Origin of the sequence: Bradyrhizobium sp. sGM-13, from assembly GCF_018398875.1 — a bacterium.
GTDB lineage: Bacteria > Pseudomonadota > Alphaproteobacteria > Rhizobiales > Xanthobacteraceae > Bradyrhizobium.
The window spans coordinates 109,423-167,093 of record NZ_JAGWDK010000013.1 but is presented as its reverse complement, the minus strand read 5'-3'; the positions used below and the strand labels follow the sequence as shown (position 1 = coordinate 167,093).

Annotated in this window: 43 protein-coding genes and 2 pseudogenes (2 of these 45 only partly in view); 18 read left to right on the top strand and 27 right to left on the bottom strand. The window is 62.4% G+C overall.

Going from position 1 to position 57,671, the window contains the following annotated elements:
• The 3 genes in view from KJQ96_RS21405 to KJQ96_RS21395 are tightly spaced (at most 23 nt apart) and all read left to right on the top strand, a layout consistent with a single transcriptional unit that may run on beyond the window.
• On the top strand, positions 1-1,112 hold the final stretch of the coding sequence (locus KJQ96_RS21405) for a sensor histidine kinase KdpD (protein WP_213288513.1). It extends 1,606 nt beyond the left edge of the window; the window shows 1,112 of its 2,718 coding nt (coding positions 1,607-2,718); its start codon lies beyond the left edge, outside the window; it ends in the stop codon at positions 1,110-1,112.
• Positions 1,109-1,798 carry a response regulator gene (locus tag KJQ96_RS21400; protein WP_213288512.1) on the top strand — a complete coding sequence of 230 codons (690 nt, stop codon included), beginning with the start codon at positions 1,109-1,111 and terminating at the stop codon, positions 1,796-1,798. Before KJQ96_RS21405 ends, KJQ96_RS21400 begins: the two co-directional genes overlap by 4 nt.
• A gap of 23 nt (positions 1,799-1,821) precedes the next feature.
• Positions 1,822-2,427 carry a pyridoxamine 5'-phosphate oxidase family protein gene (locus KJQ96_RS21395; RefSeq protein WP_213288511.1) on the top strand — a complete coding sequence of 202 codons (606 nt, stop codon included), beginning with the start codon at positions 1,822-1,824 and terminating at the stop codon, positions 2,425-2,427.
• Between the two features lie 202 nt (positions 2,428-2,629).
• On the opposite strand, the gene KJQ96_RS21390 is transcribed toward KJQ96_RS21395, so the two are convergent.
• The gene (locus tag KJQ96_RS21390; protein WP_213288510.1) at positions 2,630-4,237 is read right to left on the bottom strand and encodes an AMP-binding protein; all 1,608 of its coding nucleotides are present in this window, start codon (positions 4,235-4,237) and stop codon (positions 2,630-2,632) included.
• A 141-nt stretch (positions 4,238-4,378) separates the two neighbouring features.
• Positions 4,379-5,263, bottom strand: a complete 885-nt coding sequence (locus tag KJQ96_RS21385; protein WP_213288509.1) for a Ku protein — start codon at positions 5,261-5,263, stop codon at positions 4,379-4,381.
• A gap of 99 nt (positions 5,264-5,362) precedes the next feature.
• Between KJQ96_RS21385 and ligD the strand changes: the two genes are divergently transcribed.
• Positions 5,363-8,035 (top strand): DNA ligase D, encoded by a 2,673-nt coding sequence (gene ligD / locus KJQ96_RS21380; RefSeq protein WP_213288508.1) that lies wholly within the window; start codon positions 5,363-5,365, stop codon positions 8,033-8,035.
• A gap of 101 nt (positions 8,036-8,136) precedes the next feature.
• Here ligD and KJQ96_RS21375 read toward each other — a convergent pair whose 3' ends face one another.
• The gene (locus KJQ96_RS21375) at positions 8,137-8,301 is read right to left on the bottom strand and encodes a DUF3309 family protein (protein ID WP_065727178.1); all 165 of its coding nucleotides are present in this window, start codon (positions 8,299-8,301) and stop codon (positions 8,137-8,139) included.
• A gap of 164 nt (positions 8,302-8,465) precedes the next feature.
• On the opposite strand from KJQ96_RS21375, the gene KJQ96_RS21370 reads away from it, so the two are divergent.
• Positions 8,466-8,777, top strand: coding sequence for a polyhydroxyalkanoic acid system family protein (locus KJQ96_RS21370; RefSeq protein WP_213288507.1), 312 nt, complete (start codon positions 8,466-8,468; stop codon positions 8,775-8,777).
• Between the two features lie 4 nt (positions 8,778-8,781).
• Here KJQ96_RS21370 and treY read toward each other — a convergent pair whose 3' ends face one another.
• Genes treY through treS form a run of 5 tightly spaced genes read right to left on the bottom strand, consistent with a single transcriptional unit; the run spans position 8,782 to position 20,840 of the window.
• The gene (gene treY / locus KJQ96_RS21365) at positions 8,782-11,571 is read right to left on the bottom strand and encodes a malto-oligosyltrehalose synthase (RefSeq protein WP_213288506.1); all 2,790 of its coding nucleotides are present in this window, start codon (positions 11,569-11,571) and stop codon (positions 8,782-8,784) included.
• A gap of 4 nt (positions 11,572-11,575) precedes the next feature.
• On the bottom strand, positions 11,576-13,327 hold the full coding sequence (gene treZ / locus KJQ96_RS21360) for a malto-oligosyltrehalose trehalohydrolase (protein WP_213288505.1): 1,752 nt from the start codon (positions 13,325-13,327) through the stop codon (positions 11,576-11,578).
• Positions 13,324-15,399: a glycogen debranching protein GlgX gene (gene glgX, locus KJQ96_RS21355; RefSeq protein WP_213288504.1), complete on the bottom strand. Its 2,076-nt coding sequence runs from the start codon at positions 15,397-15,399 to the stop codon at positions 13,324-13,326. Before glgX ends, treZ begins: the two co-directional genes overlap by 4 nt.
• Before the next feature lie 3 nt (positions 15,400-15,402).
• Positions 15,403-17,550, bottom strand: a complete 2,148-nt coding sequence (gene glgB / locus KJQ96_RS21350) for a 1,4-alpha-glucan branching protein GlgB (protein ID WP_213288503.1) — start codon at positions 17,548-17,550, stop codon at positions 15,403-15,405.
• Positions 17,547-20,840 carry a maltose alpha-D-glucosyltransferase gene (treS, locus tag KJQ96_RS21345; protein ID WP_375293194.1) on the bottom strand — a complete coding sequence of 1,098 codons (3,294 nt, stop codon included), beginning with the start codon at positions 20,838-20,840 and terminating at the stop codon, positions 17,547-17,549. The genes glgB and treS overlap by 4 nt, the downstream gene beginning before the upstream one ends.
• A gap of 298 nt (positions 20,841-21,138) precedes the next feature.
• Between treS and malQ the strand changes: the two genes are divergently transcribed.
• On the top strand, positions 21,139-23,085 hold the full coding sequence (gene malQ / locus KJQ96_RS21340) for a 4-alpha-glucanotransferase (protein WP_213288502.1): 1,947 nt from the start codon (positions 21,139-21,141) through the stop codon (positions 23,083-23,085).
• Between the two features lie 72 nt (positions 23,086-23,157).
• Entirely contained in the window at positions 23,158-24,963 is a 1,806-nt protein-coding gene (locus KJQ96_RS21335) for a glycoside hydrolase family 15 protein (protein ID WP_213288501.1), read from the top strand.
• 341 nt (positions 24,964-25,304) lie between these two features.
• Here the strand turns inward: KJQ96_RS21335 and KJQ96_RS21330 are convergent, their stop codons facing one another.
• Genes KJQ96_RS21330 through KJQ96_RS21305 form a run of 6 tightly spaced genes read right to left on the bottom strand, consistent with a single transcriptional unit; the run spans position 25,305 to position 32,747 of the window.
• Positions 25,305-26,108: a Cof-type HAD-IIB family hydrolase gene (locus tag KJQ96_RS21330; RefSeq protein WP_213288500.1), complete on the bottom strand. Its 804-nt coding sequence runs from the start codon at positions 26,106-26,108 to the stop codon at positions 25,305-25,307.
• On the bottom strand, positions 26,105-26,629 hold the full coding sequence (locus KJQ96_RS21325) for a gluconokinase (RefSeq protein ID WP_375293193.1): 525 nt from the start codon (positions 26,627-26,629) through the stop codon (positions 26,105-26,107). Before KJQ96_RS21325 ends, KJQ96_RS21330 begins: the two co-directional genes overlap by 4 nt.
• A complete protein-coding gene (pgl, locus tag KJQ96_RS21320) occupies positions 26,607-27,371 on the bottom strand; it encodes a 6-phosphogluconolactonase (protein ID WP_213288499.1) in 765 nt (254 codons plus the stop codon). Before pgl ends, KJQ96_RS21325 begins: the two co-directional genes overlap by 23 nt.
• A gap of 3 nt (positions 27,372-27,374) precedes the next feature.
• The gene (gene zwf / locus KJQ96_RS21315; protein WP_213288498.1) at positions 27,375-28,886 is read right to left on the bottom strand and encodes a glucose-6-phosphate dehydrogenase; all 1,512 of its coding nucleotides are present in this window, start codon (positions 28,884-28,886) and stop codon (positions 27,375-27,377) included.
• A 6-nt stretch (positions 28,887-28,892) separates the two neighbouring features.
• The gene (gnd, locus tag KJQ96_RS21310) at positions 28,893-29,888 is read right to left on the bottom strand and encodes a phosphogluconate dehydrogenase (NAD(+)-dependent, decarboxylating) (RefSeq protein ID WP_213288497.1); all 996 of its coding nucleotides are present in this window, start codon (positions 29,886-29,888) and stop codon (positions 28,893-28,895) included.
• Between the two features lie 12 nt (positions 29,889-29,900).
• Entirely contained in the window at positions 29,901-32,747 is a 2,847-nt protein-coding gene (locus KJQ96_RS21305; protein ID WP_213288496.1) for a bifunctional transaldolase/phosoglucose isomerase, read from the bottom strand.
• Between KJQ96_RS21305 and KJQ96_RS21300 the strand changes: the two genes are divergently transcribed.
• On the top strand, positions 32,718-33,197 hold the full coding sequence (locus tag KJQ96_RS21300; protein ID WP_213288495.1) for a hypothetical protein: 480 nt from the start codon (positions 32,718-32,720) through the stop codon (positions 33,195-33,197). The genes KJQ96_RS21305 and KJQ96_RS21300 overlap by 30 nt on opposite strands.
• A gap of 186 nt (positions 33,198-33,383) precedes the next feature.
• Here the strand turns inward: KJQ96_RS21300 and KJQ96_RS21295 are convergent, their stop codons facing one another.
• Positions 33,384-33,569 carry a hypothetical protein gene (locus tag KJQ96_RS21295; protein WP_213288494.1) on the bottom strand — a complete coding sequence of 62 codons (186 nt, stop codon included), beginning with the start codon at positions 33,567-33,569 and terminating at the stop codon, positions 33,384-33,386.
• A gap of 581 nt (positions 33,570-34,150) precedes the next feature.
• Between KJQ96_RS21295 and KJQ96_RS21290 the strand changes: the two genes are divergently transcribed.
• The 3 genes from KJQ96_RS21290 to KJQ96_RS21280 are packed head-to-tail and all read left to right on the top strand — an operon-like array spanning position 34,151 to position 38,930.
• Positions 34,151-36,094: a PrkA family serine protein kinase gene (locus KJQ96_RS21290; protein WP_213288493.1), complete on the top strand. Its 1,944-nt coding sequence runs from the start codon at positions 34,151-34,153 to the stop codon at positions 36,092-36,094.
• 23 nt (positions 36,095-36,117) lie between these two features.
• Complete coding sequence (locus KJQ96_RS21285; protein ID WP_213288538.1) at positions 36,118-37,389, top strand: YeaH/YhbH family protein; 1,272 nt, start codon at positions 36,118-36,120, stop codon at positions 37,387-37,389.
• A complete protein-coding gene (locus KJQ96_RS21280; protein ID WP_213288492.1) occupies positions 37,386-38,930 on the top strand; it encodes a SpoVR family protein in 1,545 nt (514 codons plus the stop codon). The genes KJQ96_RS21285 and KJQ96_RS21280 overlap by 4 nt, the downstream gene beginning before the upstream one ends.
• Here the strand turns inward: KJQ96_RS21280 and KJQ96_RS21275 are convergent, their stop codons facing one another.
• From KJQ96_RS21275 to KJQ96_RS21255, 5 genes and pseudogenes are all read right to left on the bottom strand, one after another.
• The gene (locus KJQ96_RS21275; RefSeq protein WP_213288491.1) at positions 38,931-39,986 is read right to left on the bottom strand and encodes a 2-oxoacid:ferredoxin oxidoreductase subunit beta; all 1,056 of its coding nucleotides are present in this window, start codon (positions 39,984-39,986) and stop codon (positions 38,931-38,933) included.
• Positions 39,983-41,833: a 2-oxoacid:acceptor oxidoreductase subunit alpha gene (locus tag KJQ96_RS21270; RefSeq protein WP_213288490.1), complete on the bottom strand. Its 1,851-nt coding sequence runs from the start codon at positions 41,831-41,833 to the stop codon at positions 39,983-39,985. Before KJQ96_RS21270 ends, KJQ96_RS21275 begins: the two co-directional genes overlap by 4 nt.
• Positions 41,803-43,602: an FAD-dependent oxidoreductase gene (locus tag KJQ96_RS21265; RefSeq protein ID WP_213288489.1), complete on the bottom strand. Its 1,800-nt coding sequence runs from the start codon at positions 43,600-43,602 to the stop codon at positions 41,803-41,805. Before KJQ96_RS21265 ends, KJQ96_RS21270 begins: the two co-directional genes overlap by 31 nt.
• A 256-nt stretch (positions 43,603-43,858) precedes the next feature.
• The gene (gene chrA, locus KJQ96_RS21260; protein WP_213288488.1) at positions 43,859-45,058 is read right to left on the bottom strand and encodes a chromate efflux transporter; all 1,200 of its coding nucleotides are present in this window, start codon (positions 45,056-45,058) and stop codon (positions 43,859-43,861) included.
• Between the two features lie 291 nt (positions 45,059-45,349).
• Positions 45,350-46,247 (bottom strand): annotated as a pseudogene (locus tag KJQ96_RS21255) (LysR family transcriptional regulator).
• A 138-nt stretch (positions 46,248-46,385) separates the two neighbouring features.
• Here KJQ96_RS21255 and KJQ96_RS21250 point away from each other — a divergent pair.
• The 3 genes and pseudogenes from KJQ96_RS21250 to KJQ96_RS21240 all read left to right on the top strand — a co-directional run bounded on the left by KJQ96_RS21250 (position 46,386) and on the right by KJQ96_RS21240 (position 49,265).
• Positions 46,386-47,360 (top strand): tripartite tricarboxylate transporter substrate-binding protein, encoded by a 975-nt coding sequence (locus tag KJQ96_RS21250; RefSeq protein WP_213288487.1) that lies wholly within the window; start codon positions 46,386-46,388, stop codon positions 47,358-47,360.
• A 150-nt stretch (positions 47,361-47,510) separates the two neighbouring features.
• On the top strand, positions 47,511-48,299 hold the full coding sequence (locus tag KJQ96_RS21245; RefSeq protein ID WP_213288486.1) for a class I SAM-dependent methyltransferase: 789 nt from the start codon (positions 47,511-47,513) through the stop codon (positions 48,297-48,299).
• A gap of 204 nt (positions 48,300-48,503) precedes the next feature.
• Positions 48,504-49,265 (top strand): annotated as a pseudogene (locus KJQ96_RS21240) (IS5 family transposase).
• 281 nt (positions 49,266-49,546) lie between these two features.
• On the opposite strand, the gene KJQ96_RS21235 reads toward KJQ96_RS21240, so the two are convergent.
• The 7 genes from KJQ96_RS21235 to pqqA form a co-directional block, all read right to left on the bottom strand.
• On the bottom strand, positions 49,547-50,212 hold the full coding sequence (locus KJQ96_RS21235) for a DUF4286 family protein (RefSeq protein ID WP_213288485.1): 666 nt from the start codon (positions 50,210-50,212) through the stop codon (positions 49,547-49,549).
• A gap of 10 nt (positions 50,213-50,222) precedes the next feature.
• A complete protein-coding gene (pip, locus tag KJQ96_RS21230; protein WP_213288484.1) occupies positions 50,223-51,209 on the bottom strand; it encodes a prolyl aminopeptidase in 987 nt (328 codons plus the stop codon).
• Positions 51,199-52,407 carry a pyrroloquinoline quinone biosynthesis protein PqqE gene (gene pqqE, locus KJQ96_RS21225; protein WP_213288483.1) on the bottom strand — a complete coding sequence of 403 codons (1,209 nt, stop codon included), beginning with the start codon at positions 52,405-52,407 and terminating at the stop codon, positions 51,199-51,201. Before pqqE ends, pip begins: the two co-directional genes overlap by 11 nt.
• Positions 52,404-52,715 (bottom strand): pyrroloquinoline quinone biosynthesis peptide chaperone PqqD, encoded by a 312-nt coding sequence (gene pqqD / locus KJQ96_RS21220; RefSeq protein WP_213288482.1) that lies wholly within the window; start codon positions 52,713-52,715, stop codon positions 52,404-52,406. The genes pqqE and pqqD overlap by 4 nt, the downstream gene beginning before the upstream one ends.
• 31 nt (positions 52,716-52,746) lie before the next feature.
• Positions 52,747-53,502, bottom strand: coding sequence for a pyrroloquinoline-quinone synthase PqqC (pqqC, locus tag KJQ96_RS21215; RefSeq protein WP_213288537.1), 756 nt, complete (start codon positions 53,500-53,502; stop codon positions 52,747-52,749).
• Between the two features lie 20 nt (positions 53,503-53,522).
• Positions 53,523-54,452, bottom strand: coding sequence for a pyrroloquinoline quinone biosynthesis protein PqqB (gene pqqB, locus KJQ96_RS21210; protein WP_213288481.1), 930 nt, complete (start codon positions 54,450-54,452; stop codon positions 53,523-53,525).
• Between the two features lie 143 nt (positions 54,453-54,595).
• The gene (gene pqqA / locus KJQ96_RS21205) at positions 54,596-54,676 is read right to left on the bottom strand and encodes a pyrroloquinoline quinone precursor peptide PqqA (RefSeq protein WP_082637312.1); all 81 of its coding nucleotides are present in this window, start codon (positions 54,674-54,676) and stop codon (positions 54,596-54,598) included.
• 306 nt (positions 54,677-54,982) lie between these two features.
• Here pqqA and KJQ96_RS21200 point away from each other — a divergent pair, with 306 nt between their 5' ends.
• The 4 genes from KJQ96_RS21200 to KJQ96_RS21185 form a co-directional block, all read left to right on the top strand.
• Entirely contained in the window at positions 54,983-55,240 is a 258-nt protein-coding gene (locus KJQ96_RS21200; protein ID WP_213288480.1) for a DUF6894 family protein, read from the top strand.
• Positions 55,241-55,422: 182 nt separating this feature from the next.
• Positions 55,423-56,748 carry a sorbosone dehydrogenase family protein gene (locus KJQ96_RS21195; RefSeq protein WP_249734300.1) on the top strand — a complete coding sequence of 442 codons (1,326 nt, stop codon included), beginning with the start codon at positions 55,423-55,425 and terminating at the stop codon, positions 56,746-56,748.
• 83 nt (positions 56,749-56,831) lie between these two features.
• Complete coding sequence (locus KJQ96_RS21190) at positions 56,832-57,398, top strand: c-type cytochrome (protein ID WP_213288479.1); 567 nt, start codon at positions 56,832-56,834, stop codon at positions 57,396-57,398.
• 72 nt (positions 57,399-57,470) lie between these two features.
• On the top strand, positions 57,471-57,671 hold the beginning of the coding sequence (locus tag KJQ96_RS21185; protein WP_213288478.1) for an amidase family protein. 1,191 nt of this gene lie beyond the right edge of the window; 201 of the gene's 1,392 nt are visible here — the first part of the coding sequence; its start codon is at positions 57,471-57,473; its stop codon lies beyond the right edge, outside the window.

Below are 57,671 nucleotides of genomic sequence, written 5' to 3'. Positions count from 1 at the left end.
ACGATGTGCTATGGGCGACCGCCTATCAGACCGCGCTGATGCTGAAGGTGAGGGTGGTGCTGCTGTTGCCGGAGGACGGCGTGCTCACCGTGAAGTCGGGCTATCCGCCCGAGGATCAACTGGGCGAGGCCGATCTGGCCGCTGCCAAATGGGCCTGGGACAACGACCGTGCGGCCGGGCGCGGCTCGGATACGCTACCGGGCGCCAAGCGGCTGTTCCTGCCGATGCGAACCGGGCGCGGCGCGATCGGCGTCATCGGCATCGACGACGACCGCACCGGTCCGTTGCTGACGCCGGATCAGCGCCGCCTGCTGGATGCGCTGGTCGATCAGGGCGCGCTGGCGATCGAGCGCGTGCTGCTGGTGGAAGACATGGAGCGGGTCAAGCGCACGATGGAATCCGACCGGCTGCGCGGCGCGCTGTTGACCTCGATCTCGCACGATCTGAAGACGCCGTTGGCCTCGGTGCTCGGTGCCGCTTCCACCCTGCGCGATCTCGGCTCCAGCCTCAACGACGCACAGAAGAACGAACTGCTCGCCACCATGATCGACGAATCCGAGCGCCTCAATCGCTTCATCGCCAATCTGCTCGACATGACCAAGCTGGAATCCGGCGCGATCGTGCCGAATACCGCGCCGCATGACGTCTCCGAGATCGTCGGCAGCACGCTGCGCCGCGCGAACAAGATCCTGCTGCACCACAAGGTGTCACTGGAACTCAGCCCCAATCTGCCGATGCTGGAGCTGGATGCGGTTCTGTTCGAACAGGTATTGTTCAATTTGCTCGACAACGCGGCCAAATACGCGCCGGCCGGTACCACGATTTCGATCCGGGGAACGCGCGATCAGGCAAGTGTGTCGCTGCAGATCCTCGACGAAGGTAGCGGTATTCCGCCTGCGGAGGTGGAAAACGTGTTCGACAAGTTCTATCGCGCCCAAAAGGGCGATCACGTCCGTGCGGGCACCGGGCTGGGGCTCGCCATCTCGCGCGGTTTCGTCGAGGCGATGCATGGCACGATATCGGCCGCCAATCGTACCGATCGCTCTGGAGCCATCATCACGATTCGACTGCCCGTCCCGGCCTCCGATAGCGCGCTGGATACCGCCGCATGAACGCCGCCCAGATCAGGGTTTTGGTGATCGACGACGAGCCGCCGATCCGCAAATTGCTGCGGATGGGGCTGAGCACGCAGGGCTACGACATCCTCGAAGCCTCCAATGGCAAGATTGCGCTGGAAAAGCTCGCGGAAGGCCCGGCGCTGATTATCCTCGATCTTGGCCTGCCCGACATCCAGGGTCATGATCTCCTGCGCATGATCCGCGGCCGCAACGAGAGCGTGCCGATCGTGGTACTGTCGAGCCGCGGTGACGAGGCCGGCAAGGTGCAGGCGCTCGACCTCGGCGCCGACGATTATCTGACCAAGCCGTTCGGCATGGACGAGTTGCTGGCGCGGATGCGCGCAGCGCTCCGGCACCAATTGCAGGTGCAGGGCGAACGGCCGGTATTCCGCGCTGGCGATCTCTCGGTCGATCTGGTGCGCCGCATCGTCAAGGTCGGCGAGCGCGAAGTAAAACTCTCGCCGAAGGAATACGAATTGTTGCGCGTCTTGGTGCAGCACGCCGGCAAGGTGCTGACCCATCGCTTCCTGTTGAAGGAGCTGTGGGACGAGCTGACGGATGCACAATATCTGCGCGTCTATGTCCGCCAGCTCCGCCAGAAGATCGAAGCCGATCCTGAGCGTCCGCAATTCGTGCTGACCGAGACGGGGATCGGGTATAGGTTGCGGGCACCGGATTGATCATACCAAGAGGACGCAACGCTATGGCTGAGAGCGTTATGTATCACGAAGGTAACAGGCGATTGCAGGACCGGTTCGACAGCCGCCGGATTTCGGACCGGCTGGAAGAGAAGCTGATGCGCAAGGAATTTTCGGCCGACGACAAGCAGTTCATCGAAGGCCTGCCCTATTTCTTTCTGGCAACCGCCGACGCCGAGGGCCGGCCCGATTGCTCGTTCAAGGGCGGAGCGCCGGGGTTTGTGCGCATCACCGGGCCTTCCGAGCTCGCATTTCCCGACTATGACGGCAACGGGATGTTCAAGAGTCTCGGCAACATCGTCGTCAATGCCGATGTAGGCCTGCTGTTCATCGCCATGCACGACAAGCCGCGGCGTTTGCGTGTCAACGGCCGCGCCAGCGTGAGCGGGAGCGACCCGCTGCTAGCCGAGACCGTCGGCGCGCAGCTCATCGTTCGCGTGACGGCGCGTGCGATCTTCCCGAACTGTCCGCGTTATATTCCGACGATGAGTTCGATCGAACCGTCGATCTATGTGCCTCAAGCCGGACAGGACGCGCCGGAGCCGGCGTGGAAGGGCTTTGCAGACTTCAAGGACTGCATTCATCCGCGGCAACCGACATTCAAGGGGTAGGGAGCGATTGTAGCCCACACCGAAAATCATCCTCGTCGTCCCTGCCTAGTGTGCAATTGCGCACGGGGCGCAGGAACCATAACCACCGACCTAGATTGCAGCGAAGGCAACTGGCCCCATCGCACCGCAGATGAGCCGCGGCGTATAGGTCCCTGCGTTCGCAGGGACGACGGCGAAAGTATTTGCAATGAACAGAGGCGGCCTAGATCGCCGTCATCTCGCCCTTGGTGCAGGCGTCCCGCAGCTTGAATTTTTGGATTTTGCCCGATCCGGTCAGCGGGAATGCGTCCACGATGTACCAGTGTTTTGGCGTTTTGTGCGGGGCGAGCGAGGCGCGCATGTAGGTGATCAGCTCTTCCTTGTCGATCACCGCGCCCGGCGCCGGGCGGATAAAGGCTGCGACCTCTTCGCCCCATTTCTCATGGGGCAGGCCAATGACGGCGACCTCGCCGACCTTGGGATGCTTGAACAACAGTTCTTCCAGCTCGCGCGGATAGATATTTTCGCCGCCGCGGATGATCATATCCTTCAGCCGGCCTTCCACGGTGCAGTAGCCGCGCGCGTCCATCGCGCAGAGATCGCCGGTGTGCAGCCAGCCGTCGGCGTCGATCGCAGCCGCAGTCGCATCGGGCAATTCGAAGTAACCGATCATGACGTGGTAGCCGCGGGTGCAGAACTCGCCGATCGTGCCGATCGGAACGGTCTCGCCGGTGTTGGGATCGATGATCTTGGTTTCCATATTGGGCAGCGGTAGGCCGATCGTGTTGGCCTTGTCCTCGACGCTGTCATGGGTGCGGGTCTGCGCCGCGACCGGGGAGCATTCGGTCTGCCCGAAAACAATCGTAAAGGGCGCGCCGAGCTTTTCCTCCAGGAGCCGCACCAGCGAGGCCGGCACTGTCGAGCCGCCGGAGCAGATCGCCTTGACGGAGGACAGATCGGTCGCCGCGAATGTCGGGTGCTCCAGCATCGCAACCAGCATGGTGGGCACGCCGAGCATGGCGTTGCCGCGATAGGTCCCGAGCATTTCCAACACCAGCCCAGGCTCGAAAGCCTCGACCAGCACCGTGGTCGCAGCCTTCGATACCGCGCCGATCACGCAGCAGACGCAGCCGCCGGTATGAAACAGCGGCATCGTGGTGACGAAGACGTCGCCGTCGTCGACGCCCATCCGGTCGGCGGTATCGGCACCGTTGTTGAGCAGCCCGCGATGCCGGAGCAGGGCGCCTTTCGGAAAGCCGGTCGTGCCCGACGTATACTGGATCATGACGGGATCGTCGGGGCTGACGGCCGGCAGCTTGATGCCTTCGTCATTGCCGGCCGCGATGAAGGCATTCCAGTCGTCGAAGCAGATGATCTCGCGCAGCTCGGGGCAGTTCGGCGCCACCGCCTGCACGGTCTCCAGCATCGGGTTGCCGCGAAAGCCGTTGACCACGAAGACCCCGGCCGAGCGCGACTGCTTCAGCACATATTCCACTTCCCGGGCGCGGAAGGCCGGGTTGACCGTGACGAGCACCATGCCCGCCATGCCGGCACCGAATTCGAGCATCATCCATTCCGGGATGTTCTGCGCCCAGACGGCAATGCGCTCGCCGGGCTTGAAGCGCGACAGCAGCGCGCGGGCGGTGCGCTGGGCTTCGCGATAGAACTGTGCGTAGGTCCATTGCCGCCGCTGCGCCGGGTCAGGCACGCCCGCGATCAGAGCGAGGCGATCGGGCGCGGCCTCAGCCGCCTTGCGCAAGAGATCGCCGAACGTCATCTCCCGTACCGCAGGCGTGGTCGGTCCTGCGACGTGCGACTTCGTCAATGCCATTCAATCCTCCCCGGTCCGGCGCCGCTATTGTCGGTGGCGTCAGTTCCCAAGAGGAAAATGCCTTCCGGTTTCGGGTAATGCAAGCGGGAGGGTGGCCAAGGCGCGCGAGAACCGCGTGAGCAACGACGCGATATGCCTGCGTTAGCTCGCCTTGCGGTGCCTGGCTGTAGACCGGTGCGCTTTCCTTGCCGTCCGGCGCGTCGGCGCCCGCCGCGAAGCCGTGGCGTGGGCGCGCCGTTTCGTCGCCGCTTTGCCTTTCAGGCTCGCCTTCAGCGCGTCCATCAGGTTGATGACGTTGTCCGGCCTTGCCTCGGGCTCGGCAACCTTGATCGGCTTGCCGGAAGCCTTGCGGCGCACCAGCGCCTTCAGCGCGTCCTCATACTCATCCTTGAACTTCGAGGGATCGAAATGCGCGGCCATTTTGTGCAGGATATGGCCCGCGAGTTCGACCATGTCCTTGGTGATCTTCGGGGTCTTGATATCATCGAAGAAGTCGTCCTCGTCGCGCAGCTCGTACGGATACCGCAACGTGGTGCCGAGCAATCCCTTGCCGAGCGGCTCGATCGCCATGACGTGCTCGCGGTTGGTCAGCACGATGCGCGCCAGCGCCACCCGTTCCTCGTCCTTCATGGCGTCCCGGATCACCGCGAAGGCGTCCACCGCGGCCTTGCCGTCGGGGGCGATGTAATAGGGGTGGTTGTAGTAGCGCTTGTCGATTTCGTCCCGCGGCACAAAACTGTCGATCTCGATCGTATGATTGCTCTCGATCTGGACGGCTTCGAGTTCCTTCTTCTCGATCTCGACATACTGACCCTTTTTCAGCTCATAGCCGCGGCCTTTCTGGTCGCTCTCGACGACGTCGCCGGTCTCGGCATCGATCATCTGCTGTTTCAGCCGGTTGCCGGTCTCCTTGTTGATCATGTGAAAGCGGGTTTTCTCGACTGATGTCGAGGCCGGATACAGCACGACCGGACACGACACCAAAGAGAGTTTCAGCGAGCCTTTCCAGTAGGCGCGGGGGGCCATTGCAATCTCCAGGCGCGGTTTGGGTTTGGGAACTTCAACGGTTAGTATGGGTTTTCGTTCCGGGCGTTGCCGCGGGGCGGTTTTGATTGAGGTGTGGCCGTGGCGTTGAAGAAGCTCAGCACGTATCGCAAGAAACGCGATTTCCGCAAAACGGCGGAGCCCTCCGGCGACGTCGAGGTCGCGCCCGCCCGAAAGCGGCGGTTCGTGATTCAGAAGCATGATGCAAGCCGGCTGCACTACGATCTCAGGCTGGAATTCGACGGCGTGTTCAAATCCTGGGCCGTCACCAAGGGGCCGTCACTCGACCCTCACGACAAGCGGCTCGCGGTCGAGGTCGAGGACCACCCGCTCGATTACGGTGATTTTGAAGGCACCATTCCGGAAGACCAGTACGGCGGCGGCACGGTGATGCTGTGGGACCGGGGCTATTGGGAGTCCGATGATCCCGACCGCGGCTTCAAGAAGGGCGACCTGAAATTCACCCTGCATGGCGATAAGCTGCATGGAAGCTGGGTGCTGGTGCGGATGCGGGGCGACCGATACGGCGGCAAGCGCACCAACTGGCTCCTGATCAAGCACCGTGACGAATTCGTTAGGGAAGGCGAGGATAACGACATTCTCGACGAGGACCGTTCGGTCGCCTCCGGGCGCACGATGGAACAGATCGCGCAAGGCAAGGGCAAGGCGCCAAAGCCGTTCATGCTGGCTACGAAGACAAAGGCCGATGCGGTCTGGCAATCCAACCGCGGCGATGCCGCCGAAGCGCGGACCTTGCGGAAGACGGCCGCCTTGCGGGCCGCGCCGGAGATCAAGACGCGCGCGCCCGCGCCAGCCGTCAAGCCGAAGAAGGTCGCGGCGATGCCGGATTTCGTGGCGCCGCAGCTTTGCACAGTCGTCGAACGGCCGCCCGGCGGCGCGGGCTGGTGTCACGAGATCAAGTTCGACGGCTACCGGGTGCAATTGCGGGTCGAGGACGGCGATGCTGTGCTCTACACCCGAAAAGGCCTCGACTGGACCAACAAATTCCAGGCGATCGCCGAGGAAGCGAAATCGCTTCCTGACGTGCTGATCGACGGCGAGATCGTCGCGCTCGATCATAACGGCGCGCCTAACTTCTCGACCCTGCAGGCGGCGCTGTCGGACGGCGACAGCGAGAGCCTGATCTTCTATGCGTTCGACCTGCTGTTCGCCAATGGTGAAGATCTTCGCAAGCTCCCGCTCGGCGACCGCAAGGCGCGGCTGAAGAAATTGCTGGAGGCGCAGAAGGGCAAGGACAAGCAGATCCGCTATGTCGAGCATTTTGAAAGCGGCGGCGATGCCGTCCTGCAATCGGCCTGCAAGCTCGAACTGGAGGGCATTGTCTCCAAGAAACTCGATCTGCCCTATCGCTCGGGCCGCACCGAGAGCTGGACCAAGGCGAAATGCCGCGCCGGGCACGAGGTGGTGCTGGGCGGCTGGAAGACCACCAACGGAAAATTCCGGTCGCTGATGGCCGGCGTCTACCGGGGCGATCATCTCGCCTTTGTCGGTATGGTCGGTACCGGTTTCGGGCAGGACAAGGTCCGCCGCATTATGCCGGCGCTGAAAGCAGCCGCCTCCGACAAGAACCCGTTCGGCGGCCAGAACGCGCCAAAGAAAACCCGCGACGTGCATTGGCTGAAGCCGGAGCTGGTCGCCGAGATCGAATTCGCAGGGTTCACCGCGGACGGAAATATTCGTCAGGCTGCGTTCAAGGGCCTGCGGCAGGATAAGCCGGCCGAGGAGGTGGAGGCGGAAACACCGTCCAAGGCAGGCGTCGCGCAGCCGAAGCCCGGCAAGGGCAAGGGCAAGGATGCGAAGGTGCGGGCAACGCCCGCAACAACGAACAAGACCGGCGACGTCATGGGCGTGGTGATCTCAAAGCCGGACAAGGAGCTGTGGCCCGACGCCGGCGACGGCGAGGGCGTTACAAAGCTCGACCTCGCGCAATATTTCGAGGCCGTCGGCGAGTGGATGATCGGCCACCTCAGAGGCCGTCCATGCTCGATCGTTCGCGCGCCCGACGGCATCCATGGCGAGAAGTTCTTTCAACGCCACGCCATGCAAGGCGCGTCCAACCTGTTCGAGCTGGCCAAGGTCTCGGGCGACCGCAAGCCCTATCTGCAGATCGACCGGGTCGAGGGATTGGCGGCGGTGGCGCAGATCGGCGGCCTCGAATTGCATCCCTGGAATTGTGCGCCGGACGCTTACGACACACCGGGACGTCTGGTGTTCGATCTCGATCCCGCGCCCGATGTTGAATTCTCAGACGTCATCGAGGCGGCAAAGGACATGCGCCAGCGGTTGACTGCAGTTGGCCTCGAAAGCTTCTGCAAGACCACCGGCGGCAAGGGGCTGCACGTCGTGACGCCGCTGCTGCATGGCGCAAGGGACAAGGTTTCATGGAAGGAGGCCAAGGCGTTCGCGCAAGGCGTCTGCCAGTGGATGGCGAACGATGATCCCGAGCGCTATCTGCTCAACATGTCGAAGAAGCTGCGCAAGGGAAAAATTTTCCTCGACTATCTTCGCAACGACCGGATGTCGACGGCGATCGCTGCCTTGTCGCCCCGTGCGCGCGAGCGTGCTACCGTGTCGATGCCGTTGACCTGGACGCAGGTGCGCGGCGATCTCGATCCGAAGAAGTACACGATCCGCACCGTGCCGTCGCTACTGGCGAAGACGAAAGCATGGGACGGTTACGATGACGCGGCAGCGTCGATCAAGCCGGCGATGAAGAAATTGGCCTCGATGTAGGGCGGGCAAAGCGACATCGTGCCCACCATCTTTATCTCAACAAGAAAGGTGGGCACGGCGCAGGTGCGCCTTTGCCCACCCTACGATTCTCGACGCGTGGCTCAGATCTTCCCGAGCAGCAGCAGGATCAACAGGATCACGATCACCAGACCCAGTCCGCCGCCGCCGTAATATCCGGTGCCATAGAACGGGCCGCCACCGATGCCACTGAAACCACCGAGCAGGGCGATGATGAGAATAATCAGAATGATTGTGCCGATAGACATAAATCTCTCCTGAGCCCGAAGCGGGGCGTGCGTCTATCCTGCCTTCGCGGAGAGTAACAAGCGTGAATCACGAAAGTTCCGGTCTGGGAGGCGATGTACGGTCGTCCCTTACTTTCGAACCGCGTACAATTACATGCAGCTAGATCAGGGAGGATTTTTCAGCGATGACCAAACCGCTCGTGGTTTCCATCCCGCATAGTCTGGGCCGCGAGGAGGCAATGCGCCGCCTCAAGACAGGACTGTCGCGCGCCGCTTCCAGCGTACCGATGCTAACTGTCGACGAGGAGCGCTGGGAAGACAACCGCATGATCTTCCACGTGAGCGCCCTCGGGCAAGGCGCGGCGGGGCATGTCGATGTCGCCGACGATCACGTGCAGGTGGAAGTGGTGCTGCCATGGCTGTTGCAGCGCTTTGCCGAAGCGGCCCAGGCCGCGATCCGCAGCCGCGGCCAGTTGCTGCTGAGCAAGAAGAGCTGACGTATCAGCCGCGACGGCGCCCTGGTGCGGGTTGTGCCGCGCTATTGTACCTTGCTTTCAGCACTGCGACGGGCAGATGCGTCAGCAAGTCTGACAGGCGCAATTGCGCAGCATCGGCGTCGGCAAAGCCTTCCATCGCGTAGCCGCCGACGTTCAACGCGGCGTCGTAGTTCTCCGGACCGGGCCAATGTCTGCCGACATCGGTAAACGGCGCAAACCATCGTGTGACCACGACGATCGCAGCCTCGCGGCCTCGCCGGCGGGCGAACGCGATGAAATGATCGCGACGCGGTCCGCTAACTTCCAAGGGCTCGTAATCACCGCTTGCGAACGTATCGGCGAGCTCAGTTCGAAGCTTGAGCAGATGCCGCGTCCAGGCCAGCTTCAGATGACCGCTCGGCCACTTCTCGACCAGCCGATCCCAATCCGGATTCTCCACCGCACCCAGCCGGCCTGCGCGTTCGGCAAAGTCGACGGGCCGGCGGTTGTCGGGATCGACCAGCGAGAAATCCCAAAGTTCCGTGCCCTGATAGAAGTCCGGCACGCCCGGTATCGTCGCCTTTAGCGTGATCTGGCTGAGCGCGTTCAGGCCGCCCAGCAACGAGAGCCGCTGCGCCAGCGTCTGCAGGGACTTCAGGAATTCGCCTGACAGCGAGGGGTCGAGGATCTTCGCGATGAAGCTCTTGACGCCAGTCTCGTAGGCCGCGTGGGGATTGAGCCAACTCGTTTCCTGCTTGCCCTCGCGCGCCGCCTTCAGCGCATATTCCTGCATCCGGTCAAAAAACGAAGCGTCCCCCGGCTGCCATGCCCCCACCAGCGCCTGATACAGCATGTATTCGAACGCCGCCGAGGGCGCGCGCAGATCGCCATCGACGAGCAGATGCGGCGCGTTGAGCAGTTTCCATCGGGCTACCGTGCCGGTCCATTCGCCCGCAATTTCCGATAGGGCCAGGATTCGAGCGCGGGCATCCTCGCCGCGCTTGGTGTCATGCGTTGCAGTCGCGGTCATGCCATGCGGCCATTCCTTGGCGCGCGCCTCCATCATCCCGTGAAAGTCGTCAACGGATACCGCCCTTGCGGCGGGGTCGCCGCCGACCTCGTTGAGGGCAAGCAGGCGGTGGTAGCGGTAGAACGTTGTGTCCTCCAGCGACTTTGCCATCATCGGTCCGGTGAACTGCTGCATCTTCAAGGCAAACCGGCGCACCCGCGGCGCGCTGTGGTGGATACGTCCGGGCTTAATCAGGTCCATTGTCAGGGCGTCGCGCAGGAAATCGAAAATGCCGTCATCGGCGGCAAACCAGTCGGCGCGCGCCCGTTCGATCGTCCCTGCTATCAACTGGCGGTCGTGCGCGGATGGGCCCGATGCTGTCAGGTAGGTGCGGTAAACCGGGAAGTGCAGCACGTAGAGTTCGAGCGCCTGCCGCAGGCCGTCGGCGGAATAGTCGCGGGTGGAATAGTGCCCGCTGGCAATCCGTGCCAAGAGGCGCGTCAACACCGTGAACTCGCTGGTCAGCAGCGTTTCCAGCACGCGACGCTTTGCATCTCGCAGAATCGGTTCGAGTTTTGGCGAATGGTTGCTGATCTGCCGCCAGACCTCGTCGAGCGGCTCCAGGCCGCTTCCATCGGTCAGCACATGGGTGATCGCGTTCAGCCACTCATAGCCGGTGGTGCCGTGAACGCCGGCGAACGGCGGCAGCTTTTCGTGCTCGCCGAGAATCTTCTCGACCACCACGTAGAAGGGCCTGCTCCGCCCGCCAAAGCCATCGCGGATCAGCCGGCGCAGGCGCTGGAAATACTGGACGGGATCGCGCAGGCCGTCGATGTGATCGAGCCGCAGCCCCGCAAGCTTTTCCTCCGCGATCAGCCGTTTGACCAGGCGATGGATCGCCTCGAAGGTGCCGGCATCCTCGACGCGCAGGCCCGCCAGCGTGTTGATATCGAAGAAGCGCCGGTAATTGATGTCACTGGAAGCGAGCCGCCAGTGGCCGAGCTTGTAGTGCTGGCGTTCGAGCAGATGATGCAGCGCCAGCGTTGCAGCGGCGCGATCCGGCCCGGCCCGATAGGCTGCAACCCCATGCGCGATGATCTCGGCGGCGCCCGTGATGCCTTTCAATTCGGCTTTGAACCCAGGTGCTTCCTTGCGGTTGGGGCGTCGCGGCCCCTGATAGCGGGAGGCCAGCGCAAGCATGGCCCTGCCGGGCGTGCTGTCCTCCGCGCCCGCTTCCTTGACGATCATCCGCAGTATTTCGCCATAACGTTCCGGCGCGATCGGCAGCCGATGCTCAAAGTACCAGGCCGAAAAACTGCCTTCGCCGGCGTCATAGCGTAATTCGATCTCGCCGCTTTCCAGCGCCTGACCGTAGGACGAGCCGATGATCGGCAACAGCACCCCGCCGCGGGCGCGATACGGCAATTGTTCCCAGTCGATGTCGAACGAAGCCGCGTGCGGCGAGGCGGGACCCCATTCCAGCACGTCAAGCCACCATGGATTATCGTCGCAATGCACGCCGACATGGTTGGGCACAAAATCCAGGATCAGCCCGAGATCGTGTTGCTGCAAGGCTGCGCTGAGGCGCTCGAAGCCGGATTCGCCGCCGAGCTCGGGATTGAACTGGGCGTGGTCGATGACATCGTAGCCATGCGCGCTGCCCTTGCGGGCGCGCATGAAGGGCGATGCATAGAGATGGGTGATGCCGAGCGCCTTCAGGTAGGGCACCACGGAAGCGGCGGCGTCGAAATCGAAATCCGCCGACAGTTGCAGGCGGTAGGTCGCGATCGGGATCGCCGGGGGCATTTTCCTATCCGATGCGCCAGTGCACCGACCATGGCGGGACGCTATTGCCCAACTCGCTACCCCAGATCAGGGTTCCTGCAGCTTCGCCGTGGCTGACGGCCTTTTCCGACAGGTTGGCGGTGAGGCGAAGCGCGCTGCCATCGCCCATGCGCCAATCGGCGGTCAGCAACCCGCTGCTTTCCGCGTCTGCTTTCCCAAAAGCTGCGCCGGCCAGCCGCGGTACAATCTCCTGCCGCCGGACCTGCAATAGGTTTCGCACCATGGTCAGGCGTTTCCGCCCCGCCGGAGCGTCGCGGCCATCCCAGTCGAGAACGGCGGAATCGCGGGTCGAAGCGGCCAGCGCGTCGGGGACTTCATCACCATATTCCGCATAGGCCCAGGCCAATTCGATGCGGCGGCCCTTCCGAACCGCGTCGGCGAGTTCGCCGCCGAAATCGCAGAAAAACGGGAAGGGGACCGTCGAGCCCCATTCTTCGCCCATGAACAGCATGGGGATGTGAGGCGCGATCAGCAGGATCTGAAGCGCCGCCTCGATCATCCGCGCGTCGGCGTTGCCTTCTAGCCGGTCGCCCAGCGCACGATTGCCGATCTGGTCGTGGTTCTGCAGGAAGTTGATGAAGGCGGTCGGCGCGAGATGGCCGCTTGGCTCACCACGCCTGACGCCGCGAAAAGCCGATGGCTCGCCCTGGTAGACGAAACCGGATGACAGCGAGCGGGCGATATCCGATCTCGGCGCGCGCTGGTAATCGCCATAATAGCCCTGCTTCTCGCCGGTCATCAGCACGCGCCAGGCGTGATGGTAATCGTCGTTCCATTGCGCGCGGTATTTGCCTTGTGGAGGATCTTGGACGGAATCCAGGATGCTGGCGCGGTTGTCGCCGTTCTCCAGCACGAGGTGAATGTGCCGGCCGGTTTCTGCGGCCAATTGGCCGGCAGCGGCGCTGATATCGTGCAGCAGCGACAGCCCGCCCGGTTCAACGATCGAGTTGACGGCATCGAGCCGCAGCCCGTCGAAGCGGTAGTCGCGCAGCCAGGAGAGTGCGTTCTCGATCGCAAAGGCACGGACTTGCCCGACGCGATAGTCGATCGCACTACCCCATGGCGTGTGGGCTTCGGTGAAGAAGGAGGGCGCATAGCGGCCGAGATAATTTCCCTCGGGGCCGAAATGGTTGTAGACGACGTCAAGTATCACCATCAGCCCGCGCAGGTGCGCCTCATCGATCAGCGCCTTGAGATCTTCGGGGCGGCCATAGGAGCTGTCGGGTGCGTACCACAAGACGCCGTCATAGCCCCAGTTGCGGGAGCCGGCGAAATCCGCCAGCGGCATCAATTCCAATGCGGTGATGCCGGTGGCTACGAGATGGTCAAGTCTGTCGATCATGGCGCGATAGCTGCCTTCCCGAGTGAAGGTGCCGACATGGGCCTCGACGATGACGGCCTCCTGCCATAGACGCCCGCGCCAGTCGGCGGCGCGCCACCGATAGCTGTCATGGTCGATCACTTCGCTCGGGCCGAAAACGTCCTCGGGCTGAAACAGCGAAGCTGGATCGGGGACATCGAGTTCGTCATCGATGCGGAATTTGTAGCGTGCGCCGGCCTTGACGCCGGCAATATCGGCCGTGAACCAGCCGTCCTCGCCGCGCCTCATCGCGTGAGGCTGCTCCAGCATCACCTCGACGCGTTTGGCCGCCGGTGCCCACAGCCGAAACCGCGTGCCGTAGTTTGTCAGAAGCGGGCCGAATTGCCGGTCATTCATGCCGCGCCCGCAAAGACAAGCACCGATCGCGGCGGCGCGCTGGTTTCGACGCCCGAAGCGAATTCGGTGGCGGCCAGCACGGCCTCGGTCGTGTTCAGTACCTGCTGCCAGCTCTTGTATTCGGGCATCTGCGGCAACTTGAAAGCAATCTCTTCGGGCGCAGCATTCAGCACGATAAAGATCGGCGGCTGACCTGGTTCCAAAGGCCCCAGCACATAGGCGAGGAATCGCCCTTCTGGAAAATTCCAGTCGGCTTCCTGCATCTCCTCGGCTGCCGGCGTCAGCCAAAGCACGCCGTAGGAGCCGTCCTTGCGCCGCCCGGAGAGCCAGCGCTGGTAGCGCAGTTGCGGGAAGCGCCGGCGCAGCGCGGTCATGTGGCCCACGAAATCGGTGAGGTCTTCGCCTGGCTTGCCGAGATTTTCCCAGTTGACCCAGCCGATCTCATTGTCCTGGCAATAGGCGTTGTTGTTGCCGTTCTGCGAATTGCCGGCTTCATCGCCGGCTAGCATCAAGGGCGTCCCCTGCGCGAGGAACAGGCAGGCGAGCTGGTTCCTGCGGAGTTGCCGGCGCAGCGCCACGATCGCGGCGTCCGTGGTCGGGCCCTCATGGCCGCAATTGTTGCTGTGGTTGTCGTTGGAGCCGTCGCGATTGTCTTCGCCGTTCGCCTCGTTGTGCTTCTCGTTGTAGCTGAACAGGTCGGCCAGCGTGAAACCGTCATGCACGGTGATGTGATTGATGCTGGCGCGCGTTGCTCGGTTGTCATGGTGGAACAGGTCGGATGAGGCGGTCATGCGGCGCGAGACCTCGCCGATCAGGCTGCCTTCGCCGCTCCAGTAGCGCCGTAGCGCGCTGCGATAACGATCGTTCCATTCCGACCATTGCGAGGGAAACGCGCCGACCTGATAGCCGCCCAGGCCGAGATCCCATGGCTCGGCGACGAGTTTTACGGTTGCCAGCACCGGGTCCTGCCGCACGGCCGTGAGGAACGAGGAATTGCGGTCAAAACCGTTCGGCCCGCGCGCCAGCGTGGTGGCGAGGTCGAAGCGGAAGCCGTCGACGTGACAGACCTCGACCCAATAGCGCAGCGAATCCATCACCATCTGCAGCACGCGCGGATGGGTGAGATTGACCGAGCTGCCGCAGCCGGTGAAGTCGTCATAGTAGCGCGGATGCTCTTTGTTGAGCCAGTAATAGGACGCGTTATCGATGCCGCGGAAACATAGCGTCGGGCCGAGATGATTGCCTTCGGCGGTGTGGTTGTAGACTACGTCGAGCATCACCTCGATGCCGGCGTCGTGCAGCCGCGCCACCGTGGTGCGGAATGCATCGAGCGCATTGTCCTGCGCATAGCGCGGCTCCGGCGCGAAGAACGCCAGCGTGTTGTAGCCCCAGTAGTTGGAGAGCTTCTTTTCCACCAGCACCCGGTCGTCGATCAGGCCGTGGATCGGCAACAGTTCGATGGTGGTGACGCCGAGCCGCTTGAGATGGTCGATCATCGCCGGCGAGCACAGCCCGCCATAGGTGCCGCGCCAGCCCGGCGCCACGTCGTCGCGCCTCTGCGTCAGGCCCTTGACGTGGGCCTCATAAATGATGGTGTCTTCCCAGGCGATGTTCGGCCGTATCTCGCGGCGGCCCCAGTTGAAGGTCTCGTCGACCACGACCGCCTTCGGCATGCCGCGCGCGTTGTCGCGGCGGTCGAACGAAAGATCCTCGCGCGCGCTCCCCGTTCGATAGCCGAAATGCGCGTCGCTCCACACCAGCCGGCCGGCGAGCCGCTTGGCATAGGGATCGAGCAACAGCTTGTTGGCGTTGAAGCGGTGTCCGCGCTCCGGCGCGTAGGGGCCGTGGACGCGATAGCCGTAGAGCTGTCCGGGCGAGACGTCGTTGAGATAGCCGTGCCAGACGTCCTCATTGCGCTCGGGCAGTTCGATTCGCTCGAGTTCGCGGCGGCCCTGGCCGTCGAACAGGCAAAGCTCGACCTTCTCCGCATTGGCCGAGAACAGCGCAAAGTTGGTGCCCCTGCCGTCCCAGCTTGCTCCGAGGCGGGCGGGGCTTCCCGCGGACAATCGCATGCGTCAGCTTTCCGGTACGAGAAAGATCGCAGCCAGAGGCGGAATGGTGAGGCTGAGTTCGGGGATGCTGCCTTCCAGGGTATGGACTTCGCCGACGTTGCCGACATTGCTGCCGCCATAATGCGCAGAATCGGAATTGAGCGCTTCCCTCCACGCGCCGGCGAATGGCACCCGGACGCGGTAATTGTGATAGACATTCGGCGAGAAGTTCACGACCACGAGGCAGCGCGCGCGCGCATCGAAACCCTTGCGCAGCCAGGCAAAGACGTTGCCGCCGGAATCGTGGGTGATGACCCATTCAAATCCCGCCTGGTTGCAATCCATCTGGTGCAGCGCTGGCACGCTGCGATAGAGCCGGTTGAGGTCGCGGATCAGGTTCTGCATGCCGCTATGGCGATGCTGCGCCAGAAGGTGCCAGTCCAGCGAATGATCGTGGTTCCATTCGCGCTCCTGGCCGAACTCGCAGCCCATGAACAGGAGCTTCTTGCCGGGATGGCCGAACATGAAACTGTAATAGGCACGCAGGTTCGCAAAGCGCTGCCACTCGTCGCCAGGCATACGGCCGAGGATCGATCGCTTGCCGTGCACGACTTCGTCATGTGACAGCGGCAAAATGAAATTTTCCGAAAATGCGTAATGCAGGCCGAACAGCACGTCGCCGTGATGGTGCTTCCGGTATATCGGATCCTTGCCGATGTATTTCAGCGTGTCGTGCATCCAGCCCATGTTCCATTTGAAGCCGAAGCCGAGCCCGCCATATTCGACCGGCCGCGAGACCTGCGGCCACGCGGTAGATTCTTCCGCGGCCGTGGTGGCTTCCGGAAAATGCCCGAACAGTTCGATGTTGAAGCGGCGCAGGAACTCGATGGCTTCGAGGTTTTCCCGGCCGCCGAGCCGGTTCGGAATCCACTCGCCGGCGGGCCGGCTGTAGTCGAGGTAGAGCATCGAGGCGACGGCATCGACGCGCAGGCCGTCGACGCCGTAGCGATCGAGCCAGAACAGCGCGTTGGAGACCAGGAAATTGACCACTTCGGTGCGGCCGTAATTGTAGATCAGCGTGCCCCAGTCGAGATGGCGGCCCTGCATCGGGTGGGCGTGCTCGTAGAGTGCGGTGCCGTCGAAATAGCCGAGCCCATGCGGATCGTCGGGAAAATGTCCGGGCACCCAGTCGAGCCACACGCCGAGCCCCTCGCGATGACAGGCATCGACGAGGGCGGAAAAATCTTCCGGCGGGCCGAACCGGCTGGTCGGCGCGTACAGGCCGGTCGGCTGATAGCCCCAGGAGCCGTCGAACGGGTGTTCGCTGACGGGCAGAAACTCGAGATGGGTAAAGCCCATATCCTTTGCATAAGCCGGAAGCTGTTCGGCGAGCTCGCGATAGCTCAGCCATTCATTGCCGTTCTTGCGCCGCCAGGAGCCGAGATGAACCTCGTAGATCGAGATCGGCGCTTCTAGCGCGTTGATGCCCGACGGCGCCGGGCGCGGATGCGGAATTCTGCTTTCGTCGACGACGATCGAGGCCGTTGAAGGTCGGACTTCCGCCGCAAAGGCCACCGGATCGGATTTCAGCGGCAGATGCCGTCCGTCGGAGCCGGTAATATCGAACTTGTACCGGTCGCCGGCGCGGGCATGGGGCACGAACAGTTCCCAATAGCCGACGCCGCGCACCCGCATCGGATGCCGCCGCGCATTCCAGAAATTGAAATCGCCGACCACGTTGACCGCCTTGGCGTTCGGCGCCAGCACCACGAACGCCACGCCGTCGACACCATCGAGTATCATCGGATGCGCGCCGAGCTTGTCGTAGATCCGCCGGTGCGTGCCTTCGCCCAGGAGATAGAGGTCGAAGTCGCTGAGCACGGGCGGAAAGCGGTAGGGGTCGTCGAGATCGACGACGTTCTCGCCGAAGCGGGCGCGGAGTTGGTAGCGTTTCGATCCGTTCGGCAGCGCGCCTTCAAACAGCCCGGCGTCGTGAATGCGCTCAAGCGGCGCCGTCTCGCCTTGCTCGCCGATCGCCTCCACGTTGGATGCTTCGGGGATGAAAGCGCGCACCACGCTGTGTCCGCCTTCGCTGTGCAAGCCGAGATATCGAAACGGATCCGAATGCTTGCCTTCGATGATTGCGTAGGCCTCTGCGGATAGCTTGGTCATGAGGGCTCGAAGAACGGTTGTGACAACATTTTGATAATTCCGCTCAGTGGCACGCGCAGCCATTCCGGCCGGAATGACAGTTCGTGTTCGATCTCGTTCAAGGCCTTCTCGAGCAGGAAGAAGGTCAGCAAGCCGTCTGCCGCCGTCGGATCGGCCGGCCAAAGCCGTTGGTCGGTCATCGCTTCGCGATAGGCGGCGAGAAATGCGGCCGTCGCCCGGTCCCGCCATTCGCCAAGCGCCGCGCCGAGCTTGCCGTGGTCATCGTGGGCCACTTTGAGCGCGCGCTCAAGCGCTGCGGTTGCCGAATAATCGATCGACCGGATCAGGCTTGCGATGTCGCGTGCTGCGGGCATCTTGCGCCGGCGTTCAGCGATACTGCGCCGCGGCGCGCCTTCGAAGTCGACGATGAAGATGTCGTCCTTGACGATCAGCAACTGGGTGAGATCTAGGTCGCCATGGCCGCGAATGTTGGCGGCGTCGGCCTCACGCAGCAGCAGCGTTTCCAGCCAAGCCGGCAGGACCGGCTGCAACGCCAGCACCTGATCGGCCAACGCCCGGTCGGCTTCCTTCAGCGTATCTCGCCGCTGCCGAAGTGCATCAAAGACGCGCCCGGCGCTGAGCATCAGATCGTCGACCCAGCGCTGCACGTCGTCGCCGCCGGTCGGCTCCGGCGCGAATTCGGCAAGCTCGGCGTTGCTGGCGAGCGCAACATGCAGCTCGGCCACGCGCCGTCCGGCCTGCGAGATGTAGCGCAGATAAGGGATCTCTTCCTCGCGCTCGCCGGGATGGATGCTCGCTGCGAGCAGGCTCTGCTCCTCGACGAAGCGATCGAGATAGGCCGCACTCATGGTCCAAAGGTCGCCCTGATTGGCGATGAAGGCGTGAACGACGCCGACCGCGCTCTTCTCGTTGCCTTCGACCAGCTCGGCGCTGCCGAGCAGCGCCGGCGCATTGGGAAAGTTGGCGACATCAGTCAGGAAGCGTCCCATCTCGACTTCGGGATTGGGGCCGGCCTGAAGTGTCCGGTAGATCTTGACGACATAGTCATTGTCCACCAGCGCGGTGCTGCGCGGCAGTTCGGATTCAATGGTGCGGATGTGCTCGGGCTGCCGGATCGGCTTGTCGCCGAAGCGGCTGGTCGGGCGGAATTCGAGCCGCAAGCCCTGTTCGCTCTCGTCGACCGTCAGCGACTGCTGCAGATTGCGCAAAAATAGCGCGACGAAGATCTGGTCGGTGGCAACGTCGAGCAGCGTTCCCTCACGCGCGCCCTGGCGAACGGCGGCCAGCGCATGCGGATTGTAGCGCTCGCGGTCGAAGCGCACCCATTCGATCTGCATCGGCAGCACGTAACGCGTGGTGACGCCGCGCTGCGTCGCTTCGAAAAAAGCGAGCCACGGCCGGTTGTCGCCGATGTCGCAGAACGGAATCGCCGACGTCAGTTTCGGATGGATCGCCTTGGCCGAGCGTTCCGGGTACCAGCGGCTGCGCGCCAGATGTCCCGGAAGCACGTCGCGCTCGAACACGCCGCGCTCGCGCGCCAGCGATACCCAGGTCGCGTTCAACGGCACCACCAGCGTTTCGAACTCGGGCACCGCGCGCTGCGGCACCGGCGCCGATTTGTCGCGCTCCTGCAGTTCGAACCAGTAGAAGCCGTAAGGCGACAGCGTGATCATGTAGGGCAGCTCGCCGATCGCCGGGAAGCGCGTGCGGCCGAGCATTTCCAGCGGAATGCGGTCCTTGAAGGCGGAGAGATCCAGTTCGGTCGCCTGAGCCGATCGCGACAGATTGGCGACGCACAGAATGACCTCGTCCCGGTACTGGCGCACGTAGCACAGCACCGAGCGGTTTTCCGGGCGGATGAATGTCATGCTGCCGCGGCCGAAGGCGAGCGTGGATTTGCGAACCGCGATCAGCCGCTTGGTGGCAGAGAGCAGCGAGGAGAGGCTGCGCGACTGCGCCTCGACATTGACGGACTCGTAGCCATAGACCGGGTCCATAATGGTCGGCGCGTAGAGCCGCGCGGGGTCGGCACGCGAGAAGCCGCCGTTGCGATCCGGCGTCCACTGCATCGGGGTGCGGACGCCGTTGCGGTCGCCGAGATAGATGTTGTCGCCCATGCCGATCTCGTCGCCGTAATAGATGATCGGCGTGCCCGGGAACGAGAACAACAGCGAATTCATCAACTCGATCTTGCGCCGGTCATTGTCCATAAGCGGCGCCAGCCGCCGCCGGATGCCGACATTGATGCGGGCGCGCGGATCGTTGGCGTAGGTCGACCACAGGTAATCGCGCTCGACGTCGGTGACCATTTCCAGCGTCAGTTCGTCGTGGTTGCGCAGGAACAGCGCCCACTGGCAATTGCCTGGAATATCTGGCGTCTGGCGCAGGATGTCGGTGATCGGAAAACGGTCTTCCTGCGCGATTGCCATGTAGATGCGCGGCATTAGCGGAAAATGATAGGCCATGTGGCATTCGTCGCCGCGGCCGAAATATTCCTGCACGTCCTCCGGCCATTGATTGGCCTCGGCCAGCAGCACCTTGCCCTTAGCGTAGGCGTCGAGCTCCTGGCGCAGTCGCTTGATGACCGCGTGAGTCTCGGGCAGGTTCTCATTGTTGGTGCCGTCGCGCTCGCAGAGATAGGGAATGGCGTCGAGCCGGAAGCCGTCGACCCCGGTGTCGAGCCACCGCTTCATCACCTGCACCAGCGCGCTCACCACGCGCGGATTGTCGAAATTGAGATCCGGCTGGTGCGAGAAGAAACGGTGCCAGTAGAACTGGCCGGCTTCCGGGTCCCAGGTCCAGTTCGACTTCTCTGTATCGGTGAAGATGATCCGCGTGCCCAAATATTTCTGGTCGGTATCGCTCCAGACATACCAGTTGCGGGCAGAGGAATTCGGATCCGAGCGGCGGGCGCGCTTGAACCAGTCGTGCTGATCGGAGGTGTGGTTGATGACGAGCTCGGTGATGACCCGCAGGCCGCGCTTCTTGGCTTCCTGAATGAAGCGCCTGAAATCCTTCATCGTCCCGAAATCGGGGTTGATGTCGCCGTAGTCCGCGATGTCGTAGCCGTCGTCGCGGCCGGGCGAGGGATAGAACGGCAACAGCCACAATGTGGTGACGCCAAGGTCCTGCAAGTACCCCAGTTTCTCCGTCAGCCCGGCAAAATCGCCGATGCCATCATTGTTGCTGTCGGCGAAGGCCTTGACGTGCAACTGATAGATGATCGCATCCTTGTACCAGAGCTCCTCCGTGGCGACGTCGGCTGCGGGCAGCTCCTTTGCTTCGACCACAAGGCTGCTATCCGGATTCAGCGGATAGGAACCGTCGATAGGAAGGGAGACGCCGGCGTTGGAGCTCTCGGCGGTTTGCGCTTTTTTGTTCACGGTGATGCCATTGCCATGGAAATGACGTCCCCGTTTCGTTTGCAGAAAGGGAGACGTTCCGGACATAGAGATAGAAGCCGCTCGGCTTGCTTTGGTTCCAGGGGAACCGTTGGCGGGCCCGAACGTTAGACACGGTCTATCTCCTTCCCGTAATTGGACAATTTCGCGACATCGGTTTGATGTTTGCGTGCAAAGTACGTGCCGAATGGATCTTTTCGCTCAAGCTAAAGCCCTGGGAATTCAAACCGAATTCCTGGATGGTCAGGGTAATCGCCGTGTGACAGACGCGGCCGCCCTCAAAATAATCCTGGATGCCCTGCCGCCGCAGGCGCCGGGACCACTAGTCGGCCACCCGGTCGTGGTCCGGTCCGGACGGCCGTCGCGAACCGAACTCCCCACAGCCACGCTCCCGGCGGAGTGGAAAATCGTTGCGGATTCAGGAGTTATCGCCAAGGGCGAGAGCTCGGATCATGCCATCGACTGGCCCAGAGACCTGCCGCTCGGCATCTACCGGCTGCAGGTGAGCGATGCCGCGAGAGTCGAGGATGTGCCGCTGATTTCGGCGCCGGAACGGGCGTTTGGCGGCGAGTTCGACCGCTGCTGGCTGCTCGCGGCCCAGCTTTACGGCGTCCGCTCGGCGCGCAATTGGGGCATGGGCGACTTCACCGACCTCGCAAGCCTGATCAAACTCGCCGACCATCTCGGGGCCGACGGCGTCGGCCTCAATCCCTTGCATACCCTGTTCGACGATCGCCCGGGCGATTGCAGCCCGTATTCGCCAAACAGCCGGTTGTTTCTCAACGCGCTCTATATCGACGTTGAAAAGATTCCCGAATATCGGCTCGATTCCGAAACAAGCGAGGCGCTGGCGCCGTTGCGGGCGGGCGACGTCGTCGATTATGTCAGTGTCGCCGGTTTGAAATGGCGTGCGCTTCGCTCCGCCTTTGCTGCCTTCAAGGCCAATGCCAACCCGACCCGCCGACAGGATTTCGACAAATTCCGTACCGAGTGCGGTACCTTGCTGTCGCATTTTGCCTGCTTCGAGGTACTCCGGAACAAATTCGGCAAGCCGTGGTGGGAATGGCCAGAAGAGTGGCGGCAGCCGGACGACGCCAGATGCGCCGCCTTGCGCCAAGGCCCGGACGCCGGTGAGATCGAATTCGTCGAATTTGTGCAATGGACCGCAGACCGGCAGCTCGGCGCGGCCAGCGATCTGGCGAAGAAGCTTGGCATGAAGGTCGGGCTCTATCTCGACGTTGCGGTCGGCGTGCAGGCCGACGGGTTCGATGCCTGGAACGAACAGGTCGCGATCTCACGCCATCTCGGCGTCGGCGCGCCACCCGATCCGCTCAACACCGCCGGCCAGACCTGGGGCCTTGCCGGCTTCAATGCGGCAGGGCTCGAGCGGCAGTCCTTTGCGCCATATCGCGACATGCTGCGCGCCTCGATGCGGCACGCCGGTGCGATCCGGCTCGACCATGTGCTCGGGCTGAAGCGGCTCTATCTGGTGCCGCAAGGCTTCACCGCACGCGACGGCGTCTATGTGCAGATGCCGTTCGAGGCGCTGCTCGCGGTGACCGCGCTGGAAAGCCTCACGCAGCGCTGCGTCGTGATCGGCGAAGATCTCGGCACTGTGCCGGAAGGCTTTCGCGACCAGATCGCCGATTGGGGCATCTGGTCGTATCTCGTGATGATGTTCGAGCGCGACGACCACGGATCGTTCCGCAGCATCGATCATTACCTGACCAACGCGCTCGTCACCTTCAACACCCATGATCTCTCGACCTATGCCGGCTGGCGCTCGTTCGGCGATCTCAAGCTGAAGCGCTCGCTCGGGATCGATCCGGGCGAGAGCGACGAGGCGCGCTGGCACGCACTTGCCATGCTGGACGACGTGCTGCGGCATCACGCCATCTACCGCAACGATCTCTATTCGGTTGCGAATTTCCTGGCGCGGACCAAGTCGCGGCTGCTCGCGGTCTCGCTGGAGGATCTGCTCGGGGTGGTCGACCAGCCCAACATCCCCGGTACCGTCAACGAGCATCCGAACTGGCGGCGGCGGCTTCCGGTGTCGATCGAGGAGATGACGTCCACGGTCGACATCGCCGCACTCAAGGCGGCAACCCATGAGCGGTCGCGCGCCGCGATCTGATGAGTTCGAGGAGGAAGGCAGAGCGGGATGACGATTGGAAGAAATGCCATTCCGTTCTGGCGGTGAATCATCTTGTCGTGCCGGATCGAAGACTATGGGTTGATCGGCGATTGCGAGACCGCGGCACTGGTCGGCCGTGACGGATCGATCGACTGGCTATGCTGGCCGGCCTTCGATTCCGACGCCTGCTTTGCAGCCCTTCTCGGTACCCACAAGCACGGCCGCTGGCTGATCGCACCGGTGGAGGAAGTCACCGGCACCTCGCGCAACTATTGGGGCGACACCCTGATCCTGCAGACGCGGTTCGAGACCGCTGACGGCGCGGTCGAGCTGATCGACTTCATGCCGCCGCGCGGCAACGCCTCCGATGTGGTTCGGTTGGTGCGCGGCCTTCGCGGCCGGGTCAGGATGCACATGCAGCTTGTCATCCGCTTCGGCTTCGGCACCGATATTCCCTGGGTCAAGAAGACCGAGGACGGCTCCGCCCTGCTCGCTATTTGCGGACAGGACATGACGGTGTTGCGCACCCCGGTGGAAACGCGCGGGGAAGACCTCACGACGGTCGCCGATTTCGAGGTCGGCGAGGGCGATACCGTCCCCTTCGTGCTCACCTACGGCCCTTCGCATCTGCCGGTGCCCAAGCCGATCGATCCTGCTTATGCCTTGCAGGATACCGAAGCGTTCTGGACCGAGTGGAGCAACCGTTGCACCTATGAGGGCGAATACCGAGCTCTCGTGATGCGCTCGCTGATCACGCTGAAGGCGCAGACCTACGCCCCGACCGGCGGCATCGTCGCTGCGCCGACGACCTCGCTGCCTGAAAAGCTCGGCGGCGCCAGGAATTGGGATTATCGCTTCTGTTGGCTGCGCGACGCCGCCTTCACGCTGCTGGCGTTGATGAACTCGGGCTATACCGAGGAAGCTTCTGCCTGGCACCATTGGCTGTTGCGGGCGGCGGCGGGTTCTCCCGCCAACATGCAGATCATGTACGGCATCATGGGCAACCGCCGTCTCCTGGAATGGGAGGCTACCTGGCTGCCCGGCTATGAAGGCGCACGTCCCGTGCGGATCGGCAACGCCGCGCATGCGCAACTGCAGCTCGACGTCTACGGTGAATTGATCGACGCCTTTCACCAGTGGCGTGTGGCCAAGCTCGAAATGGATGAAACGAGCTGGGCGCTGGAATGCGCGGTGCTGCAGCACCTCGCCGGGCGGTGGGATCATCCGGACCACGGCATCTGGGAGCGCCGCGGCGCGGGCAAGCATTATGTGTCGTCGAAGGTGATGACCTGGGTCGCGTTCGACCGCGGTATCAAGAGCGCCGAGATGTTCGGCTTCAAGGCGCCGCTTGTGAAGTGGCGGGTGCTGCGCGACGCCATCCACGCCGACGTCTGCGCGAAGGGCTTTGACCCTGAGCTGAACGCGTTCGTCGAGTCATACGGCTCGAAAATGCTCGACGCGAGCATCCTGTTGCTGCCGTCAGTGGGATTTCTACCGCCGGACGACCCTCGCGTGCGCGGTACGCTTGTCGCGGTCGAACAGCATCTGATGCAGGACGGTTTTGTGCTGCGGCACGACCCGCGGGAAGTCCCGGCGGAGAAACAGCCGGCCGAAGGTGCGTTCCTCGCCTGCACGCTTTGGCTTGCGGACGCGTATGTGCTGGCTGGCGAATTCGGCAAGGCGCAGGAGTTGTTCGCTCGCGTCGTCGCGGTCGCGAACGACCTCGGCCTCTTGGCCGAAGAGTACGATACGGTGGCCCGTCGCCAGACCGGCAATTTCCCGCAGGCGCTGACGCATATCGCGGTGATCAACACCGCGCAGAACCTCAGCGTGGCGAAGAAGTCGACCGAGAAGCCGGCGATGCAGCGCTCGAAGTAGCGGGCGAGGTCGGTAGGGTCGGCAAAAGGCGCGCAGCGCCGTGCCCGCGTAGGATGGGTGGAGCGCAAGCGATACCCATCACGTTTCCGCATCGCATTGATGGGTATCGCTTCGCCCCATCCATCCTACGAAAACAGGTTCCAGCCAGTCGCGCGAGCCGGTACTCATCTTCGCCGCGGCAGGCTCGGGCTGGGGAAGCCTGCCTTCATGGGAGGAGACGGCGGTCGGGCACCGGCTCGCGCTTGCCGATCGTGCCGGGCGACAGAAACGGATTCGCCGCGCGAAGACTTTGAGAGTTCCTCGATTTATCCTTCAGGCGGGCTTGATACGTCGGCTCTTGCCTATCCGAGCCGCAGCACGGTCTCGATCGCTGCCGCAAATCCGTCGCGCTCGTTGCTGTCCGTGACATGCGTGGCGTGCTTTTTGATGTCTTCGGCCGCGTTGCCCATCGCAAACGAAACGCCGCTTCGGGCAAACATCGGAAGATCGTTCTCCATGTCGCCGATGGTAGCGACCGCTTCGGCCGAAATGCCGAGCCGGCTGATCATGGCGTCCACGAAGGTGCCCTTGTCGTGACCGGGTGGCGTGACGTCGAGATAATAAGTCTGCGAGCGGACCGCGACGACCTCCCGGCCGAGCGCCTGCTGCATTGCCACTTCGCAACGTTGCAGCAGCGCCGCGTCCGAACTGGCGCCTACGATCTTACAGGTCTCCGCGAGATGCGGCGTGAAGTCGGTGACGATGGTCGGATTGGCCTTGATGGCCAGCTTCTCGTGCGGGACGTACTCGCCGTCGGGATTTCGCGTGTACCAGCGCTGATTGGTGAACAGCCAGATATCCACGCCGAAGGCATTGAGTACGTCGAGGCTGCGCTGGGCCACGGTTGCGCCGATCAAATGATGTTCGATCGGTTTGAGCCCGGCATCGACGATCGAGCTGCCGTTGAAGGTGCCGACCGGAAGCGTGATCGAAAGCGGCTCGATCAGGAAACCCATGCCGATGGTCGGCCGGCTGGACACGATGGTGAAACCGATGCCGGCGGCATGCAGCTTGCGAGCGGCCGCCTTGGCGCCATCGGTCAGGATCTTGTCGTGCGTCAACAGGGTGCCGTCGACGTCGGAAACAACGAGCGCGATACGTGTCATTGGGGGACCAGGTTCAATTGACCGATGATGTCATCCACGATGTTCTCGACCGGGGCATCGATCGATACAATGATCGGCCGCTCGCCCGCGCCCGGCGGCTCCAGCGTCCTGAATTGGCTGGCGAGCAGGCCCGGCGGCATGAAATGCCCCTTGCGGGCGGCAAGCCGGGCCGCGATCAGATCCTGCGTTCCGTCGAGAAAAACGATGCGGACATCGTCGCGACCGTGCACGAGGATGTCGCGATAGGCGCGCTTCAATGCCGAGCAGGCGATCACGGCGTGCTCGCCGGACGCTGAGAGGCGGTCGATCTCGTCGGCGATTGCCTGCAGCCACGGCCAGCGGTCCTCGTCGGTCAGCGGGTGGCCGGCGCTCATCTTTGCAACGTTTCCCGGCGGATGAAATCGGTCGCCGTCCTCGTAGCGCCAGCCGAGGCGTCTTGCGAGATGATCGGCGATGGTGCTCTTGCCCGAACCGGAAACGCCCATCACCACCAGCGCGCTAGGAGTCCTGTCGCCCACCAAAATCCTCCGGAAGCGCATCCCGGTCCACCAGCCAGACCGTCTCGCCGGTGGATCGCGCACGGTTGGCAGGCAGGTTCTCGCGTGCAAAGAGGCGCGTCAAGATCGCATGCTTCTCGGTGCCCGCAATCTCGAACAGCATTTCGCGGCAGGAGGCAAGGGTGGGCAGCGTGAGGGTGACCCGCGGGACGAATGGCTCGACGTTCGCGCGTGGCACGCCGACCACCCAGCGCGCGGTCTGATCGAGCGCGGGATCGCCGGGAAACAGCGATGCGGTGTGGCCATCGGGACCTACACCCATCAACACGAGATCGAACAAGGGGCGCGCCTGATCGAGCGTGTCTGCCCCATAGAACGATTGCAGCTCCCGTTCATAAAGCGCGGCGCAGCGGTCCGGATCGGTCGGGTCGGCGGTCGCGGTCGGAATCGGATGGATGTTTGCCGCCGGCGCGCAGCTATCCAGAAAAAGCTCTCGCGCCATGCCCATGTTGTTGAGCGGATCGTCCGCCGGCACGAAGCGCTCGTCGCCGATGAACCAGTGCACGCGCTGCCACGGGATCCGGCTGCGATAGGCATCGGTTGCGAGCAATTGATAAAGCTGTCTGGGGCTCGATCCGCCGGTCAGGCAAATCGCCACGCGGCCGCTATTGGCCTCGATCCTGGCGAGCACGCGATCGGCCGCGGCCTCGGCCAGTGCGGCCGGACCGGCGACCGCGATCACGCAGCGATTGTCGTTCGCTGTCATCGCTCACCCGAGCTTTCGCCAGCTTCGGCCATCGCGGGTCAACAGTTCGTTCGCTTCCTGCGGACCTTCGCTGCCGGCCTTGTAGATCTGCAAGCCCTGGGCCCCTGCCTTCTTCCAGGCGTCGAGGAATGGTTGCACCGCCTTCCAGCCGGCCTCGACGCTGTCGGCGCGCTGGAACAGGATGTTGTCGCCGGTCATGCAGTCATAGATCAGCGTCTCGTAGCCGGTCGAAGGCTCCGCCTTGAAATAGTCCTTGTAGCGAAACTTCATCTCGACGCCGTCGATAAGGATCGAGGGGCCGGGCACCTTGGTGTTGAACTGCAGCGCGATGCCTTCGTTCGGCGCGACCCCGATCACGAGGTAATTCTGCGCCAGCCGTTCCACCGGCGTGCAGTTGAACATCGCGAACGGCGCCTGCTTGAATTTGATCGCGACTTCGGTGCGCTTGACGCCGAGCGCCTTGCCGGTGCGCAGATAGAAGGGAACGCCCGCCCAGCGCCAATTGTCGATGATCAGTTTCAGCGCCACATAGGTTTCGGTCGTACTGCCGGCCGCGACGTCTGCGATTTTGCTATAGTCCGCAATCTCGCTATCGCCGATCCGGCCGGCCAGATATTGGCCGCGCACGGAATTCCGCAGCGCCTCGGCCTCGCTCTGGAGCTGGATCGCGGCCAGCACGTCCGCCTTTTCGGTGCGGACCGAATGCGCGTCGAACCGGATCGGCGGCTCCATTGCGACCAGTGACAGCAATTGAAACAGATGGTTCGGCACCATGTCGCGCAGCGCGCCGGTCTGGTCGTAAAAGCTGCCGCGGTGGCCGACGCCGAGCTGTTCGTTGACCGTGATCTGGACATGGTCGATATGGTTGCGATTCCAGATCGGCTCGAACATGCCGTTGGCAAAGCGCAGCACTAAAATGTTCTGCACCGTTTCCTTGCCGAGATAGTGATCGATCCGGTAGATCTCGTGCTCATCGACGAGTTTTAGCAATTCGCTGTTCAGCGCCTTGGCGGAAGCGAGGTCGGTGCCGAACGGCTTTTCCACCACCAGCCGCCGCCACGCGGCGTTCTCGGCCAGCATGCCGGTGCGGCCCAACTCGCGGCTGATCGGCAGGAAGGCATTCGGCGGGGTTGCCAAGTAGAACAGGCGGTTGCCGCCGGTGTTTCGCGCGGCTTCCAGGTCGCCGAGCTGCTTGCTCATCGCATCAAACGACGCGGGATCCTTCGGATCGGCTTCGATACAGGTCAGGCAATCCAAAAGACGCCGCGAAATCGCCTCGTCCACCGGACGGGTCGCAAATTGACGCAGGCCCTTCATCAGGCTCTCGCGCAGCCTGTCGCTCGTCATGCCCTTGCGGGCGACGCCGACCAGGCAGAACCTATCCGGCAGAAGGTCGCTGGCGGCGAGATTATAAAGGGCAGGGATGATCAGCCGGTGCGTGAGGTCGCCGGTCACACCGAAAATGACGAAGGAGCAGGGATCCGGCTTCTTCCGTGTTGTTTGACCGACCGCCATGACTGCTCACGCCTTCGAAGTGGGTTTCTTCGGCGGCTCCTTGTGGCCGCCGAAACCGGCCCGCATCGCGGAAAGAATCTTTTCCGCAAAGGTGTGGTCCTTGCGCGAACGGAAGCGCGCATAGAGTGCCGCCGTCAGCACTTCCGCCGGCACAGCTTCGTCGATCGCCGCGTTGACCGTCCAGCGGCCTTCGCCGGAATCTTCGACAAAGCCGGAGTAGGTGTCGAGCGTCTGGTTTTCTGCAAGCGCGGAAGCGGTGAGGTCGAGCAGCCAGGAGGGGATCACGCTGCCGCGCCGCCACACCTCGGCAATGTCGGCCACGTCGAACTCGAAACGATGCTCCGGCGGCAGCGCGTCGATGTTGGCGTTCTTTAGGATATCAAACCCTTCGGCATAGGCCTGCATCAGGCCGTATTCGATGCCGTTATGGATCATCTTGACGAAGTGCCCGGCGCCGGACGGCCCGGCATGGATATAGCCTTGCTCGACGCGCGGGTCGCGGCCCTCGCGTCCCGGTGTGCGCGGAATGTCGCCCACGCCCGGCGCCAGCGTCTTGAAGATTGGATCGAGCCGGTCGACCACCGCCTTGTCGCCGCCGATCATCATGCAGTAGCCGCGCTCGATGCCCCAGACGCCGCCGCTGGTGCCGACGTCGAGGTAGTGCAGGCCTTTTGCCTTCAGCACCGCGCCGCGGCGGACGTCGTCTTGCCAGAACGTGTTCCCGCCATCGATGATGACGTCGCCGGGCTGCATCAGTTTTGCCAATGCGTCGATGGTGGTCTCGGTGATCTTGCCTGCCGGGAGCATTACCCAGGCGGTGCGCGGCTTCTCCAGTTTCGCCACGAAATCTTCCAGCGTGTCAGCGCCGGTTGCGCCTTCCGCCGCGAGTGCGGCGACCGCCTTGGCGTCCTTGTCGTAGACAACGGCGGTGTGGCCATTCTTCATCAGCCGGCGGACGATATTGCCGCCCATTCGGCCGAGGCCGATCATGCCGAGTTGCATATCCTGACTTCCTTAACTGAGCGCCTCTGCGATCGCAGCATCGAGCGCAGACAGCCCCGATCCGAGATCGCCCTTGAGATGGACGCGCAGCGCACGCCTGCCGCGTTCGGTGAGCACGTCGAAATCGCCGCGCGCCTGCGCCGCCTTGATGATGCCGAAACTCGCCTTCTGTCCGGGCACCGGCAAATCCTCGGCATCGTCGGCCGTGATCTGCAGGAACACGCCGCTGTCGGGACCACCCTTATAGGCCTGGCCGGTCGAGTGCAGGAAGCGCGGGCCGAATTCGGCGCAGGTCGCCAGATGATGCTTGTCGCGCACCGCAAGCCGCATCTTTTGCAGCGAGCCAATCGTGCCGGGATTGCGCGCGATATAGGCGAGCAGGGCGACATAGTCGCCGCCGTCGGAGCGCGAAAAATGCGCTTTGACCCAGGAGCCGAGCGTGCCGTCGGCGCCAGCCTTGCGCAGCTCGGCCGCATTGTGCTCGTCGGTGTAAAGATCAGCCTCGTCAGTCGAAATCACCGGCTCCTCCGCCGGCAGCGATCCGGTCTTCTCGAACGCACTCGTCAACTCGCGTGTCTTGATCTTGGCCGCTTCTACATCGGGCTGGTTGAACGGGTTGATGCCAAGGATCGCGCCCGCGACGGCGGTCGCCATCTCAAACCGGAAAAACTCCTGACCGATATGGTCGATCGACTTCATGACGATGCGAACCACGGGATGTCCGGCCGCCTCGAGCGCCTTGAGCCGATCATCGTGCGAGGCGTCATCTTCGCCTTCGGTCCGGATGTCGATGAAGAAGCGGTCGTCGCCGTAAAGCGAGGGGTCGCCGAGCGGCTCGCCATCGATCGGGATCAGGCCCTTGCCTTCCTTGCCGGTGGATTCGGCGATCAGTTGCTCGGCCCAGGCGCCGAAATCCGCGACCTTCTCCGACGAGGTAATCGTCACCTTGTCGCGACCGTCGAGACCGGCAAGGCCCATTGCCAGTCCGAGCTGCACGCCCGGATTTTCGTGCGGCGGCACGTCGGCGCCGCAGGAGCGCACCATCGCGAGCGCGTGCGTGATCAGGCTGCGGACGTCAATGCCGGCGGCAGCCGCGGGCACCAGTCCGAACGGCGACAGCACGGAATAGCGTCCGCCGATCGTGGGATCGCCATGGAAGATGCGGGCAAAGCCTTGGCTGATCGCGACCTCCTCCAGGGACGAGCCGGGATCAGTGACCGCGATGAAGCGATGGCCTGCCTTGTCCTTGCCGATGGTCTTGGCGACGCGATCGAAGAAGTAATCCTTCATCACGTTCGGCTCGGTGGTGCCGCCGGACTTGCTGGAGATGATGAACAGCGTGTGGGCGAGGTCGACGGTCTCCTCCATCGCCTGCACCTGCGCGGGATCGGTGGAATCGAGCACGTGCAGCTTCGGGAAACCGGATTTCCTGGCAAACGTCTCCGCCAGCACCTCCGGTCCGAGGCTGGATCCGCCCATGCCGAGCACGACCGCGTCGCTGAAATTCTGCCCCTTCACGCGGCGGGCAAAATCCTCGTAGTCGGCAATGTTGGCGGCGGCCGCGCTGTTCAGCCAGCCCAGCCATTTGTTCTCGTCATCGCCGGTCCACACCGACTTGTCCTTTTGCCACAGCCTTCGGATTTTGGCCGACGCGCGCCACTCCTCGGTGCTCTTCTCGACGGCCTTGCCGATGCCATCGCCGAGCGCGAATTGCTGCCGGTCGATGCCGCTGCCGAGCGAGGTCGCGCGCTTGTATGCGACCGCGCCATAGAGCTTGTCGGCAGAGTCCGCGAACAGCTTGACGCCGTCCTTGACCAGCTCGGCCGTGATGGCGTCGAGCGAGATGCCGGATTTTTCGAGCTCTTCGAGCACGCGGCGCGCGTCCTCGACATTCTCCTCGAGGCTGTCTCTCAGCTTGCCATGGTCGCGGAATGCATCGAGCGTTGCCGGCGGCACGGTGTTGACTGTGTTGGGACCGATCAGCTCCTCGACGTACAGCACGTCGCTGTAGTCCTTGTTCTTGGTGCCGGTGGAGGCCCACAACAACCGCTGCGGCTTGGCGCCCCTGGCGGCAAGCTTCTCCCACCGGGGGCCGGCGAACAGCCGCTTGTAGTCCTGATAGGCGAGCTTGGCGTTGGCGATGGCGACCTTGCCCTTCAATGCGCTCAGCCGCTCCTTCTCACCGGGGTCATTGGCCCTCGCGATCTTCTCGTCGAGCTGCTTGTCGACTGCGGTATCGATGCGACTGACGAAGAAAGACGCGACGCTGGCGATGTGAGAGGGATCGCCGCCCTTGGCGACGTATTTTTCCAGGCCCGCGATATACGCCTCCGCCACCTCGCGATAGACGTCTTGCGAGAACAGCAGCGTAATGTTGATGCTGACGCCTTCGCCGATCAGATGTTCGATCGCGGGCAGGCCTTCCGGCGTGGCCGGCACCTTCACCATCAAGTTCTGACGCTTGACGTCCTTCCAGAGCCGTTGGGCTTCCGCAATGGTCCCTTTGGTATCCGTTGCCAGATAGGGCGAGACCTCAAGGCTGACGAAGCCGTCGTTTCCGTTCAAATGGTCGTACACCGGGCGCAGCACGTCGGCGGCGTTCTGGATGTCTTCAACGGCAAGCGCCTCGAACAGGTCGGCGACGGGGCGGTCGCCCGCATTCAGAGCGCGGCTGATGGCACCGTCATATTCGTCCGAACTGCCTATCGCCTTTTCGAAGATCGAGGGATTCGACGTCACGCCCTTGACACCGTCGGTATCGATCAGCGCTTTGAGATCGCCCTTGGCGACGAAGCCGCGGGCGAGGAAGTCCAGCCAGATTGCCTGGCCATGGTTTTCGAGTGCTTTGACGGGATTCATGGTGCCTGTTCTGTTCGATCGGTCGATTTTTGGGCTTTCGGCAGCTTTCGGGGGCAGGGCCGGAAAGTCAATATTTGGTTGGGCATGCAGCCGGATGGAATGGGAGCTGTCCGGGACGATAACGCCAGTGGCTCCGGTTCGATCCCGGAAAAGTCCGTTCTTGCCCGCGACACTGGCGGATCGGTCGAACCAGCGTTCGAAATGGCGATACCGACAGGCACATTGCACGAAGTCGTGAAGGAGCCCGTCATGAGCCGTCGTTTCTCGCCTCCGGGCGATCTCGCGATTTTTTGTGCAGCCTGGATCAGAACACAAGACGTATTCAGCGCGATGGAGCGGCGAAAGTGCGGCGTCCAAATTGTCCAAATGAGCGATCGACGTGAATTGTTCACGTCATGCGCAACCCTCACGGCCTCAGGTAAAGATAACCCTGCGATTGCAACTCGGTGATCCGCACCACGCCGCGGTCATCGCCACTTCAATGCCGCCGCCCTCGCAATCGATGCTGCAGCCCAAACGAATTTCGCCGCCGCTGTTTTCGGCAACAATGTGATTGCAATAGCCGCTGGAATCGAAATTGCCCGCGCGGTGGCGATACTTGAAGCCGAGGCGGAAGGAATAATTGACGGTCTTGTCTTACGGCGCGTCTTCGGCCGTCACCAAAAGCTTCATCGCGCTGATCTTCTGCTTCGGATGCTGCGCCAGATGGTTGGCGTCATAACGACGCACGAAGCAGGCATACGTCTTTTGGCTGAGCGGGCTGCTTTTGGCTGAGCGGGCTGCCGAACATTTGCCCGTCGAATGCGGCGGCCTTGGCTTCATCGACGCCATCCCGGGCGTGGCAGGCATTGGCTCCGACGAGGGAGGTAACGGTGGCAACGATCCAGAGATATTCATGGCAGACTCGGATTAAACGCGCGGCATATTACTTTAGTTGCAGGTGGCGCCGGGTGCGTGCAAAGGCGCAGGTTCGCGACTGGCCCTGACGGATATTTGGCCATTTTGCGTCAGCGCGGCCCGCCCAAGGGCCTGAATGCGTGATAAATGCGGCGTTTATCCCCGGTTCAGAGCCCGGGGCTTACAGCGCTTGGCGCCTTCGCCTTGCCCGGGCCGGCGCAAATTCGAGCCCCGCACCTGCTCACAATCCCTAAAAAACCCCTTACATATTGCTCAGTACTTCCCCGGTGAAAATGTTGCTGCCCGGCTACAACGCGAGCGAAATGGCACCGTATCTTTACGAGGTAGAGGCCCTTAGCATGAGTATTGCATTGCATTGTGAAGTCCCTCGCGTGTCCAATCGTCATATGTGCTGACGGTGATTCGCGAACGGAAGCTGTGACGCTCCGATACTGGAACCCTAGTGGTGCGTCCGGCATTTACAGGTGACCATGGAGAGACGGATCATGTACAACGATTCTCTGTTCAATGCTTTCGCCCGGTCCTTCGAAGCTCGAAGTCAAGCCGACATGTCGATGGCGGAATATCTCGAGTCGTGTCGAAACGATCCGATGCGATATGCCAATGCGACCGAACGACTACTAGCTGCGATCGGCGAGCCCCAGATGATTGACACGGCCAAGGACCCCCGCCTTGGCCGTATCTTTTTGAATCGCACGATGCGGCTCTATCCGGCGTTCGCGGGCTTCTACGGCATGGAAGATACGATCGAGCGCATCGTCGGGTTCTTCCGCCACGCCGCGCAGGGCCTCGAAGAGCGCAAGCAGATCCTCTATCTGCTGGGCCCCGTCGGCGGCGGAAAGTCGTCGCTCGCCGAGCGCCTCAAATCGTTGATGGAAGTTCACCCCATCTACGTGTTGAAGGCCGGCGACGAACTCAGCCCCGTGTTCGAAAGCCCGCTCAGCCTGTTCGATCCGGATTCGCTCGGGCCGATGCTCGAGGAGAAGTACGGCATTCCGCGCCGTCGCCTCAACGGACTGATGAGTCCGTGGTGCTACAAGCGCCTCGAAGCGTTCGGTGGCGACATCTCGCAATTCCGCGTCGCCAAGATCCAGCCGTCGCGGCTGCGGCAGATCGCGATCGCAAAGACCGAGCCTGGCGACGAAAACAACCAGGATATCTCGTCACTGGTCGGCAAGGTCGACATCCGCAAGCTGGAGACCTTCGCCCAGAACGATCCCGACGCCTACAGCTATTCGGGCGGCCTCAATCGCGCCAACCAGGGCATTCTCGAATTCGTCGAGATGTTCAAGGCGCCGATCAAGATGCTGCATCCGCTGCTGACGGCGACGCAGGAGGGCAACTATATCGGGACCGAGAACATCGGTGCGATCCCCTTCAGCGGCGTCATTCTCGCCCACTCCAACGAGGCCGAATGGACAAGCTTCAAAGCCAACAAGAACAATGAGGCGTTCATCGACCGCATCTGCGTCATCAAGGTGCCGTACGTCCTGCGGGTCACCGAAGAACAGAAGATCTACGAGAAGCTGATCCAGAGCTCCGAACTGGCCAACGCCCCGTGCGCCCCGGCCACATTGGAAACCATGGCGCGCTTCTCGGTGATGTCGCGGTTGCGTAAGCACGAAAATTCGACCGTGTTCGCCAAGATGCGGATCTACGATGGTGAAAGCCTGAAGGAGTCGGATCCTAAGGCGCGCAGCGTTCAAGAATACAGGGATGCTGCCGGCGTCGATGAAGGCATGGACGGCGTTTCGACCCGCTTCGCCTTCAAGGTTCTCGCCGCGACCTTCAACCACGACACCAACGAGGTCGGTGCCGACGCGGTCCATCTGATGTACACGCTGGAGCAGGCGATTCGGCGCGAGCAGCTTCCCGACGAAGTCGAGAAGCGTTACCTCGAATTCATCAAGGCCGAACTGGCGCCGCGCTACGCCGAGTTCATCGGGAACGAGATCCAGAAGGCCTATCTCGAATCCTATGCGGATTACGGCCAGAACCTGTTCGATCGCTATGTCGATTATGCCGATGCCTGGATCGAGGATCAGGACTTCAAGGACCCGGACACCGGCCAACTGCTCGATCGCGACCTGCTCAACCAGGAACTGACCAAGATCGAAAAGCCGGCCGGCATCGCCAACCCGAAGGATTTCCGTAACGAGGTCGTAAAATTCTCGCTGCGATCGCGGGCGCAGAACAGCGGCAAGAATCCGGCGTGGACCAGCTATGAGAAGATCCGGGAAGTGATCGAGAAGCGGATATTCTCCCAGGTCGAGGATCTGCTGCCCGTGATATCCTTCGGCTCGAAGAAGGACGGCGATACCGAAAAGAAGCATGACGACTTTGTCGCGCGCATGGTCGAGCGCGGCTATACCGAGCGGCAAGTCCGCAGGCTGGTCGAGTGGTACATGCGCGTAAAACAGGCTGGCTGAGTGAGGCGGATGAAAACGTGGCTATTCACATCGTCGACCGGCGCCTGAATCCAGGCAGCAAGAGTCTCGAGAATCGCCAGCGCTTTCTGCGCAGGGCTAAGGCGCTGGTCCAGGGAGCTGTGAAGAAATCGTCGCAGAGCCGGGACATCAAGGATGTCCTGGAAGGCGGCGAGGTCAGCGTCCCGATCGATGGCATGGACGAGCCGCGCTTTCGCCGCGAAGGCGGCACGCGCGACATGGTGCTGCCTGGAAACAAGAAGTTCGTCGAAGGCGATATCCTGCCGCGACCAAACCAGGGCGGCGGCAAGGGAAGAGGAGCGGGCGAGGGCGACAGCGAAGATACGTTCCGCTTCGTTCTCAGCCGCGACGAGTTTGTCGACCTGTTCCTGGACGACCTGGAATTGCCTGATCTCGCCAAGCGAAAGCTGGCTGAGGTGGAGACCGAAGGCATTCGCCGCGCCGGTTACACAACGTCCGGATCGCCTGCCAACATCTCGGTGAGCCGAACGGTAAGTCGCGCTCTGGCGCGGCGCGTTGCGCTACGGCGACCGAGGCGGGAGGTACTGGAGGCCCTCGAAGCGGAGCTTTTGGATTGCAGCGAGGAGCGTCGCGCCGAGCTCATGGCCGAGATCGAGGCCATGAAGACAAAGATGCGCCGCATCCCGTTCATCGATCCGATCGACATCCGGTACCGCCGTTTCGAGACGGTACCAAAGCCCGTGGCGCAGGCCGTGATGTTCTGCCTGATGGACGTCTCCGGTTCGATGACCGAGCATATGAAGGATCTCGCCAAGCGCTTCTATATGCTGCTCTACGTCTTCCTGAAGCGGCGCTATCGTCATGTCGAGATCGTTTTCATCCGGCATACCGACCGGGCCGAAGAGGTCGACGAGCAGACGTTCTTTTATGGGCCGGCTTCCGGCGGCACGCTGGTGTCAAGCGCGTTGCAGGCGATGCATGACATTGTGCGGTCGCGGTTCCGACCGGCGGACTGGAACATCTACGCTGCACAGGCTTCCGACGGGGACAATTCCTACGCGGACGGCGAAGTCGCGAGCCGGCTCCTCACCGACAACATCCTGCCGGTCACCCAGTTTTTTGCCTACCTGGAAGTCGGCCAGGAAAACGGCCTGTCCTACGAAATGCCCAATTCGGCGCTCTGGACCCTTTACGAGGGCTTGCGTGCGAATGGTGCGCCGCTGTCGATGCGCAAGGTCAACGAGCGCAGCGAGATATTCCCGGTGTTTCACGATCTCTTCCAGCGCCGTGGCCAGCAGGAAAGGACCGGGTCATGACCGCGACCGACCAGTTGCTGTTCGAGGGGGCCGACTGGGATTTTCGGACGCTGCAGCGGATCTGCGACGCCTGCGAGCAGATTGCGCGGGACGAATTGGGGCTCGACGTCTATCCCAACCAGATCGAGGTCATTACCGCCGAGCAGATGCTGGACGCCTATTCGTCGGTCGGCATGCCCCTGTTCTACAAGCATTGGTCGTTCGGCAAGCACTTTGCCTTTCAGGAGGCGTCCTACCGCAAGGGGCTAATGGGTCTGGCCTACGAGATCGTCATCAACTCGTCGCCGTGCATATCCTACCTCATGGAGGAAAACACCGCGACGATGCAGACGCTCGTCATCGCGCATGCCGCCTTCGGCCACAATCACTTCTTCAAGAACAACTATCTGTTCAAGCAATGGACCGATGCCGACGGCATTCTCGACTATCTCGAATTCGCCAAGCGCTATGTGGCGCACTGCGAGGAGCGTCATGGCCGGCTGGCGGTCGAGCATACGCTCGACGCCGCGCACGCCTTGATGTCGCACGGCATCGATCGCTATCCCGGCAAGAAGAGCCTCGATCTTCGCGCGGAGGAAAAGCGGGCGGGCAGGCGCCGTGCCCATGAGGAGAGCGCCTTCAACGATCTCTGGCGCACCGTTCCCACCGGCCCGGCCAAGAGTGGCGCGGTACTGGATGTCGAACGACGTCGCGCGATGCTCGGTCTACCGCAGGAAAACCTGCTTTATTTTCTCGAGAAGACGGCGCCCCGGCTGAAACCTTGGCAGCGCGAGATATTGCGGATCGTGCGGCACATCGCGCAGTATTTCTATCCGCAGAGCCAGACCAAGGTGATGAACGAGGGCACGGCGACCTACGTTCATTATCGCATCATAAGCCGGCTGCACGAGCAGGGGCGGCTGACGGACGGCAATTTCCTGGAATTCCTGCAGTCGCACACCAACGTCGTGTTCCAGCCCGAGTTCGACGATCCGCGCTATTCCGGCTTCAATCCCTATGCGCTGGGATTTGCGATGATGCAGGACATCGAACGCATCGTCACCAATCCGGAAGCCGAGGACCGCGATTGGTTCCCGGATATCGCCGGGACCGGCGACACGATGGGCGTGTTGCGCGACATCTGGGCCAATTATCGCGATGAAAGCTTCATCAGCCAGTTCATGAGCCCGCGGCTGATGCGGCGCTTCCGCATGTTCCATCTGCATGACGATCCGGAAGAGCGGGCCGGCATCCTGGTCGATGCCATCCACGACGAGCGCGGCTATCGCCGGCTCCGGCGCGAACTGGCGCGGCAGTACGATGTCGGTTTCATCGATCCGAACATCGAGGTCGTCGACGTCGACCTTGCAGGCGATCGTCGCCTGATGCTGCGCCATACCGTGGTAAAGGGCGCCCAACTCAGCGAAGCCGACACCAAGCGCGTGCTGCAGCACCTTGCCGATCTCTGGACCTACGACGTCTCCCTCGTCGAGGCCGATGCATCTGGTACGGTCTTGAAGGAGTACGTTGCAAACCCGCGGAAGATCGCTGCGGTAGCATAGCTACCGCAGGCTGGCGTTGATCTTTTCCAGCGCCGCCGAGCCGGGGCACAGGTCCTTGGCTTCGAGCGTATTGAGCGGCGTCTCGACGGTGTCGAGATGGGTGTGGAGGTCTTCTGCGTCCGGATCGACATAGAGCAGCCCGGTGACGACCTGGCCCTTGGCGGCGTGTTTCTGCAGGAAGGTCATGGCGGCCAAACGGTCGTTGGCGTCGTAATCGGCGTCGATCTTGCGCAGCGCCAGCCGCGTGCCGTCATGCTGTTCGACTACCTGCACCGTGCCCGGTGCATATTCAACGGTGATCGGGTCGCGGCCGGTGAGCACGTCGAGGCGGTTGACCGCATCATTATGCTCGCGGACATAGTCAAAGCTCTTGGTCGAGCCGGCGTGATTGTTGAAGGCGATGCAGGGGCTGATGACGTCGATGAACGCCGCGCCCTTGTGCCGGATGGCGGCTGCGATCAGCGGCACGAGCTGGCTCTTGTCGCCGGAGAAGCTGCGCGCCACGAAGCTCGCACCCAATTGCAGCGCGATCGCCACCAGGTCGATGGCGTTTTCGGTGTTCATCACACCCTTTTTCGACTTCGAGCCGCGATCGGCGGTCGCCGAAAATTGCCCCTTGGTCAGGCCGTAGACGCCGTTGTTCTCGACGATGTAGGTCATGTTGACGGCGCGCCGGATCGAATGCGCGAACTGGCCGAAGCCGATCGAGGCGCTATCGCCGTCACCGGAGACACCGAGATAGATCAGGTCGCGATTGGCGAGGTTGGCGCCGGTCAGGACTGACGGCATCCGGCCGTGCACCGAATTGAAGCCGTGCGAATTGCCGAGGAAATAGTCCGGCGTCTTCGACGAGCAGCCGATGCCGGAAATCTTCGCCACCCGATGCGGCTCGATCGAGAGCTCATAGCAGGCCTCGATGATCGAGGCAGTGATCGAGTCGTGGCCGCAGCCGGCGCACAGGGTCGAAACTTTCCCCTCGTAATCCCGGTGGGTGTAGCCAAGTTCGTTCTTCGGCAGGCCCGGATGCTGGAATTTCGGTTTTGCAATGTAGGTCATGACACGGCCTTGCGGAGAGGGGTCACTTTCAGATGATCCTGGTGGTCGCCGATCGCATTGGCGATGAAACGAGCGGTGATCGGCGTGCCGTCATAATGCAGGATCGGCACCAGCCGGACCGGATCGATGCCGTTTTCGTTGACGATCAACTGCCGCAACTGGCCGTCGCGGTTCTGCTCGACCACGTACACGAAATCATGATCGGCGATGAAGCTCGCGACGCTGGAGTGGAACGGGAAGGCGCGGATGCGCATGCGGTCGAGCTGATGCCCGCGCGATTCCAGAATCCCGATCGCCTCGTCCATCGCTGGCGAGGTTGAGCCGAAATAGATCACGCCGTATTTGGTCGGTTTGGCGGCGTTGGCCTGCAGCGGCCGCGGCACCATGTCCTGCGCAGTCTCGAACTTGCGCACGAGCCGCTGCATGTTGTCGGCGTAGATGGCGCCTTCTTCGGAATAGCGCGCGTAGCGGTCGCGCGAGGTGCCGCGGGTGAAAAACGAACCCTTCGTCGGATGTGTGCCCGGATAGGTGCGGTAGGGAATGCCGTCGCCGTCGACGTCGAGATAGCGGCCGAAATCGCGCCCCGGTTCATCGAGCATTTCCGCAGTCATCACCTTGCCGCGGTCATACTGCCTAGCGTCGTCCCACTTCAGTGGGCGGCACAGCCGGTGGTTCATGCCGATGTCGAGGTCGAGCATCAGGAAGATCATGGTTTGCAGCCGCTCGGCGAGATCGAATGATTGTGCGGCGAACTCGAACGCTTCGGCCGGATCTTCCGGGAACAGCAGGACGTGCTTGGTATCGCCGTGCGAGGCATAGGCGCAGGCGATGATGTCGCATTGCTGGGTGCGCGTCGGCATGCCCGTCGAGGGGCCGGCGCGCTGGATGTTCATGATCACGGCCGGAATTTCCGCGAAGTAGGACAGGCCGATGAATTCGGTCATCAAGGAAATGCCGGGGCCGGAGGTTGCGGTGAAGGCCCGCGCGCCATTCCAGGAGGCCCCGATCACGATGCCGATGGATGCGAGCTCATCCTCGCCTTGCACGATCGCGTATTTCGCCTTGCCCGTCTCAGGGGCGTGCCGCAGCTTCTTGCAGTGGCTCGTGAAGGCTTCAGCCACCGACGACGACGGCGTGATCGGATACCAGGCGCAGACGGTGGCGCCGCCATAGACCGCCCCTAGCGCCGCCGCGCTGTTGCCTTCCATGAAGATGCGGTCGCCGACCTTGTCGGACTTCTTCACCTGCAAACCGATCGGGCACTTCAGGTTCTGCAGTGCCCAGTCGCGGCCGAGATGTAGCGCGTGGACATTCGACGACAGCAGTTTTTCCTTACCCTTGTACTGTTCGCCGATCAGTTGCTCGACCAGCTTGGGATCGAGATCGAGCAGGGCGCAGAGCGCGCCGAGATAGATGATGTTCTTGAAGAGCTGGCGCTGGCGCGGATCGGTATAGGTCGAATTGGTGATTGCGGTCAGCGGCACGCCGATCACGGTGATGTCGGCGCGGAATTTCGACGACGGCATCGGTTTGGTCGAATCGTAGAACAGATAGCCGCCGGGCTCGATCGAGGCGACGTCCTTGTCCCAGGTCTGCGGGTTCATCGCCACCATCAAATCGACCCCACCGCGGGCGCCGAGATGGCCGGCCTCCGTCACGCGCACCTCATACCAGGTCGGAAGCCCCTGGATGTTCGAGGGGAAGATATTGCGCGGTGAGACCGGCACGCCGTGGCGCAGGATCGAGCGCGCGAACAGTTCGTTGGCGCTGGCTGAACCCGAACCGTTGACGTTGGCGAAACGGACAACGAAGTCGTTTACGCTGCTGATCGGGCTTTGGACTGACATGTTGATCCCGCGTAAGTCATATCGATGAGGTACTTTTGCATGTCCCAGGCGCCGGTCGGACAACGCTCGGCGCACAGCCCGCAATGCAGGCAGACGTCTTCATCCTTCACCATGACGCGGCCGGTCTTGAGCCCTTCGGCGACATACAGCGCCTGGTCGCGATGCGGCGACGGCGCTTTCAGCCGCTGCCGCAGGTCGTCCTCCTCGCCGTTCTCTGTAAACGTGATGCAATCCATCGGGCAGATGTCGACGCAGGCGTCGCATTCGATGCAGGCGGGCGCCGAGAATATGGTTTGCACGTCGCAGTTCAGGCAGCGCTGCGCCTCGCCGAGCGCGAGCTTGACGTCATAGCCGAGCTCGACCTCCGCCTTGATGTCCTTTAGCGCGATCACCTTGTCGCGATGCGGCACCTTGAAGCGCTTGTCGCCGGAGATGTCGTTGTCGTAGCTCCACTCGTGGATGCCCATCTTCTGCGAGAAGACGTTTACCTCGGGCAGCGGACGCTCATTGATGTCCTCGCCAGAGAGCATCTTGTGGATCGACAGCGCCGCGTCGTGGCCGTGCGCCACCGCCCAGATGATGTTCTTCGGACCGAACGCGGCATCGCCGCCAAAGAACACTTTTGGATTGGTCGATGCGAAGGTGATGGGATCGACCTGCGGCATGTTCCATTTGTCGAATTCGATACCGCAGTCGCGCTCGATCCAGGGGAACGCGTTCTCCTGGCCGACGGCGACCAGCACGTCGTCGCAAGGGATGGTCTGGTCAGGCTCGCCCGAGGGCACTAGGTTACGACGGCCCTTGGCGTCGTATTCGGCCTTCACCTTTTGGAAGGTGACGCCGATCAGCTTGCCGCTTACATGCTTGAATGCCACCGGCACCATGTAGTTGAGGATCGGAATATCCTCGTGAAGGGCGTCTTCCTTCTCCCAGGGGCTTGCCTTCATCTCCTCGAAGCCGGAGCGCACGATCACTTTGACGTCCTCGCCGCCGAGCCGGCGCGCGGTGCGGCAACAATCCATCGCGGTGTTGCCGCCGCCGAGCACGATCACGCGGCGGCCAATCTTCTCGACGTGGCCGAACGAGACCGATGCCAGCCATTCGATGCCGATGTGAATGTTGGCGGCTGCTTCCTTGCGGCCGGGGATGTCGAGCTCGCGGCCGCGCGGCGCGCCGGAGCCGATAAAGATCGCGTCGTAGTTTTCGCTCAGCAGCTTCTTCAGGCTGTCGACGCGGTGGCCGCCCTTGAACTCGACGCCGAGGTCGAGGATGTAGCCGGTTTCCTCGTCGATGACAGTGTCGGGCAGGCGGAACTTTGGAATCTGGCTCCGCATCATGCCGCCCGCCTTGGGATCGGAATCGAACACGGTGCAGTGATAGCCGAGCGGTGCGAGGTCCCGCGCCACCGCGAGCGACGCAGGCCCGCCGCCGACCAGCGCGATGCGCTTGCCGTTCTTCGGCGATGGCTTCGGCATGCGGTGCTTGACGTCGTCCTTGAAGTCGGCGGCAACGCGCTTCAGGCGGCAGATCGCAACCGGGTTTTCCTCGACGCGGCCGCGCCGGCAGGCGGGCTCGCATGGACGATCGCAGGTGCGTCCCAGAATTCCGGGAAACACATTCGATTTCCAGTTGATCATGTAGGCGTCGCTATAACGCCCCTCGGCAATCAAACGGATGTACTCGGGAACCGGGGTGTGTGCGGGGCAGGCCCATTGGCAATCAACCACTTTGTGAAAGTAGTCTGGCGCCGAGATATCAGTCGGTTTCATTCCTACCTTGTCCGCGCAAGCTTAGGAAACGCGGCCTTATTTTGCCTGCGAACGCTTAACGAGCGTTCTTGTGGTTTTTGAATTGGATCATAGGGTTATCTTATTAGAGCCATTCCAGACGCTGCGCACAAGGCAATTCTATGCGATCTCCAGCTTTCCAATTGCACGGAAACGTGGATTTGGCGTCGCAGCGTTGATCTGGCACTGCAGCATGTGCAGTGCAGCTTTGCCTTTATGCTGGATGAACGGGCAGACGTCAGATCAGCCGCAGCGCAGCTCCAGCCGTCGCAAGAATGACGACGACAATCCATGGCGGCAGCTTCCATACAGTCAGCAGCAGGAAGCCGGCCAGCGCTACGGCGAAGTCACGTGGCGTGAGCACGGCGCTGGTCCAGACCGGATTGTAGAGCGCGGCGCCAAGGATGCCGACGACAGCGGCATTGGTGCCGCGCATCGCGGCCTGGGCCTTGGGGCGCAGGCGCAGCGCGTCCCAGAACGGCAGCATGCCGTAGACCAGCAGCAGTCCCGGCAGGGATAAGGCGATGATCGCAATCGAAGCGCCGGCGAGCCCGTTGGGGGCCGGCTCTGCGACGGCGCCGAGATAGGCCGCGAACGTGAACAGCGGTCCGGGCACTGCTTGCGCCATGCCGTAACCGGCGAGGAAATCCTCGTTGCTGACCCAGCCCGGCGTTACGACTTCCGCCTGCAATAGCGGCAGCACGACATGGCCGCCGCCGAACACCAGGGCGCCGGAACGATAGAAGGCGTCGAACAGGGCAAGCCCTTGCGAGCCGGTTTTTGCCGTCACCAGCGGTGTGATCAGGAACAGAATTGCGAACAGCACGAGCGCGGCCATGCCGTGTCGAGGCGACACGGAAAAGCCGAGCTGGCCCGTTGCCGTGGCCCCATCTGCGCGACACAGCCAGAGCCCGGCCAGCGCCCCGAGCGCGATCGCGCCGATCTGCCCAAACGATCCGCCGATGAGCACCACGATCGCAACAGCGGCAAGCGCGATGGCAGCCCGTTCGCGGTCCGGCGTCAGGCTGTTTGCCATGCCCCAGATCGCCTGCGCGACCACGGCGACCGCGACCAGCTTTAGGCCATGAAGAACGCCGTCGGCGAGCGGGCCGGTAAAGATCGTCGCACCGAGCGCAAAGGCGAACATGATCAGGGCGGAGGGCATGGTAAAGGCGAGCCACGCCGCCAATCCGCCGAGCAGGCCGTTGCCGCGGAGGATGCCGAGCGTGAAACCGACCTGGCTGGATGCCGGTCCCGGCAAGAACTGGCACAGCGCAACGATGTCGGCATAGCTGCTTTCGCTCAGCCATTTTCGCCGCTCGACGAATTCGGTCCTGAAGTAGCCGAGATGCGCGATCGGTCCCCCGAACGATGTGAGGCCGAGCTTGAGGAAGGCGGTGAAAACCTCGGCGATAGTGCCCGCGGACTTTTCCGCCATGCAATGCAACTCCAGTGTAGGCTGAAAAGTAGATGCACGTGGCATCTTCAGCCGATCGATCGCCCCAGCACCTGCAAGAAGGAGCGCTTCCACGCGACCATCGCACATCTGAGAGACAACATCAGCAGGGTAACTGAAAGCGATATTAGGCCGTGTACTCATAAACGCCCGTCCGCTTTTAGCCCAATAGCGGCGTGAAAGCGTACATTCAGTTACTTCGGCTCTGGGCCAGGAGCCGACGAAATCCGTCGATACTCGGCAGTGATATGCGTGACAGCCAGGACACGACCATCAAGGCACCGGCGTGGGTGGCCTCAAAAACTCGACCAGCCGTTGAGCGTGTGCGGGCAGGGACCTAAAACTTCGCACGCAAATCCTTAGGTGGCGAAGAGCCCAAGTGTCCGTAAGAGGAATGACGCGGATAGCCATTGACTGCTGGGATCGCCGAGCTGCTGTTTCGGGCAGGATGGCGAGACCAATGCCCTTTTCTACCATCTGACACATCAAGTCGGACCCGTTGAGGCGGATGCGCAGCTTGAACCGGCGACCGGAACGGAAGGCATGATAGTTCAACAAGTCCTGCATCGGGCTGCCCACGGCAAAGCCGATGAATTCATGGTCGAGAGTTTCGCGGAATGCAATTTTACGATGCCGGCTGAGCGGATGCCGCAGTGGCGTCACCAGGACCAGGCGGATCTCCGCGAACGGAAAACTGTCCAGCTCCGCGCCTGGATCAACGGTCTCCCCGACAATGCCGATATCGCCGCGGCCCGCGGCGATTGCTCGAATAATCTCGCCGCTTCCGTGATGCTCAAGGTCGACGTCGATATTCGGATGGGCAGAGAGAAAGGCCGCCAGGGGTACGGGGAGAAATTCCATCGCGCCGATATTCGACAGCAAGCGCACATGTCCCGTCAGCCCCTTCCCGAAATTGTCCAGGTCACCGCGCATTTGCTCCAGCTGCTGCGAGACAATCCACGCGCTGATGCAGGAGCACTGTTCCTGCTGAAGTAAGCCGAATCCCCCGGCGGTTCCTTTCTAGGAGCGGAGCGCTGAGCGCATTTTCCATGGCGCGGATACGCTCACTCGCCGACGCCAGTGTCATGTTCGCGCGAGCGGCCCCGTGCGTGATGCTGCCAGCTTCGGCGACGTGCACGAACAGTCGCAGGTCGGTCAGATCGAACCTTATGGGCATCGTTAGGGACGTACCTTCGGCTGCGCCTGAGGCACACTTAGCACATTCCGCATTGTGCGTCTCTTGTCGCGCATACAGGGTCGGGGGGCCTCAGACATCCTATCTTGGACATCGCAGGCAAGGAGAATGACGATGAAGCCAATTAGCACCGTAAGATCAGGCATAGCCGCGTTGGCGCTTGTTGCCGGTGCTATTCCGGCGGCGGCCGCTTTCCCGGAGCGAGCGATTACTTTGATCGTTCCGTTCGCCCCCGGCGGCCCCGGCGACACGGTCGTACGCCTCATCGGGACGCATATGGCCAGGACGCTGGGCCAACCGATCGTCGTGGAGAATTCTGCTGGGGCTGGCGGCACGAGCGCTATCAGCCGTGTCACGCAAGCAGACGCAGATGGATACACCATCATGTTGGGTAATATGGGAACACATGGTGCAGCGCCGGCGCAGTATCCCAACCTGAAATACGATCCGGCTAAGGACTTTACTCCCATCGGACTGATGGTTACCACACCGATCGTGATCATCGCCAGGAAGACATTTCCAGCCAACAATCTCCGCGAGTTCGTCGACTACGTGAGAAAGAACCAGGACAAGGTAGTTGAAGCGCATGCCGGCGTCGGCTCAGTTTCTCACACGACATGCACTCTTCTCCAATGGATCATAGGGACAAAGACTGCTCGGGTGGCCTACCGCGGCACAGGGCCGTCCATCAACGACCTTATTGCGGAACACGTCGATTTTGGCTGTGACCAGATTGTAAACGTTGCGCCGCATATTCAGGCGGGCACGCTCAAGGCGTTCGGTATCGCGACGGCCAAACGTTCGGCGGCCATGAAGGATGTCCCAACGACCAGGGAGGGCGGCCTGCCGGAGTTCGAGGTCTCTGCTTGGATTGCGCTATTTGCTCCAAAGGGTACTCCACAACACGTGGTCGGCAAACTGAACGAGGCGCTTGTCAAAGCCCTCGATGACGAAGGCACACGCGCGCGACTGCTCGATCTTGGCAGCGAGATCCCGGACCGGGCCGGCCGCGCGCCTGACGCCCTGCAGGAGCTGGTCGTTCGTGAAGTCGCCCGTTGGACGCCGGTACTCAAGACCGCCGGTCAATGAACTAGGGCGCGGACTCATAAGAGCGTAGCTAGAGCCTGATTGACGCAAGCTGTACGAAGGCAAGGTAACTGGCAGCCAGCTTATCGTAGCGCGTTGTTGTGTCCGGAGCCGACGTTCGTGAGACGCGCGAATACGCAGCGAGGTGACCCAATGTCCGCGCCGACGATCAAGTTCGATGACGGCGCCGTCTATGAACGGATGATGGGCAAGTGGAGTGGACTGGCCGGACGCGCTTTTATTGATTGGCTCTCGCCCCCGCCCAATTTGCGATGGGTCGACATCGGTTGTGGCAATGGCGCGTTTACACAGTTGCTGGTCGAGCACTGCGCCCCAATGACCGTCGAAGGCGTGGATCCCTCGGAAGGTCAGCTGGCCTTTGCACGAGAGCGGCTGGCGACACCTGTCGCGAAGTTTCGACAGGGCGATGCAATGGCCTTGCCATTTGCCGATGGCACCTTCGATGCGGCCGTAATGGCGCTCGTTGTATTTTTCATTCCGGACCCTGCCAGTGGGGTCGCTGAAATGGCTCGCGTCGTGCGGCCGGGAGGTCTCGCGGCCGCTTATATCTGGGACGTCGTCAGCGGCGGCGGCCCGTCGGAGGCCATCATAATCGAGATGAAAGGCATGGGGTTCACGCCACCGCGGGCCCCGAAAGCGGAAGCCTCGACGCCCGAAGGACTACATGCGCTGTGGACACGGGCGGGTTTCGCCGATATCGAAGCGCGCGTTCTTCGCACGCGACGAACGTTCGACGATTTCGAGGACTATTGGTCCACTACGATCGCGGCGCCCAATCTCGCTCCGATGCTCACAACGATGGCGACAGCCGACGTGACGCAACTCAAGTCTCGGGTTCGTGAGCAGGTGCCTATCGAGGCGAGTGGGCGTGTCTCGATCGAGGCGCACGCGAATGCGATCGTCGGCCGTCGGCCCGGATAGGGCTGTCGATCGCTCTTCCGCTCCTCCCCAGAAGCTGCCAACCTCTATGCTTGCCACGAGGTTATAGGCGCGGCCGCTTGTGGGCCGTTCCGGGTCAAAACTCCAAGAACTCAGATTGAGCACAACGAGTCCGCTTTCGGGTGCGTAGCGACCAGTTGAGATGGCCGCCGAACCGTGATTCAAGCTCCAAATCGTGGGGGAATCATGCGCTACGAACTCACCGACCATGAATGGACTGCCATTAAGTCAATGCTGCCGAACAAGCCGCGCGGCGTCCCTCGGGTCAATGACCGGCGTGTCCTCAACGGTATTTTCTGGGTTCTGCGCTCCGGGGCGCCTTGGCGCGATCTGCCGGGTGCCTTTGGCCCCTACACCACTTGCTACAATCGCTTCGTTCGCTGGCGGCGGGCCGGTGTCTGGAGCGGTATCATAGATGCCTTGGCCGCCGCCCATGACGCGGCTGTCCAGATGATCGATACGTCAATTGTCCGCGTGCATCAGCATGTAGCCTGCATCAAGAGCAACTAGCGGCAATTGATGGGACGGTCGCGTGGCGGATTGACCAGTGAGATTCATGCGCTGGTCGATACCAATGGCCTGCCAGTGCGGCTTGCGCTGACAGCCGGTGAGGCTCATGACAACCGGCTCGCCAGCAAACTCCTCTCTCGCTTGAAGCCGAAAGCGATGCTGCTGGCCGACCGTGGCTATGACGCCGATTGGATTAGGGAGCTCGCCGTGCGGCGAGGCGCATGGGCTAACATCCCGCCAAAACGCAATCGCAGTAATCCGATCTGCTTCAGCCCTTATCTCTACCGCGACCGCAACCGGATCGAGCGTTTCTTCAACCGGATCAAGCAATCCCGTCGGGTTGCGACGCGCTACGACAAGCTGGCCGCCAACTACCTCGCCTTCGTGCAACTTGCGTCAATCAGGCTGTGGCTCCGCGCTTATGAGTCCACGCCCTAGAGACTTTGGCAGAAGTTCTCACCTGCCTTATCAAGGCATTCGACCGTTACGAGAAGAAGAATTAAAGCCGCCTGGCGCAAGCACTAATCGTGCGGACCCGCTCCGGACCAGCAATTCATGCCAGAAAGCAATCTTGGCCACCGGTTTACTCGACATCGCGTTAACAACGCCTTCACCGGGCTTTTACGGAGCGGCATCGCTAGTTACCGTTCCGAAACGCCGCGATCAAGCCGCCAACCGGGTTCACGAACATGCGCGACCATCGGCAGCGGGGAAAATGCCTAGCCGATATCGCTCTTCGCCAGATCCCACATCAGCCGATAGATTCCGCTCGAGATGATCAGCGGCTTCAACGCGATATTGCCGGAAAGGCGTAGCATGGCCGCAGGCACCGCGCCGACATCGGTCGCATCGATCAGCACGAACCAGTCGCCGGCGCCGGGATTGGGCGCGGAGGGATCATCGGTGATCGGCTTCGACAGCGCCGGGTCGCTCTCGAGCAGGTGCAGGGAAATAATACCGTCAAGCTCTACGGGATCGAGCTGTTCGCTCAGCGCGGCGCGCAGTTTCTCCTCGCCATCGCCGGTGGGCCGCAACCTGACAATGCCGAGCGCGGCGCCGCGGCCGGTGCCGCGGCTGATCGTGATGCGCGCCACCGCCCGGATCATGTTCTGGAAGCGGGCAATGTTAGCTTTCGACCACGCCGTCTGGTTGGCGAGCGCGGCACGGTAGGCCGGGCTGTCCAGCACCTCGAAGGTTTTTGTGGAATAGAGGCTGAGATATTTCGGGTTGCCGTCGTGGGCGACGTAGCGGCGGGCTTCGAGGAAGCCGTCGATGGCGACGCGCTCTTCGAGATGTTCGCGATCGTACCAGCGATTGAACTCGGCTTCGTGCTCGGCATCGATATTCATCGACGTCAGCAGCATGCCCCTTCCGGCGATCGGCATTTTCTTGTTCCTATTTGCTGGCTTGGGACGCCATGTCCGCGATCGCCTTCATCACGGCGTCGCGGACGCCGGGATCGTACAGCGTGTGGCCGGCGCCCTCGACAAAGCGGATTTCGGCCTCGCGCCAAACTGCTGCAAGCGCGTGCGAGGTCGCGGGCGGACAAAGCAGATCGTAACGGCCTTGCACGATGATGCCGGGAACGCCGGCAAGCTTGGCCGCTTCGGCTATCAGTTGATCCGGCTTCATGAAGCAGTCATTGGCGAAATAGTGCGCTTCCATAAACGGCGTCGTCGGCATGTTACGCGACGAGTTCAGCGTTGAGTGGTCGAGGCGCGTGCGGTTAGGCGTGTGTTCGGAAAGTATCCGTTCGGTTTCGCCCCATGCCCGCGCGGCAGGAATATGCACATCGGGATTGGAATCGAGGATGCGGCGGAAGTAGGCCTGCAGCGGTTCCGTGCGCTCGGCTTCCGGCAGCACGCTCATGAAGTCGTCGTAAAGGCCGGGATAGAACCGCGGCAGCACTTTTAGAAAACCGTTCTCGATTTCCTCTGATGTGCCCAGGAAAGTGGCGCGAAGCACGATGCCGCTGACGCGATCGGGATGGGCCTGCGCATAGGCCAGCGCCAGCGTCGCCCCCCAGGAGCCGCCGACGACCATCCAGCGCTGAAAGCCGAACTTCTCGCGGATCATTTCCATATCGGCGATCAGATGCGGCAGAGTGTTGGCTTCGCGACGACCCTTGGGGCGGCTTCGTCCGGCACCGCGCTGGTCGAACAGCACAGCATGAAAACGTTCGGGATCGAACAGCCGGCGATGATCGGGCTGGCAGCCACTGCCGGGCCCGCCATGCAGATAGACCGCCGGAATGCCATCAGGCCGGCCGATGCTCTCGACATAGACGTCGTGGCCTTCGCCGACCGCGAGTTGCTCCGATGTCAGCGGCGCAAAGGGGTCGGCGCGTTTGATGGATTTGCCGGCGTCGGCATCAGGCGCCATGCTCGCCTTCCGTCTCCAGCGTGCCGCCGGCGAAATTGCGGTAGAGAAAGCGGTCCTGGTGCGCGGCGGCCTCGCGCTCGGCGGTCTTGAAGATCTCTTCATGCCGCGGCGAGAGCGTGCAGGCCGGATCGGTATTTCCGGCGTCACCTGTCAGCGCAAACGCCTGGCAGCGGCAGCCGCCGAAATCGATCTCGCGGAACTCGCAGCTCTTGCACGGCTCGGGCATCCAGCCGGTGCCGCGATAGCGGTTGAAGGCTTCCGAGTTCTGCCAGATCCAGGCAATCGAGTGGTTTGAGCGGACGGATTCGAATTCGAGCCCGGTGATGCTTTCCGCGGCATGGCAGGGCAGCACCTTGCCCGCGGGCGAGATGTTGAAGAACTGCCGGCCCCAGCCGCCCATGCACTTCTTCGGCCGCAGCGCGTAATAATCCGGCACTACATAGTCGATGGCGAGGCTGCCCTTCAGGCGCGTCGCGGCTTCCTCGACGATCCGGCTGGTTTCCTCGATCTGTTCGAGCGTCGGCATCAGCGCCGCGCGGTTCTTCAAGGCCCAGCCGTAATATTGGACGTTGGCGACCTCGAGCCGGTCGGCGTCGAGATCGACCGCCATCTGGATGATGTCGGAGAGCTGGTGCAGGTTCTGGCGGTGCATGACCGCGTTGACCGTCAGCGGCAGGTCGAGTTCACGCGTCCATTTAGCGACTTCAAGCTTTTTCTCATGCGCATTTTTCAGCCCTGCAACGCGGTCGGCTACGATCGGCTCGTTACCCTGGAAGCTGATCTGCACATGGCAGAGCCCGGCATCGGCGAGCGCCGAAAGCTTTTCCCTGTTCAGCAGCACCGCCGAGGTAATGAGATTGCTGTACAGCCCGACATCGGTCGCGTGCTGCACTAATTCCACCAAGTCCTTGCGCGCGGTCGGCTCGCCGCCCGAGAAATGGATTTGCAGCACGCCGATTTCGGCGAGCTCGCTCAAGACCTTCTTCCATTCTTCTGTAGTCAATTCGCTGCTGCCGCGGTCGAGCTCAACCGGGTTGGAGCAATAGGGGCACTGCAGCGGGCAGCGGTGCGTCAGTTCGGCGAGCACGGCAAGCGGAATGCCGAACGTCTCCGCGGTCGAACGCCTCTGTTCGAGCACCGCGAGCCCGTCACTGGGCGCTGCGCTGGCTGTTTTGCCGTCTGCGAGAATGTCGGTCATGACGTCTTCTCACGCGCTTCGGTCAGAAAGCCTTTGTCGGCGAGGTCCTGCAGCATGGCGATGACGTCGGTCAAAATCGCCTCGCGCGGCGCGGCGTATTTGGCTGCAAGCTGATCGACCATGTCGGCGACGCTGCGTACGCCGTCGCAAAGTTGCAGCACCTCGACTGCGATCTCATCCGGCGCCAGCACCCGCTCCGGCGCCAGGATCACCCAGACCTGCCGCGTCTCATCGAACTTCAAGCGGGCGTGGCGCGGCAATTTCGGCCGGCTCGTCTCGCTGACACTGATGTTGCGGCTCAAAGCCATCGATCGCTAGTTCCTTTTGTCGGTTTCCTCGTTAGCTTCCTTGGGGCACGAATGCCCCGGGCGGTATGTGGCCCTCGACATAGGCATGATACAGCGCGTCGAGCTGAACCCATAGCACGTTGGTCTTGAAGATCAGCGCGTTGCAGACCGCCTCGCGCTCCGCCGGCGTTTTTGCGTTCGTCTTGACGTATTCCAGCGCAAAACCGGCGTCGCGCGGCGCCTGGGTCAGGCGGCGGCTGAAATAGCTCATGATGTCAGGATTGACGAAATCATAGTGCTGCAGCATCCCGGAGATGCGCTCCTCGTGCAGGTTCGGCGCGAACAGTTCCGTAAGTGAGGAAGCGATTGCCTCCAGCGGCGTCTTGTCGCGGCAGAAATGCACATAGGCCTCCACCGCAAATCGCGTTGCCGGCAGGATGCCTTCGGTCGATTCCACATAGGCGCTGTCGAGACCGAGCCCCTCGGTCAGTTTGAGCCAGCGCTCGATGCCGCCTTCGCTGCCCACATCGCCGTCGTGATCCTCGATGCGGTGCCGCCATTCGATCCGGGTCGCACGGTCGCGGAACCGGGAGATCACCATCGCATCCTTCAGCGGGATCGTGCTCTGGTAATAATAGCGGTTCAGTGCCCAGGCCTGCACCTGTCCCTTGTTGAGCTTGCCGCCATGCAACAGCCGGTGGAACGGATGCAAGCTGTGATAGCGCGTCGCGCCGATATGACGGAGGGTTGCCTCCAGCTCCTCAGCGGTGTTGAGCGTAATGCCCTTGCCGATCGATAGGGCAGTCATTGCGGGTGCAGCGACGACGTTCACAGCTTGATCTCCGTACCGTCAGCGGGGATGTGCCAGCCTGCCTGCTCCACGGCCTTGCGCTCGTCCGAGCCGCGCAGCAGAGCGGGGTTGGAGTTGTTGATATGCAGGAACACCTTCGTTCCGACGTCGAGATCAGCGAGGCTCTCGATCGCGCCGTGATCGCCCGACATCGAAATATGGCCCATGCTTTGTCCCGTCTTGGTTCCGAGGCCGGCTGCGATCAATTCATCGTCGCGCCAAACGGTGCCGTCAAAAAACACCAGTGCAGCGCCTGAAAGGCGCGATTTGAGATCGTCGGTCACACGTGCGCAGGCGGCCAGGAAATAGAAATACTTGCCGCTTCCTTTGTCCAGAATCCGCAAGCCCAGCGTGTCGCCCGCGCCGTCGCCGCCTGCCGGATGCGCCTCGCCTTCCAGATACCACGCGCCCTTCCCGGGAACCGCGAACGGAAGCACCTCAATGCCTGACGGCTTGCCGTCGGGCAGGGCGGGCTCGAACGCCTTCTCGACCTCGATCGGTTGCCGCTTCACGTTTTTCTCGTTCAGCACATTGAAGATGCTGTTGGATCTGAGAATCGCAAGGACCCGTTCATGCGCGTAGAGCGTAAACGGCGAACCTTCGCGCATCGACAACAGTCCCGCGACGGCGTCGATTTCGCCATTGGTCAGGATCACGCCGGCGATCGGGCTGTGCCTGAGCTGTCCAGCCCTGGGATGAAGCTGCGGCGTTGCGATCACCTGCTGGCGCAGGTCGGGCGAGGCGTTGACGAGATACCAATGCTCACCGTCGGCGCTGACCGCGATCGAGGCCTGGGTGCTCCGCAATTCGGGATGGTCGCTTCGTGCTTTCCGGCACACCGGACATCCGCAATTCCACTGCGGAACGCCGCCGCCCGCCGCGGCGCCCAGGACGACGACGCGAAGCATGATCCGTCTCCTGGAGATTGGAAACTCGAAGATACAAACCAAAAACGCCACGAGGTGGATACCGACCTCGGACACAGTTCCGCTCTCGCGGAACGCGTCAGGTCTGGAAGTCCACCTGCGTGAGATTTGATACGCGCTGCCGCTTATTTGCGGGTGGCGCACATATACATGTTGATTTCCATGCCGACCGATACTTCGGCGATTTTTGGTGCTTTCCAAGCCATTTGTCGCTCCTTTTGCTACCGGACGGACTCCGCCCTCGCTGGTTAAAGTACTGCGGATCAAAAAGTTCGCCAGTTAAATCTTTTGCCTGGAACCCCTATTTGTTTATGCTGCGCCGCAAAGAACAAGTCACGGAGTTGTGCGGAGGGCCTTGGTCAAAACAGCGTGGGATCAAGCGTTTCGCGGTTGTTCGCACCACCGCGAATGGCAATTCTGAGTGCGACGGAGCGCTGCCGGCTCCGGATAAAGAACGTATGATAGATGGGCCTTCCGGTTGCGGGGGCTCAACGAGGAGCCAAGTTTCGCCGATGCCGCGATATTACTTCAACACCCGTATCGGCGATGAGCTGATTTCCGATCCCGACGGCGAAGTGCTCAGGGATCCCGATCGCGCCTGGGAAATGGCACGTGCCATGATCCGGGAACTGCTCAAGACTGATGGCGCCGACGGTGCGCTTCTCAGCGCCACCATCGAAGTCACCGACGACGATGGCGAGATCGTGCTGGAGTTTCCGTTCGCCGAAGCGGTTCTAGATGCGCCTGGCGGTCCCATCACCAGGCACTGACGGCGCTGTACCGGCGTCGAAGCTTCGTGCTCGCTCGGCTTGCGATGCAACTTCCGGCGCAAAGTTTTCCGATTGCGCACCGGCGGACAAATATTGGAGAGTGCCGGCCGGAAAGCCTCCGGCGCCGGCATCATGCGAGCCCGCGCGAAGAGAGAGAAAGGCTTCCGCCAGGGAGAAAGCCCATGACAAATTACACGTTGGTGCCGCGCAGCCTGCTGCTGTCCGGCGCATTCTTGACTGCCTTCACGCTAAGCGCCACTGCCCAGCAATCAGCCGACCCGCCGGCTGCCGCCCAACCGCCCGCCCCGGCACCGGCCGCCGGCGCGCCGCCCCCGGCAGGGACTGCAGCCTCGCCCTCGCTGCCACCGGGATCGCCGCTGATCGGACGTCCCGCGGGCAATGATGCCGCTGCCAAGCTGGCGCCGATCGCGCCGCCGCCGATCCCCGCGGCGCCGGACAAGCTACCGACGGCAAAGCTCAAGGTGCCGGCCGGCTTCAACATCGAAGTCTATGCCGCCGGCATGGCGAATGCCCGCTCGCTCGCGCTCGGCGACAAGGGCACTGTGTTCGTCGGCAGCCGCCTCGTCGATAAGGTCTATGCCATCGTCAACAAGGACGGCAAACGTGAGGTCAAGGTATTGGCTTCCGGCCTCTACCGGCCGAACGGCGTCGCCTTCAAGGACGGCACGCTCTACATCGCTGAACTGTCCAGGATCTCCAAGATCGAAAAGGTCGAAGACAATCTGGATAACCCGCCGAAGCCGACCGTGATCTTCGACGCGCTGCCGAAGGATGAGGCCCATGGCTGGAAGTTCATCGCCATCGGTCCCGACAACAAGCTCTACGCTCCCGTCGGCCAGCCCGGCAACAACGTGCTCAACGATGACGAGCATGGCCTGCTCCGCCGGATGAATCTTGACGGTTCGGGCGCGGAAGTAATCGCCCGGGGCCTGCGCCACACCGTCGGCTTCGACTGGCATCCGGAGACCAAGCAGCTCTACTTCACCGACAACGGTCGCGACTGGATGTCGGAAGACGTGCCCGAGGACGAGCTGAACCGGATCACCAAGGTCGGCGAACATTTCGGCGCGCCGTTCTGCCTGCAGGGCAACATCGTCGATCCCGAATTCGGCTGGGGCAAATCCTGCAGCGAATACACTGCACCCGTTGGCTTGCTCGGCCCGCATTCCGCAGCGCTCGGCATGCGCTTCTACACCGGCAACATGTTCCCGAAAGCCTACAAGAACGCGGCGATCATCGCCCGGCACGGCTCCTGGAACCGCTCCAACAAGGTCGGCGGCGATGTCGTCATTGCCAAGCTCAACAAGGACGGCACCATGAAGTCACTGGAGCCGTTTCTCACCGGCTTCCTCGAGGACAACAAATATATCGGCCGCCCGGTTGACGTGCTGCAGATGAAGGACGGCTCCCTGCTGGTCTCCGACGACTACAACGGCGCCGTCTACCGCATCACCTATGGCAAGCCGAAGACGGCGGGGAAGTCGTAGGAGAAGCGACGAACGTTTGACTTGGTCTTCCGGGCTGGTGCGTTGGCGCCAGACCCGGAATGACGACGTACCGGAAATGGCTGATGCGTAAAACAACAACGGCACTAGCGTTTGCGTTGATTGCAACGTCCGTATCAGCCGAAACCATCGAACAACGCATCGCGCCGTGCCTCGCCTGCCACGGCGAAAAGGGCCAATCCGAAACCGAGAACACGCCGTCGCTCGGCGCGCAGCATGCGCCTTATTCGCTGATCCAGCTTTTCATGTTCCGCGAGAAGCTGCGCGTCTTCGAGCCGATGAACGAGATGACGAAGGCGCTGACCGACGACGATCTCCGCCTTTTCTCGGACTTCATCGCCAAGATGCCGAAGCCCGAGCCGCCAGGGGAAAATGGCGATCCGGCGCGGATGCAGCGCGGCGAGGCGCTGGTGCGGCAGCACCGCTGCGATAGCTGCCATAACGGCGACCTCTCCGGTAAGGAAAACGTCCCGCGCATCGCCAACCAGCGCGAGGATTATCTTGCCAAGACGCTTGCCGAGTACAAAGACAATAGCCGCCACGGCTACGACGCCAGCATGGCCGACGTGATGGCGCCGATCTCGCCGGAGCAGATCGCCGATCTCGCCCATTACATCGCCCGTATGCGCTAAATCCGGGCGGCGTCCCCGCTGGCATTGCCCTGCGCCCGGCGCTACAAGGGCTGCAATTGGATGGAGTTTTGCATGCAAGACCTATGGCGCCTGTCGGCTGCGGAAATGGCCTCACTGATCAGGTCGAAAAAAGTCTCGGCGAAAGAGGCGGCGACCGCAGCGCTGGCGCGGCTCGACGCGGTCAATCCCAAAATCAATGCTGTCGTCGACCACAGGCCCGAGGACGTATTTTCTCAGGCTGCCGCGATCGATGCCGCGATCGCGCGCGGCGAG

Coding starts and splice junctions, on each gene's coding strand:
- KJQ96_RS21400 (WP_213288512.1), top strand. CDS start 1,109: ATGAACGCCGCCCAGATCAGGGTTTTGGTGATCGACGACGAGCCGCCG.
- KJQ96_RS21395 (WP_213288511.1), top strand. CDS start 1,822: ATGGCTGAGAGCGTTATGTATCACGAAGGTAACAGGCGATTGCAGGAC.
- KJQ96_RS21390 (WP_213288510.1), bottom strand. CDS start 4,237: ATGGCATTGACGAAGTCGCACGTCGCAGGACCGACCACGCCTGCGGTA.
- KJQ96_RS21385 (WP_213288509.1), bottom strand. CDS start 5,263: ATGGCCCCCCGCGCCTACTGGAAAGGCTCGCTGAAACTCTCTTTGGTG.
- KJQ96_RS21375 (WP_065727178.1), bottom strand. CDS start 8,301: ATGTCTATCGGCACAATCATTCTGATTATTCTCATCATCGCCCTGCTC.
- KJQ96_RS21370 (WP_213288507.1), top strand. CDS start 8,466: ATGACCAAACCGCTCGTGGTTTCCATCCCGCATAGTCTGGGCCGCGAG.
- treY (WP_213288506.1), bottom strand. CDS start 11,571: ATGCCCCCGGCGATCCCGATCGCGACCTACCGCCTGCAACTGTCGGCG.
- treZ (WP_213288505.1), bottom strand. CDS start 13,327: ATGAATGACCGGCAATTCGGCCCGCTTCTGACAAACTACGGCACGCGG.
- glgX (WP_213288504.1), bottom strand. CDS start 15,399: ATGCGATTGTCCGCGGGAAGCCCCGCCCGCCTCGGAGCAAGCTGGGAC.
- glgB (WP_213288503.1), bottom strand. CDS start 17,550: ATGACCAAGCTATCCGCAGAGGCCTACGCAATCATCGAAGGCAAGCAT.
- malQ (WP_213288502.1), top strand. CDS start 21,139: ATGGATCTTTTCGCTCAAGCTAAAGCCCTGGGAATTCAAACCGAATTC.
- KJQ96_RS21330 (WP_213288500.1), bottom strand. CDS start 26,108: ATGACACGTATCGCGCTCGTTGTTTCCGACGTCGACGGCACCCTGTTG.
- pgl (WP_213288499.1), bottom strand. CDS start 27,371: ATGACAGCGAACGACAATCGCTGCGTGATCGCGGTCGCCGGTCCGGCC.
- zwf (WP_213288498.1), bottom strand. CDS start 28,886: ATGGCGGTCGGTCAAACAACACGGAAGAAGCCGGATCCCTGCTCCTTC.
- gnd (WP_213288497.1), bottom strand. CDS start 29,888: ATGCAACTCGGCATGATCGGCCTCGGCCGAATGGGCGGCAATATCGTC.
- KJQ96_RS21300 (WP_213288495.1), top strand. CDS start 32,718: ATGGTTTTCGAGTGCTTTGACGGGATTCATGGTGCCTGTTCTGTTCGA.
- KJQ96_RS21305 (WP_213288496.1), bottom strand. CDS start 32,747: ATGAATCCCGTCAAAGCACTCGAAAACCATGGCCAGGCAATCTGGCTG.
- KJQ96_RS21295 (WP_213288494.1), bottom strand. CDS start 33,569: ATGAAGCCAAGGCCGCCGCATTCGACGGGCAAATGTTCGGCAGCCCGC.
- KJQ96_RS21290 (WP_213288493.1), top strand. CDS start 34,151: ATGTACAACGATTCTCTGTTCAATGCTTTCGCCCGGTCCTTCGAAGCT.
- KJQ96_RS21280 (WP_213288492.1), top strand. CDS start 37,386: ATGACCGCGACCGACCAGTTGCTGTTCGAGGGGGCCGACTGGGATTTT.
- KJQ96_RS21275 (WP_213288491.1), bottom strand. CDS start 39,986: ATGACCTACATTGCAAAACCGAAATTCCAGCATCCGGGCCTGCCGAAG.
- KJQ96_RS21270 (WP_213288490.1), bottom strand. CDS start 41,833: ATGTCAGTCCAAAGCCCGATCAGCAGCGTAAACGACTTCGTTGTCCGT.
- KJQ96_RS21265 (WP_213288489.1), bottom strand. CDS start 43,602: ATGAAACCGACTGATATCTCGGCGCCAGACTACTTTCACAAAGTGGTT.
- chrA (WP_213288488.1), bottom strand. CDS start 45,058: ATGGCGGAAAAGTCCGCGGGCACTATCGCCGAGGTTTTCACCGCCTTC.
- KJQ96_RS21250 (WP_213288487.1), top strand. CDS start 46,386: ATGAAGCCAATTAGCACCGTAAGATCAGGCATAGCCGCGTTGGCGCTT.
- KJQ96_RS21245 (WP_213288486.1), top strand. CDS start 47,511: ATGTCCGCGCCGACGATCAAGTTCGATGACGGCGCCGTCTATGAACGG.
- KJQ96_RS21235 (WP_213288485.1), bottom strand. CDS start 50,212: ATGCCGATCGCCGGAAGGGGCATGCTGCTGACGTCGATGAATATCGAT.
- pip (WP_213288484.1), bottom strand. CDS start 51,209: ATGGCGCCTGATGCCGACGCCGGCAAATCCATCAAACGCGCCGACCCC.
- pqqE (WP_213288483.1), bottom strand. CDS start 52,407: ATGACCGACATTCTCGCAGACGGCAAAACAGCCAGCGCAGCGCCCAGT.
- pqqD (WP_213288482.1), bottom strand. CDS start 52,715: ATGGCTTTGAGCCGCAACATCAGTGTCAGCGAGACGAGCCGGCCGAAA.
- pqqC (WP_213288537.1), bottom strand. CDS start 53,502: ATGACTGCCCTATCGATCGGCAAGGGCATTACGCTCAACACCGCTGAG.
- pqqB (WP_213288481.1), bottom strand. CDS start 54,452: ATGCTTCGCGTCGTCGTCCTGGGCGCCGCGGCGGGCGGCGGCGTTCCG.
- pqqA (WP_082637312.1), bottom strand. CDS start 54,676: ATGGCTTGGAAAGCACCAAAAATCGCCGAAGTATCGGTCGGCATGGAA.
- KJQ96_RS21200 (WP_213288480.1), top strand. CDS start 54,983: ATGCCGCGATATTACTTCAACACCCGTATCGGCGATGAGCTGATTTCC.
- KJQ96_RS21195 (WP_249734300.1), top strand. CDS start 55,423: ATGACAAATTACACGTTGGTGCCGCGCAGCCTGCTGCTGTCCGGCGCA.
- KJQ96_RS21190 (WP_213288479.1), top strand. CDS start 56,832: ATGCGTAAAACAACAACGGCACTAGCGTTTGCGTTGATTGCAACGTCC.